The sequence below is a fragment of the Campylobacter sp. IFREMER_LSEM_CL2127 genome (genome assembly GCF_025771745.1).
Lineage (GTDB): Bacteria > Campylobacterota > Campylobacteria > Campylobacterales > Campylobacteraceae > Campylobacter_D.
The window spans coordinates 1-41,085 of the sequence record NZ_JAKMQV010000010.1; the positions used below are offsets into that span (position 1 = coordinate 1).

At 28.8% G+C, this 41,085-nt stretch carries 39 protein-coding genes, 1 tRNA gene and 1 pseudogene; 20 read left to right on the top strand and 21 right to left on the bottom strand.

The window, feature by feature from the left end; all coding sequences use genetic code 11:
• Window positions 1–1,488, bottom strand: a pseudogene (locus L8V77_RS06445) (hypothetical protein); the annotation flags it as partial.
• Here L8V77_RS06445 and L8V77_RS06450 point away from each other — a divergent pair.
• On the top strand, window positions 1,460–1,828 hold the full coding sequence (locus L8V77_RS06450) for a hypothetical protein (protein ID WP_263707222.1): 369 nt from the start codon (window positions 1,460–1,462) through the stop codon (window positions 1,826–1,828). The pseudogene L8V77_RS06445 and the gene L8V77_RS06450 sit on opposite strands and share 29 nt — an antisense overlap.
• Window positions 1,829–1,964: 136 nt before the next feature.
• On the opposite strand, the gene L8V77_RS06455 is transcribed toward L8V77_RS06450, so the two are convergent.
• The 3 genes from L8V77_RS06455 to L8V77_RS06465 all read right to left on the bottom strand — a co-directional run bounded on the left by L8V77_RS06455 (window position 1,965) and on the right by L8V77_RS06465 (window position 5,813).
• Complete coding sequence (locus L8V77_RS06455; protein ID WP_263707223.1) at window positions 1,965–2,546, bottom strand: lytic transglycosylase domain-containing protein; 582 nt, start codon at window positions 2,544–2,546, stop codon at window positions 1,965–1,967.
• 68 nt (window positions 2,547–2,614) lie between these two features.
• Window positions 2,615–4,186 (bottom strand): single-stranded-DNA-specific exonuclease RecJ, encoded by a 1,572-nt coding sequence (recJ, locus tag L8V77_RS06460; RefSeq protein WP_263707224.1) that lies wholly within the window; start codon window positions 4,184–4,186, stop codon window positions 2,615–2,617.
• Window positions 4,176–5,813 (bottom strand): CTP synthase, encoded by a 1,638-nt coding sequence (locus L8V77_RS06465; RefSeq protein WP_214134867.1) that lies wholly within the window; start codon window positions 5,811–5,813, stop codon window positions 4,176–4,178. The genes recJ and L8V77_RS06465 overlap by 11 nt, the downstream gene beginning before the upstream one ends.
• 100 nt (window positions 5,814–5,913) lie before the next feature.
• Here L8V77_RS06465 and thyX point away from each other — a divergent pair, with 100 nt between their 5' ends.
• Window positions 5,914–6,546 (top strand): FAD-dependent thymidylate synthase, encoded by a 633-nt coding sequence (gene thyX, locus L8V77_RS06470; RefSeq protein ID WP_039617054.1) that lies wholly within the window; start codon window positions 5,914–5,916, stop codon window positions 6,544–6,546.
• Window positions 6,547–6,559: 13 nt separating this feature from the next.
• Here thyX and L8V77_RS06475 read toward each other — a convergent pair whose 3' ends face one another.
• The 7 genes from L8V77_RS06475 to dnaA all read right to left on the bottom strand — a co-directional run bounded on the left by L8V77_RS06475 (window position 6,560) and on the right by dnaA (window position 13,734).
• Window positions 6,560–6,769: an alkylphosphonate utilization protein gene (locus L8V77_RS06475; RefSeq protein WP_039617052.1), complete on the bottom strand. Its 210-nt coding sequence runs from the start codon at window positions 6,767–6,769 to the stop codon at window positions 6,560–6,562.
• A 9-nt stretch (window positions 6,770–6,778) separates the two neighbouring features.
• Window positions 6,779–7,420 carry a porin family protein gene (locus L8V77_RS06480; protein WP_263707225.1) on the bottom strand — a complete coding sequence of 214 codons (642 nt, stop codon included), beginning with the start codon at window positions 7,418–7,420 and terminating at the stop codon, window positions 6,779–6,781.
• Between the two features lie 53 nt (window positions 7,421–7,473).
• Window positions 7,474–7,860, bottom strand: coding sequence for a preQ(1) synthase (gene queF / locus L8V77_RS06485; protein WP_039617048.1), 387 nt, complete (start codon window positions 7,858–7,860; stop codon window positions 7,474–7,476).
• 16 nt (window positions 7,861–7,876) lie between these two features.
• On the bottom strand, window positions 7,877–8,869 hold the full coding sequence (locus L8V77_RS06490) for an adenosine deaminase (protein WP_263707226.1): 993 nt from the start codon (window positions 8,867–8,869) through the stop codon (window positions 7,877–7,879).
• Between the two features lie 8 nt (window positions 8,870–8,877).
• Complete coding sequence (gene gyrB / locus L8V77_RS06495) at window positions 8,878–11,196, bottom strand: DNA topoisomerase (ATP-hydrolyzing) subunit B (RefSeq protein WP_214125670.1); 2,319 nt, start codon at window positions 11,194–11,196, stop codon at window positions 8,878–8,880.
• Window positions 11,197–11,205: 9 nt separating this feature from the next.
• Complete coding sequence (gene dnaN, locus L8V77_RS06500; protein WP_039617031.1) at window positions 11,206–12,273, bottom strand: DNA polymerase III subunit beta; 1,068 nt, start codon at window positions 12,271–12,273, stop codon at window positions 11,206–11,208.
• Window positions 12,274–12,405: 132 nt separating this feature from the next.
• A complete protein-coding gene (dnaA, locus tag L8V77_RS06505) occupies window positions 12,406–13,734 on the bottom strand; it encodes a chromosomal replication initiator protein DnaA (RefSeq protein WP_087684857.1) in 1,329 nt (442 codons plus the stop codon).
• Window positions 13,735–13,857: 123 nt separating this feature from the next.
• Here dnaA and ruvC point away from each other — a divergent pair, with 123 nt between their 5' ends.
• Window positions 13,858–14,334 (top strand): crossover junction endodeoxyribonuclease RuvC, encoded by a 477-nt coding sequence (gene ruvC, locus L8V77_RS06510; protein ID WP_039619511.1) that lies wholly within the window; start codon window positions 13,858–13,860, stop codon window positions 14,332–14,334.
• A gap of 2 nt (window positions 14,335–14,336) precedes the next feature.
• Here the strand turns inward: ruvC and L8V77_RS06515 are convergent, their stop codons facing one another.
• A complete protein-coding gene (locus tag L8V77_RS06515; protein WP_257938969.1) occupies window positions 14,337–14,969 on the bottom strand; it encodes a hypothetical protein in 633 nt (210 codons plus the stop codon).
• A 120-nt stretch (window positions 14,970–15,089) separates the two neighbouring features.
• On the opposite strand from L8V77_RS06515, the gene L8V77_RS06520 reads away from it, so the two are divergent.
• The 4 genes from L8V77_RS06520 to L8V77_RS06535 all read left to right on the top strand — a co-directional run bounded on the left by L8V77_RS06520 (window position 15,090) and on the right by L8V77_RS06535 (window position 19,798).
• Complete coding sequence (locus L8V77_RS06520; RefSeq protein ID WP_214115518.1) at window positions 15,090–15,710, top strand: DUF305 domain-containing protein; 621 nt, start codon at window positions 15,090–15,092, stop codon at window positions 15,708–15,710.
• Window positions 15,711–15,874: 164 nt separating this feature from the next.
• The gene (locus L8V77_RS06525) at window positions 15,875–16,894 is read left to right on the top strand and encodes a DNA adenine methylase (RefSeq protein ID WP_263707227.1); all 1,020 of its coding nucleotides are present in this window, start codon (window positions 15,875–15,877) and stop codon (window positions 16,892–16,894) included.
• Window positions 16,879–17,796 carry a DNA adenine methylase gene (locus tag L8V77_RS06530; protein ID WP_263707229.1) on the top strand — a complete coding sequence of 306 codons (918 nt, stop codon included), beginning with the start codon at window positions 16,879–16,881 and terminating at the stop codon, window positions 17,794–17,796. Before L8V77_RS06525 ends, L8V77_RS06530 begins: the two co-directional genes overlap by 16 nt.
• Before the next feature lie 7 nt (window positions 17,797–17,803).
• Window positions 17,804–19,798, top strand: a complete 1,995-nt coding sequence (locus L8V77_RS06535) for an AlwI family type II restriction endonuclease (protein WP_263707230.1) — start codon at window positions 17,804–17,806, stop codon at window positions 19,796–19,798.
• 31 nt (window positions 19,799–19,829) lie between these two features.
• On the opposite strand, the gene L8V77_RS06540 is transcribed toward L8V77_RS06535, so the two are convergent.
• The 3 genes from L8V77_RS06540 to L8V77_RS06550 all read right to left on the bottom strand — a co-directional run bounded on the left by L8V77_RS06540 (window position 19,830) and on the right by L8V77_RS06550 (window position 22,313).
• Window positions 19,830–19,905: transfer RNA gene (locus L8V77_RS06540), tRNA-Val, on the bottom strand.
• 45 nt (window positions 19,906–19,950) lie between these two features.
• Window positions 19,951–21,141, bottom strand: a complete 1,191-nt coding sequence (locus tag L8V77_RS06545) for a replication-associated recombination protein A (protein WP_263690487.1) — start codon at window positions 21,139–21,141, stop codon at window positions 19,951–19,953.
• Window positions 21,138–22,313 (bottom strand): YdgA family protein, encoded by a 1,176-nt coding sequence (locus L8V77_RS06550; protein ID WP_263707231.1) that lies wholly within the window; start codon window positions 22,311–22,313, stop codon window positions 21,138–21,140. The genes L8V77_RS06545 and L8V77_RS06550 overlap by 4 nt, the downstream gene beginning before the upstream one ends.
• Window positions 22,314–22,444: 131 nt before the next feature.
• Here L8V77_RS06550 and glmM point away from each other — a divergent pair, with 131 nt between their 5' ends.
• Genes glmM through hemJ form a run of 3 tightly spaced genes read left to right on the top strand, consistent with a single transcriptional unit; the run spans window position 22,445 to window position 24,673 of the window.
• Window positions 22,445–23,782 (top strand): phosphoglucosamine mutase, encoded by a 1,338-nt coding sequence (gene glmM / locus L8V77_RS06555; RefSeq protein WP_263707232.1) that lies wholly within the window; start codon window positions 22,445–22,447, stop codon window positions 23,780–23,782.
• Window positions 23,775–24,230 carry a signal peptidase II gene (gene lspA, locus L8V77_RS06560; RefSeq protein ID WP_263707233.1) on the top strand — a complete coding sequence of 152 codons (456 nt, stop codon included), beginning with the start codon at window positions 23,775–23,777 and terminating at the stop codon, window positions 24,228–24,230. Before glmM ends, lspA begins: the two co-directional genes overlap by 8 nt.
• Window positions 24,224–24,673, top strand: a complete 450-nt coding sequence (hemJ, locus tag L8V77_RS06565) for a protoporphyrinogen oxidase HemJ (protein ID WP_263707235.1) — start codon at window positions 24,224–24,226, stop codon at window positions 24,671–24,673. Before lspA ends, hemJ begins: the two co-directional genes overlap by 7 nt.
• A 23-nt stretch (window positions 24,674–24,696) precedes the next feature.
• On the opposite strand, the gene L8V77_RS06570 is transcribed toward hemJ, so the two are convergent.
• On the bottom strand, window positions 24,697–26,034 hold the full coding sequence (locus L8V77_RS06570; RefSeq protein ID WP_263679321.1) for a coproporphyrinogen III oxidase family protein: 1,338 nt from the start codon (window positions 26,032–26,034) through the stop codon (window positions 24,697–24,699).
• 74 nt (window positions 26,035–26,108) lie between these two features.
• Between L8V77_RS06570 and L8V77_RS06575 the strand changes: the two genes are divergently transcribed.
• Window positions 26,109–26,300 carry a mini-MOMP protein gene (locus L8V77_RS06575; protein ID WP_039627274.1) on the top strand — a complete coding sequence of 64 codons (192 nt, stop codon included), beginning with the start codon at window positions 26,109–26,111 and terminating at the stop codon, window positions 26,298–26,300.
• An 18-nt stretch (window positions 26,301–26,318) separates the two neighbouring features.
• Here L8V77_RS06575 and L8V77_RS06580 read toward each other — a convergent pair whose 3' ends face one another.
• From L8V77_RS06580 to ccoG, 5 genes are all read right to left on the bottom strand, one after another.
• Window positions 26,319–27,761 carry an efflux transporter outer membrane subunit gene (locus tag L8V77_RS06580; protein ID WP_263707237.1) on the bottom strand — a complete coding sequence of 481 codons (1,443 nt, stop codon included), beginning with the start codon at window positions 27,759–27,761 and terminating at the stop codon, window positions 26,319–26,321.
• Window positions 27,754–30,876 carry an efflux RND transporter permease subunit gene (locus tag L8V77_RS06585; RefSeq protein ID WP_263707240.1) on the bottom strand — a complete coding sequence of 1,041 codons (3,123 nt, stop codon included), beginning with the start codon at window positions 30,874–30,876 and terminating at the stop codon, window positions 27,754–27,756. The genes L8V77_RS06580 and L8V77_RS06585 overlap by 8 nt, the downstream gene beginning before the upstream one ends.
• Entirely contained in the window at window positions 30,876–31,973 is a 1,098-nt protein-coding gene (locus L8V77_RS06590) for an efflux RND transporter periplasmic adaptor subunit (RefSeq protein ID WP_263702380.1), read from the bottom strand. Before L8V77_RS06590 ends, L8V77_RS06585 begins: the two co-directional genes overlap by 1 nt.
• Before the next feature lie 81 nt (window positions 31,974–32,054).
• Window positions 32,055–32,681: a TetR/AcrR family transcriptional regulator gene (locus L8V77_RS06595; protein ID WP_263682807.1), complete on the bottom strand. Its 627-nt coding sequence runs from the start codon at window positions 32,679–32,681 to the stop codon at window positions 32,055–32,057.
• A complete protein-coding gene (ccoG, locus tag L8V77_RS06600) occupies window positions 32,678–34,054 on the bottom strand; it encodes a cytochrome c oxidase accessory protein CcoG (RefSeq protein ID WP_263702379.1) in 1,377 nt (458 codons plus the stop codon). The genes L8V77_RS06595 and ccoG overlap by 4 nt, the downstream gene beginning before the upstream one ends.
• Before the next feature lie 185 nt (window positions 34,055–34,239).
• Here ccoG and rpsU point away from each other — a divergent pair, with 185 nt between their 5' ends.
• The 9 genes from rpsU to L8V77_RS06645 all read left to right on the top strand — a co-directional run bounded on the left by rpsU (window position 34,240) and on the right by L8V77_RS06645 (window position 41,065).
• Window positions 34,240–34,452 (top strand): 30S ribosomal protein S21, encoded by a 213-nt coding sequence (gene rpsU / locus L8V77_RS06605; RefSeq protein WP_002780697.1) that lies wholly within the window; start codon window positions 34,240–34,242, stop codon window positions 34,450–34,452.
• 42 nt (window positions 34,453–34,494) lie between these two features.
• Window positions 34,495–35,100: a LysE family transporter gene (locus L8V77_RS06610; RefSeq protein ID WP_263707241.1), complete on the top strand. Its 606-nt coding sequence runs from the start codon at window positions 34,495–34,497 to the stop codon at window positions 35,098–35,100.
• 72 nt (window positions 35,101–35,172) lie between these two features.
• Window positions 35,173–35,790 carry a UPF0323 family lipoprotein gene (locus L8V77_RS06615; RefSeq protein ID WP_263707242.1) on the top strand — a complete coding sequence of 206 codons (618 nt, stop codon included), beginning with the start codon at window positions 35,173–35,175 and terminating at the stop codon, window positions 35,788–35,790.
• Window positions 35,791–35,799: 9 nt separating this feature from the next.
• Window positions 35,800–36,972: a glutathionylspermidine synthase family protein gene (locus L8V77_RS06620; protein WP_263707243.1), complete on the top strand. Its 1,173-nt coding sequence runs from the start codon at window positions 35,800–35,802 to the stop codon at window positions 36,970–36,972.
• A complete protein-coding gene (locus L8V77_RS06625) occupies window positions 36,972–37,904 on the top strand; it encodes a D-2-hydroxyacid dehydrogenase (protein ID WP_263702377.1) in 933 nt (310 codons plus the stop codon). Before L8V77_RS06620 ends, L8V77_RS06625 begins: the two co-directional genes overlap by 1 nt.
• Window positions 37,894–38,385 carry a YajQ family cyclic di-GMP-binding protein gene (locus tag L8V77_RS06630; RefSeq protein WP_257936082.1) on the top strand — a complete coding sequence of 164 codons (492 nt, stop codon included), beginning with the start codon at window positions 37,894–37,896 and terminating at the stop codon, window positions 38,383–38,385. Before L8V77_RS06625 ends, L8V77_RS06630 begins: the two co-directional genes overlap by 11 nt.
• Window positions 38,382–38,861, top strand: coding sequence for a hypothetical protein (locus tag L8V77_RS06635; protein WP_263682800.1), 480 nt, complete (start codon window positions 38,382–38,384; stop codon window positions 38,859–38,861). Before L8V77_RS06630 ends, L8V77_RS06635 begins: the two co-directional genes overlap by 4 nt.
• Before the next feature lie 8 nt (window positions 38,862–38,869).
• Complete coding sequence (locus L8V77_RS06640; RefSeq protein ID WP_263707244.1) at window positions 38,870–40,582, top strand: ATP-binding protein; 1,713 nt, start codon at window positions 38,870–38,872, stop codon at window positions 40,580–40,582.
• A gap of 63 nt (window positions 40,583–40,645) precedes the next feature.
• Window positions 40,646–41,065 carry a PepSY-like domain-containing protein gene (locus L8V77_RS06645; protein ID WP_263702374.1) on the top strand — a complete coding sequence of 140 codons (420 nt, stop codon included), beginning with the start codon at window positions 40,646–40,648 and terminating at the stop codon, window positions 41,063–41,065.
• Window positions 41,066–41,085: the final 20 nt, after the last annotated feature.

Consider the following 41,085-nt stretch of genomic DNA (forward strand, 5'->3'; position numbering starts at 1 on the left):
ACTTGCAATGGTTCCTGCGTTGTTAAGTGCATCTATGGCACCACTATTGCTTAGACCTTGCTCCATAATAGCATTTTCACTATTATTAACAGCAGTCATTACTCCATCATTTTTAAACTCACTTTTAACATTGCCATTATTACCAAAGGCTTTAATTAAACTACTATCATCTCTAGTAATTTCCATTTCACCATTATTAATAACTAAATCTACTACTGAGTTATTACTTAAGTCTAAGTTAGTTTTACCTGTTTCTGTGTTTTCGATAGAAGTTATAGTGCTATCATCTAGTTTAATACCTTTTTCTATAGTTCCACTATTGATAATACTATCTATATGAGATTTGTTTTTCAAGTCTATAGAGCCTTGTATGGTTTTTTCATTATTGATTGAAGTGATATAGGATTTATTGTCTAAAGATATATTACCACCTATGGTGTTTTTATTATCAATAGCTCCTATGATTTTAGATTCTTTGTCAAGGTTAATGTTTCCTTTGATGGTGCCTTCATTAAGTATGGCTGTACCTTCTTTGTTATAAGTGTAAGAGTTTCCATCTTCACTAAAAGTTAATGCTGCTATGGTGGCACCATTGCTTAAAGATATACCATTGCTGATATTACCATTATTTTTAATACCTATATTACCACCGCCGATAAGAGAATTTTCTCCATCTAGGGTAATGGAATTATTTATACTTGCCGCATTTTCAAGATATATGCCATATTCACCACCATATAATTTACCACCATTACTGATAGTAATACCTGAAGAAACATAAGAAGCAACACCAAGGGATAAACCATTATTTTTCCCATAAACCTCTGATTTTTCCCCATCTATTTTAAGAGATTCGAGACCTTGATATTGTCCAATTACAACTCCATCTCTGCCAGCTATTATTTTTCCACCATCTTTTATTTCTACTGTTCCAAATTTTCCATAAGATACATTAAGTCCGTAGCTATCAGCGTCAATTGTACCAATATTAACGATAGATTCAATAGTAGCACCTTGTTCTATTTTGACACCTCCGGAATAAGAATCCTTTCCAGTAGATTTAATATATCCATTATTTATGAGTGTACCTATATTTCCATAAGCATATATACCAGTTGTTCCTTGTATAAATCCAGAATTGTTAATAGTATCAATTGATCCATTAGAAACATATATACCAGCATCATACCAACCATTATTAACACTATTTCCAATAATGGTACCTGTATTATTAAGCGTTTCTAATTTACCTCCATTATCAACTTTTATGCCATTAGAACCACCTTTTATAGTTCCGCTGTTTTCTAAATTTTTTAAAGTGGTACTAGCAGATGTTACACTAACACCAGAACTAGAGCCTTCAATTAAACCTGTATTAGTGATTTTATCTACAGTAGAAGCTCCCCATATTTCTACACCATGATTACCATTAGCTGTACTTTTTATTGTACCAGCATTATTGATAGTTACATTGGTAGCACCACTCATAATTTCTACGCCATGTTTACTTGAGTTTGTAACACTACCATCACTTGTAATAGTTAAAGTACCACCGTCTGCACCACTTATAGTAACACCGCTATTAGTAGGTTTATCTATAGTACAATCTGTACTACCATTACAAGTGCCACCACCACTAATACTTTTAGAATTTTTTACTTGTTTGTTGTTATTGTTTGTAGTGCTTTTAGCTTTAGTGATAGTAATACTACCATTAGAAGCTTTATCACTTATAGTTGTTATACTAGCATTAGCACAAGTTGCTAAAAAAGATATAGTTGCTAAAGATAAGAAGGTTTTCTTAGTAAAAGAAAGATTGTTTGATTGAGAATTCTCAATCCCCCCCCCCCATAAAATTTAACATTAAAACTCCTTTTGGAAATTAAAATAAGATTTGAAGTTTGGAATTATATATTAAAGTTGTTTATAAAAAGTTTAAACATAGCATACAAATAAACAATGTATTAATATCTACCACATGCTAGTATAATTTTGTAGCGTTTTTTATCCACATTTATCAAAAGAGAGGCAAGTTTAAAAGCTCTGAATTTTTCCATTATAAAAAGATCTTTACTATCTTTTAAAACTATAGCAACTAAATTTTTCATCACTTTATCAAGCCAAATATTTTTATATTTATCATTTGCTGAATGATACCTTCCAATAGCATTCCAACTAAAGCCATGTTTTTGTATAATCTCATGAAGTAATCTCGCTGCTATGTCGATATTTACACTAGCTTTTGTAATCTCACTCTCACTAATTCCATAGCGTTTTAAATGAATGCTATTAATTTGCATTAAACCATAATCTCTTGTTTGATTTTTATTTTTACTAGTGATATTATGCTTATAAGCTGCATTTTCTGTTAAAGCTATGGCTTTGAGTAAAGCCGTCGGTATATTGTACTTTCTAGCTGCAGTTTTAAAGTCTTTATCGTACTTATAAAAATCTTCAGGTATATAAGTATCGCCTATAAAAATTTTGGTATCAAAAGCAAAAGTAAAATTAAAAAATACTACTAATAATAAAATTTTTTTTAACATTTTACTCCTTTAAAGTACTTATACTATAGCAAATTTATAAATAAAAACTATGTAGCTAAGTTAATGAATTATCTAAGAATTTCTTTTATAGTAAGTTGCGGGGTGATTAATCCTCTAAAATTATTTTTAGAAACACTAGCTATAAGATCAATGCTTTCTCCAAGCTCTGGCTCATAGTCAAAATTAAAAAATAAAGCTTCTAGAGTTTTATTTCCTTGAGTTAAAATAAGCTTCATATGATTTTCATCTTTACCTAGCTTTCTTTTATTTTTTACAAAAAGCTTATCAAATTTAAAATATGGCCTTGGATTTTTATGCCCAAAAGGCTCAAAAAATTCTAATATCTCTAAAAGCTCAAAATCAACTTCATTTGGATCAATACTACCCAAAATCTCATCAGCATTATAAAAATCATCTTTAGGGATATTTTGACAAATTTCATAAAGTCTACTTTTAAAAACACCAAATTTTTCAAGCTCTACTAAAACTCCAGCTGCACCTTTATGCCCGCCATAGCTTAAAACAAATTCTTTAGCTTGTTCTATAACATTTAAAATATCTATCCTACCCACGCTTCTAACGCTAGCTTTAGCCTTTTGCTTGCATTCTGAAAAAACAAAGGCAGGTTTATTAAAATGTTTTGCCAAACGACTTGCAACTATACCCAAAACACCCTCATGCCAATTTTGGCCATTGACAATAATCACAGGATCATTTTCATCAACTTGTTCTAAACACTGCTTAAAAAGCTCACGTTCTTCATCTTTACGGCTATTATTATAAGTAATGATTTGTTCTAAATAACCCATAACCTCATCAATATTTTTAGAATGTAAAAATTTATAAGAAATAATCGCATCATCCATTCTTCCTGCACTATTAATCAAAGGTGCAATTAAAAAACTAATATTATCAAGCTCAAATTTATCCTTACCAAAATACTGCTTGATAGCTTTAAATGCAACTCGTTTTGAATCATTAATACATTCTATGCCTTTTCTGACTAAGGCTCTATTTAAATCTCTAAGCTCCATCATATCTGCGATAATTGCGATAGATAAAAGCTCTATAAATTTACACATATTATAATTAATTTTACATACTTCTTTTATAGCAGCAACTAAATACCAAGCCACTTGAGCCCCACAAATTTCAATATCAGGAAATTCACAATCTTGTTGTTTAGGATTAATAATCGCATAAGCTTTTGGTAAAGTAGCTGGAGGCATATGATGATCGGTAATGATTAAATCAATTCCTTTTTGCAAACAAAGCTCTGCTGCATCAAAAGCTGCTATACCATTATCTACAGTGATGATTAAATCTACCCCATTAAGTTCATTGATGATTTCTTCATTTAGACCATATCCATCTTTAAAACGATTTGGAATTTTTACCACATAGTCATATCCAATATCATCAAAAAATTCAGATAAAATCACACAAGAAATCACCCCATCTACATCATAATCTCCAACAATAGCAAGCTTTTGATTTTTTTCAATCGCTTCTTTAATACGTAAAGCACCCTTATAGACATCTTTTAAACAAGATGGCATAGGTAAATCACAAAGCTTTACATGTGTATCATTGATAAAACGCTGGTGTAAAATTTCTTTTATTTTAGCTTTATTTAGCATGATTTGTTAAAGATGCCTTGATAAAAGAAAAAATAGCCGGATTAACTCTAACTAAGCGTGAAGTAAATTCAGGGTGAAACTGCACTGCTAAGAAAAATGGATGATCTTTAAGCTCCACAGCCTCAACTAAACCTTCATTTTCCCCACTTATAATAAGCCCATTTTTCTCAAACATTTCTTTGTATTTTGGATTGGCTTCATAACGGTGGCGGTGGCGTTCTTTTACGCTTTTTTGATTATCATAAACCTTACTTAAAAGTGTATTTGGCTTGATATGACACTCATAAGCCCCAAGACGCATAGTTCCACCAAGTGGAGTTTTACTTGTTCTAATTTGCTTTTCCCCACTTGCGTCAATAAATTCATCAATCAAAAAGATGATAGGATTTTTACAATTTGGATTAAACTCATGAGAATTTGCATCTTCAAGTTTTAAAACATTACGTGCAAATTCCACTAAAGAAAGCTGCATACCCAAACAAATTCCTAAAAATGGAATTTTATTTTCTCTTGCATATTGTATGGCTTTGATTTTTCCTTCTACCCCGCGGTAACCAAAACCACCTGCTACTAAAATCCCACTTACATCTTTAAAACTTTCTTCGACATTTGCATTTTCTAATTTTTCACTATCAATCCATTTTAAATTTACTCTTGCATCAAGTGCTGCACCCGCATGGATAATGGCTTCTGTTAAGCTTTTATAGCTTTCTTTTAAATCTACATATTTTCCTACAAAAGCAATGCTAAGTTCATTACTTGGAGCAATGACTCTTTTTACTAAAGAATCCCATTCATTCATATTTGGCTTTAAATTTTGAAGATCTAATAAACTTGCAATAGAGTTTAAAATATCTTGTTTTAAGAAATTTAGTGGAATTTGATAAATACTAGCTGCGTCCACACTTTCTATTACACAGTTTTTTTCAACCCCACATGAAATTGCTATTTTGTCTTTTAACTCTCTATCTAAAGATTTTTCACTTCTACAAATGATCATGTCAGGGCTTATACCTATACGGCGTAATTCTCCCACGCTATGTTGAGTTGGTTTTGTTTTAAGTTCTCCTGCTGCTTTGATAAATGGCACTAAAGTTAAGTGAATATTAATAGCATTATATTTACCCACTTCAAGTTTTAAAGCTCTAATGGCTTCTAAAAATGGCAAGCCTTCTATATCTCCTACTGTGCCACCTATTTCAACGATTAAAATATCTTTATCAACTCCAGCTTTTTTAATGCGATCTTTTATCTCATCAACTATATGAGGGATTACTTGTATAGTTTTTCCTAAGTAATCTCCTCTTCTTTCTTTTTCTATAACACTTTGATAAACTCTACCTGTTGTGAAGTTATTATCCTGAGATAAGCTCTCATTTAAAAATCTCTCATAATGTCCTAAGTCTAGATCTGTCTCAGCTCCATCATCTGTAACAAACACTTCTCCATGCTCTAAAGGACTCATCGTACCAGGATCTACATTGATATAAGGATCTGCTTTTAAAATACTTACTTTTAAACCTGAATTTTTCAAAATCGTAGCTATAGAAGCCGCTGCTATACCTTTTCCTAATGAGCTTAAAACACCACCGGTTACAAAAATATACTTAGTTTGTTTTAATTTCATAAAATAACCTTAATTTCTTTTTTTGAAATTATAACGAATAAAAAATTTTATTTTTATAAACATTTGTGTAAAATTCAATTATTTTTGAAGGAATTTTTCGATGAAAATCACATTATTAAACCATACTCCACTTTCTGTATGCTCTCATGCGACAAGAACATGTTGGCAAAGTTTTGACAAAGGCGATTGTGGTGGCGAAAAAGATAAAGAATTAATCGATCGTGTGGGAAATAAATTCAAACATGCTTCAACCTTAGAGCATTTAAACTATACTTTTTATATACAAGGTATTTCAAGAGCATGCTTACAAGAAGTTGCAAGACACCGCCACACTAGTCCTAGTGTAAAAAGCACAAGATATACTTTAAAAGAACTAAGAAATGAAAGTGAATTTAAAGAAAATGACTTTGAAAATGCTAAAAGATACTTGGTATTAACTGGAAATGAAGTAGTAGATAATGCAAGTATTAAAGCTTTAGAAAATTTGCGTTTGATTTTGCAAAATAGCATTAGTTTAGACATAGCAAAATACTGCTTACCAGAAAGCTATAAAACAGAATTAACTTTAACGATTAATGCAAGAAGTTTGCAAAATTTTATTACTCTAAGAAGCTCAAAATCAGCCCTTTGGGAGATAAGACAACTTGCAAATGCTTTATTTGAAAATTTGCCTGAGGAACATCAATTTATTTTTAAACATTGTGTTTATCAAGAAGAAAATTCCCAAGATTGATTGGGAATTTTTACTATATTTTTTTAAGAAATTCAGTTTTTAAAACAATCACACCAAATTTATCTACTTTAGCTTCAATTTCGGTGTCTTTGTTTGTAAGTTTAATATTTTTTATAGTCGTGCCACGCTTTAAAGTAGTGCTTGCACCTTTAACCTTTAAATCTTTCACAACACTTACACTATCACCTGCATTAAGCTCAGTTCCATTTGCATCTTTTGGCATATATTCTCCTTAAAATTTATAAGTATATCCTAGATATAAACCATAATTTGTTTGTTTAGGATCGTAAAAGTTTGATGAATTAGCAGTACTAAAATTTCTTGTATTATAATGACTTTGTTCAGCTTTAAAACCAAACTCAATTTCGTTTGCTTGATTTAACTCATATAAAGCACCGATTTTTGCTCCATAAGTATAACCATCAAAATCTTGAGATAAAGATAAAAAGCTTGTTTTTAAAGTCATATCTGTTCTTGCATAACCACCATATACACCTAAAACTGCTCTTGTTTTTTCAAAAATTTTTGGAGTAAAATCATAACCAAGTAAAAACTTATGTGTGGTAAATTCTCCATCAATTTTAAATCTTGGTGTATTGATTACATCACTAAATTCACTTGAATAATTATAAGCACCATAAAATCTATGATTTTCACTAAAACGATAACCAACTCTTAAACCAAAAACAGGAATATCACCTTCTAAATCACCATTAAATTTTTTGTTATTTTTAGTATTATCAAGATCAGATTTTACCTTAGTATGAAACCATCCTGCATCAATACCTAAAAGTAAACCTGAATTTTCATCTGCTAAAGCTAAATTTGAAACCAAAGCAACACTTGCAACTAGACTAAATAATTTTAATTTCATATTTTCCTCCTTTAAAATAAGACTTAATATATCTTTTTATTTTTAATAAAAATTTAATTTTGTGGCACTACTAAATCAGATCTGCATTCAATCACAGTATGCACATTACCACGAGGGTTAAAATCGCCTACTACTTTTATCCATTTTGGATCAAGTTTTTCTTTTAAAGTATTGTAAATTTCATTAATACTTGCTTCATGTGAAACATTTCTATACATAAAGGTATTGATATAAAGTTTGATTGCTTTAAGTTCTACTACTAATTTATTTGGAATATATTCTAAGTAAATAGTAGCAAAATCAGGATATCCACTACGTGGACAACAACACATAAATTCAGGCAAAGTGATTTTAATCACATAATCATTTTTAGCATCATTTGGCCAAACTTCCATATTTTCTACACTAAATTCTTTAATTTCTTTTTCGCCATATCTCATTTTTTATCCTTATAAATTAATTTTGTTCTTTTATTAAATTTTTAATTTTTTCTTTCTCTGTTTTTTGTAAAAAAGAAGCATTTACAGCATTAATACAAAGTTTTTTAACCTCATCTTTACTAAGCTTAAAAGTTTCATCTAAGGCTATAAAATTTTCTAAGATATATCCACCAAAATACGCAGGATCATCTGAATTTACACAAACACAAAGATTTTGTTTTAAAAATTTTAAAATATTATGTTCTTGCATATTTTGAAAAACTTTTAATTTTATATTTGATAAAGGACACATTGTTAGTGGAATTTGACTTTTTGCTAATTGTTTTACAAGCTCTAAATCTTCTTCACATCTTACACCATGATCTATTCTACTTACACCAAGCTCTAAAGCTTGCTTGATATACTCACTACTTCCTTCTTCACCCGCATGCATAACTAACAAAAAACCTTCTTCTTTAGCTTTTTGAAATAAATTTTTAAATTTAAAAGGAGGATTATTGATTTCAGAACTATCAAGTCCTATGGCTTTGATTTTATCTTTATATAAACAAAGCTCATCTAAAGTTTTTAAACCCTCATCCTCACTTAAATGCCTTAAAATACAAGCGATTAAAAAACTTGAAATTCCAAATTCTTCTTTTGCTTTTTGTAAAGCTTGCCAAATTCCTTCTATAACATCTTTTAAAGGTATATTTCTAGTAGTATGAGTTTGAGGATCAAAGAAAATTTCAGTATGAACTACATTTTGTTCTTTACACTTTTTCATATAAGCAAAGGTTAAATCATAAAAATCTTGCTTGGTTTGTAAGACATTTGCACCTTGATAATATATATCTAAAAAATCTTGTAAATTTGAAAAATCATAAGCTTTTTTTATCTCATCTTCGCTTTTATATTTTAAAACAATGTTATTTCTTTTAGCTAATTCAAACATCATTTTAGGCTCTAATGAGCCTTCAATGTGTAAGTGTAATTCTACTTTTGGGATATTTTGTAAAAAAGTTTTCATTTTAAAAATCAAACATCTAAATGCTTAACATCTTTAGCATGAGCTTGTATGTACTCACGGCGAGGCTCTACATCATCTCCCATGAAAAGGTTGAAAGTATCATTTGCTCTTTGAGCATCTTCTATGGTGATCTTTAACAAACGACGATTACTTGGATCCATAGTTGTTTCCCAAAGTTGTTCAGGATTCATCTCACCAAGACCTTTATAGCGTTGTATATAAGCACCTTTTTTAGCATTTTTTTCAACTTCATCTAAAATTTCTAAAATATCTTTATCAAATTTTAAATCTCTATCTTTGATTTTTTGATAAATATAATTTGCCTCTTCATATAAAGGATTAGCAAATAAATCATCATTGATGATAAGTTCTTCTAAGCCATTTTCAGTTTGTACATAAACACGAATTTCATTTTCATTGATGTATGAATTTAAGATATTGTGATTTTGTTTTTCTAAAAATTCTTTTATGATTTTAAATAATTCTTCATTAGAAGCTTTTATCAAATCAGGATTTTCTATCAAATACCTAATCACTGAAATTACATTAAATCTTTTTTCTAATTCTTTTAAAACACTTCTATAAGCTGCAACGATTTTTAGAAAATCTTTTAAATCATTTAATCCTATACCCTCATAAGTAGAACTTTCTATACCTGTTTCAATCAAATAATCATTTAAAGCTTTTTCATCTTTTAGATAAATTTCTTTTTTTTGACCTTTTTTATAGCGATATAAAGGTGGTTGAGCTAAATAAATATGTCCATTTGTTACAAGATCATTCATAAAGCGGAAGAAAAATGTTAAAAGTAAAGTTTGTATGTGAGAACCATCCACATCAGCATCGGTCATGATGATGATTTTATGATATCTTAATTTTTCTATATCAAACTCATCACCAATCCCACAACCAAAGGCTGTGATCATATTTTGAATTTGTTCACTTTTTAAAATTTTATCTAGTCTTGCTTTTTCAACATTGAGTATTTTACCTCTTAAAGGTAAAATTGCTTGGAAAGTTCTTTCTCTACCTTGTTTTGCAGAACCTCCCGCACTATCACCCTCAACCAAATAAATTTCACTTTCACTTGGATCTTTACTTTGACAATCAGCTAATTTTCCTGGTAAAGTCCCTACACTTGAACTTTCTTTTTTTCTTGTTAGCTCTCTAGCTTTTTTAGCTGCTTCTCTACCACGAGCTGCCATTAAAGCTTTATTCATGATAGCTTTTGCTTCAATAGGATTTTCTTCAAAGTATTTTGTCAAATACTCAAAAGAAGCCTTAGAAACTATAGGTCTAACATAGCTTGAACCTAATTTTCCTTTAGTTTGTCCTTCAAATTGCGGCTCAGGTACTTTAACACTTACTACTGCTATCAAACCTTCTCTTACATCATCACCTGTGATTTTAGAGTCTTTCTCTCTAGCACTAGCATTAGCTTCAATGTAATTACTAATAACACGAGTTAAGCCCATTCTAAAACCTGCTTCGTGCGTTCCACCATCTGGAGTTTTGATATTATTTACAAAAGAAAGTAAATTTTCACTGTAACTATCATTATAAAGCAATGCTACTTCAACATTTACATCTTCTTCATCTACATTGAAAAATATTGCCTTAGTTAAAGCTTGTTTTTTATTTAAATCTGTAACAAACTGGCTTATACCACCTTCAAAATGAAAACTTTCTGCTTTTCCTACGCGGTTATCTTTAAAATTTATAGTAATTTTTGGATTTAAATATGCAAGTTCACGAAATCTTTTAGCTAAAATTTCATAATCAAAATCAGTCACTTCAAAAATTTGATCATCTGGCCAAAATTCTATGATTGTCCCTGTTTTTTTACTTTTACCTATGGTTTCAAAATTACTTGTGACTTTACCTTCTGAAAATTCTTGTCTGTAAATTTCTCCATCTCTATGTACTGTAGCAACTAATTTTTTTGATAAAGCATTTACAACGCTCACACCAACCCCGTGTAAACCACCTGAAACTTTATAAGTATCTTTATCAAATTTTCCACCTGCATGAAGTACGGTTAAAACTACAGTTAAAGTAGGGATATTTTCAGTAGGGTGAATTCCCACAGGGATCCCTCTACCATTATCACTTACTATACAAGAACCTTCTGTGGTAATTTCTACATTAATCATATCACAAAAACCTGCCATAGCTTCATCAATAGAATTATCCACTACTTCATAAATCATATGATGAAGACCGCCTATATTGGTATCACCTATATACATACCAGGGCGTTTTCTAACAGCTTCTAAGCCTTTTAAAACTTTAATATTTCCTGCGCCGTAATTTTGATTTTCTTGCATTTATTTTCCTTATAAAATAACTGGCATAATTACAGTTTGTAATTCTTCACTTGAAACTAAAAATGCCATATGAGGTTCATTTATGCTAAGTTTAAATGTTTCACTTTCAATAGAATTTAAAAAGTCAGTGATGAATTTATTTTTTATACAAAGATTAAATTCTTCATCTATATTAAGTTCCATTTCAAGTTCAGTTTTTGCTTCCATATTATCTAAACTAATACCTTCAAATACAAGTTTATCTTTATGGAAATTTAATTTCATTTTTTCAGTAATTACATTGATTTTTTTTAATGCATCCATAAATTCTTCAGTTTTAAAAATAAATTCTTTTGTGATATTTTTTGGAATTACTCTTTCATAATCAGGGAATTTATCATTGATAAGTTTTGTAAAAAACTCAAAATTATCATTTTTTGCAATCAATATATTTTCATCATAATAAATTTCAATTTTTTCAAAAAAGATTTTTTGCATTTCTAAAATAGCTTTTTTAGGAATACAAAGATTAAATTCTTTTTCATTTGTTTTATTAAGTGTGAAAACTGCTAAGCGTTTTGTATCTGTTCCTACGAAGCTAATGTGAGTAGTTTTTATATCAAGTAAAGCACCATTTAAAGAATACTTTGGATTATTTGTATCAACCGCAGGTAGGATTTTTTTCAAAGATCTACTTAAATCACTTGAATCAATATCAAATTTATCTTTTCCTTCTGTGCTTGGGAAATTTGGAAAATCTTCATAATTAAACATAGGAAGTTTATATTTAGTTCCTTTTTGTCTAATAAAAAGGAAATTTTCTATGGTTTCTAAGACTACATCTTCATTATTTAAACTTTTTATAATATCTAAAATACTTTTAGCATTAGCAGTTGCAAAACCTGCACTTTCAACTTTGATTTTTTTGATTTTATAATTAATACCTATTTCATAATCACTTGCTCTTATGATTAATTTATCTTCAACCACTTCAAAAAGTAAGTGAGAAGCGATATTGCTTGAGTCTTTTTTATCTACATAAGAATTAGTTAAAACTATGGCAGATTCTAAAGTGTTTTTGTTAATGCTAATTTTCATTTTTACTTCCTTTATTTTTTAAATTTATTTTATCATAATAATAGGCAATGTGAAAATGTGAAATGCTTTTTAAAAGTCTTTTTTTATAGAAATTTTACTCGTAGAATAAAATTTTTTGTTTTTCACTTTTATTCACAGGGTGCTTTTTATTTTTGTCAAAATTTTATTTCTTAATTCTTCTACTATGGCTTTTAAGTTTTCATTTTCACTCATTAGTTCTTGAATTTTTTTAATATTATGTGAAATGGCGGTGTGATCTTTCATATTAAAAAATCTAGCAAGTTGAGGCATAGACATAGTCGTTAGTTCTCTTGCTAAAAATATCACAACCCTTCTTGCCATAACGATATTTTGTGTTTTTTTATTTGATTTTATATCATTAGGTTTAAGATTATAGCTTTTTGAAACATCAGCAAGTATATCTTCAACACTAATATTTTCTTTTGTTTCTTTAATGTGATCTTTCATAAAGCTTTTAACAATTTCTAAAGTGATTTCTTGGTTAAAAAGTCTTGCTTGAGCATTTAAATTTGTAATCATGCCTTCTATTTCTCGGATGTTATCTCCCATTGAAGTAGCGATGTAGCTTATGACTTCGGGTTTAAGATAAATAGCATTAAATTCGCATTTTTTCTTGATAATTGCGATTTTTGTATCAAGCTGAGGTGGAGTGATATCTGCGATGATCCCATTTGCAAAACGACTTTTTAAGCGTTCTGTTATGCCCTTTAGCATATTTGGAGGATTATCACTTGTCATGATGATTTGTCCAAATTTTTCTTTGATTTCATTAAAAGTAAAGAAAAATTCTTCTTGAATTTTGTCTGTTTTACCTAAAAACTGCACATCATCGATGAGTAAAACATCGCAATTTTTATATTTTTCATGGAATTTACTCATGGTTTTGTTATTTAAATGCATGGTAAAATCATTGATAAAATTATCACTTGTAGCATAAATAACCTTATATCCATTATCCAAACACACATTTCCGACAGCTTGGAGCAAGTGAGTTTTTCCAAGTCCTGTAGGGCCATAGATAAAGATAGGGTTGTATAATTTTCCAAGTTTGCTTTTATCGGTAATGGCTTTGCAGGTTGCATAGGCAAATTGATTAGAATCTCCTACAACAAAACTTTCAAAAGTAAAAGAAGGATTTAAAATAGTGCTTTGAAATTTAATCTGTGAAATATCTGTAGAAAAATGTTTTTTCTCTACTTTTTGATCATTTGTAATGATTTTAACTTGAGGATTAATTCCTGTTTTTACTTCATAAAAATAAGCTAATTTTTGTGCGTATTTTGTTTGTATAAATTTAGCCAAAAAATGATTTGGTGCGATAAATACTAAGATATTATTTTTACTTAATTTTTCACTAAATTGTAAGTGAGAAATGTAAGTATTGTATTCGTTATTACTAATTTCAGTTTTAAATTCAAGTAAAAAATCTTTTATATTCATTATTTTTCTTATAAATTATGATGTAAAACTTAAAATTCTAGCTTATTTTTTATAAAAAATGGTTAAAATTATTCACATAAAAAATTTAAATTTCACATCTATGTGAATAAAAAGGTGAAAAGTTTGAAAGTTTTAGGGATAGATCCTGGTTCTAGGTATTGTGGATATGCTATTGTAGAAAGGATTAATAATAAAAATCAACTCATAGAAGCAGGGCTTATCAAAATCAAACCTAATGATTTGCAGTATCAAATCACAGAATTATGTGAAGGACTTGATTTAATATTTAAAAATCATCAATTTGATGAGGTAGCTATAGAAGATATATTTTTTGCTTATAATCCAAAAACGGTTTTAAAGTTAGCTCAATTTCGTGGAGCTTTGAGTTTAAAAATCTTACAAACTCATGGAGAATTTGCAGAATACACACCTTTACAAGTGAAAAAAACCGTAACAGGTAAAGCAAAAGCCACTAAAGAGCAAGTAGCTTTTATGGTAAAAAGATTGCTTGGAATTTCAAAAGATATTAAGCCACTTGATATTACAGATGCTATTGCAGTGGCTTTGACGCATTTAGCAAATTTGAGAGTTAAAAAGTAATTTTATTTTCCATTTCCTATAAAATAAATTTCAACATCATGTAAAAGTTTTTCACATATAGCTGAATCAGTACTTTTTTCTACTACTAAGTTAATGTGATTTTTGGTATCTCTAAAGCTACCTGCAGATTTTGAATTTTTTAATTCTAATTTTTGATTATCTTTTAAATATTTGATAGTGATTACAAACTTATGTGCTGCACTTGCTTCGCCTAGATTAGTTTCTATTAAAACATTCATATTAGATGCTTTTGCTAAGGTTGCTTGGGTTTTATTAATCACTTCTTTCATTCTTCTATTGAGTTCTAAAATTCTTGAAATGAATTTATTATCTATACTTTCAAATGCGATTTTTAGTTTATTCATGATTTCTTGATTAGTTGGTTTATCAGGAGCTACATACACCATATATAGGCCGTTTTTAATATCTACTTTTGTGCTTTTTGTATCACGCCCACTACCAAAAATTTTAATATAAATGGCATTATCAAGATATACTCTATCTATCATAGGCCCATAAATTTCATATTCTCTTTTTCTTACGATTACTTCTCTTGCGGCTACTTGAATTTTTACTGAACAATCATGAATTATAGGTTCCATTTCTTTTTTTATCTCAAGTAGTTCTCTAAGCATTTTCCATCCTTGTGTATTTTTAAATAAATTATAACAAAAAAAAATTGAATTTTTTTGTTAATTTTAGTTTGTGATATTTTTATATATTTTTGATTTTAAATTAAAAATTTAAGGAAAAAAATGAAAATAAAAACTATAGTTTCAAGTTTAGTTTTAGCAAGTGCTTTATTTGCTGCAAATTCTCATCATGCTCATCATGGAGCTTCTGGAAGTATTTCATCACAAATCATGATGAGTATGCATGAACCTATGATGAAAAATCCTTTAGTACAAAGCAATGACATAGAAAGAGATTTTTTAGCTAATATGATCCCACATCATCAAGGTGCTATTGATTCATCTAAGATTTTGTTAGAACATACAAAAAGTGAAGAGATGAAAAAAATCGCTCAAAATATCATCAAAGCTCAAGAAAAAGAAATCCAAGAATTTCAAGAAATTCTAGATAAAAATCTTTATACAAAAACTCAAATTGATGAAGAAACTTATAAAAAATTTGTCCAAGAAGAAAAAGAGTTAATGCAAAAAATGATGATTTTAATGAGCTCGGTTAAAGAAAGCAAAAACATCAATAAAGACTTTCTAGAAGCGATGATAGCACATCATCAAGGCGCGGTAGATGCTTCAAAACAAATTTTATTTTATTCTAAAGACAAAACTATCACTGATATAGCGAAAAAAATCATCTTAGATCAAGAAAAAGAAATTCAAGAATTTACAAATTTATTAAAATATATGTAAAAATAGGTAGTTTGGTAAAATTTCTAATAATATATTATTGCTTTTATTAAAAATAAAGGTAATAATATATTTAGATATTAATTAAATACTAGTTTTTATTTAAAATTCAATATATCTTATATAGTTTAGTATATAATTATATAAAATTTATATTCTGGATATTAATGGCTACATTATCAAGTTTTAATATTAGTGCTCGTCGTTATTTAGGTAATAAAACAAAGCTTTTGCCATTTATTTTAAATATTACAAATAAAAACTGTAAAAATATAAGGTCTGTTGCTGATATATTTTCAGGAACGGGAGTAGTTGCTAGTGCATTTATAGATAAAACAATTTATACAAACGATATTTTACAAAGTAATTATTTTTGCAATGTTGCATGGTTTAGTCCTGAAAATTATGATAAAGATAAAATAAAATTTTTGTTAGATGATTTTAATAAATATGACAAAAATGAAAATAATTATATGAGAGAAAATTTTGCTGATACTTATTTCAGTGCTAAAGTTTGTTCTAAAATAGGTTTTATTCGTGAAAGTATTGACAATTTAAAAGAAAGTAATAAAATTAATGAAAAAGAAAAAGCTATTTTAATTACTTCATTAATATATGCAATGGATAAAATAGCAGCTACATGTGGACATTACGATGCTTATAGAAAAAATGCAAAATTAGTTAATGAAATTAATCTTACTCTACCACAATTTTATAATAAATTAAACATTAATAATCAATGTTTTAACAAAGATGCAAATGAACTTATAAAAGAAATTTATGCAGATTTAATTTATATTGATCCTCCTTATAATTCTAGACAATATAGTGACACTTATCATTTATTAGAAAATATAGCTACTTGGAAAAAACCACAGGTTTTTGGTGTAGCCCGTAAAATGGATAGAAGTATGATTAAAAGTAAATATTGTAGTAATACTGCAAATGATACTTTTATTAATTTAATATCAAATATAAATGCAAAATATATATTATTATCTTATAATAATATGTCTACTAAAGGTAATAATCGTTCAAATGCGAAGATAAGTGATGAAGTTATAATACAGTCATTAAGCACAAGAGGTGAAGTGAGTATTTTTTCTCAAGAACACAAAGCATTTAGTACAGGTAAATCAAATATTAAAGACAATTATGAAAGGTTGTTTTTATGCAAATGCCGTTAATTGCTTCGCCACTAAATTATACTGGTGGAAAATTTAAATTACTTCCTCAAATTTTGCCATTATTTCCTAAGAATATTAATACTTTTATTGATTTGTTTTGCGGGGGTTGCAATGTAGGTTTAAATGTAAAAAGTAAAAAGACAATATATAATGATATCAATATAAAACTCTATGATTTGTATAATTTTTTTAAAAAAATGGATAGTGAAAATATTTTAAAACAAATTTATAAAATAATTGAGAAATATGATTTGTCCATTGTTAGTAAGTATGGATATGAATTCTACAAATGTGATAGCTCTAAAGGATTGAGTAAGTATAATAAAAATGGCTATTTAAAGCTTAGAAATGATTTTAATACAAAAAATAATACATCTTTTGATTATTATATAATGTTTTATGTGATGATTGTTTATGCATTCAATAATCAAATCCGATTTAATTCAAAAGGTAATTTTAATTTACCTGTTGGAAAACGAGATTTTAATGCTAAAATGGAACAAAAACTTATTAATTTTATTGAAAGAATACAAGAACAAAATTGTTATTTTTCTTGTATTGATTTTAGAAATTTTAATATTCAAAATTTAGAAAAAAATGATTTTGTTTATATTGATCCACCTTATTTAATTACTTGTGCAACCTATAATGAAAATAGTAGTTGGAGTGAGAATGATGAAAAAGACTTACTTGATTTTTTAGAAAAATTAGACAATCAAAATATAAGATTTGCTCTTTCAAATGTTTTATCTAGTAAAGGAAAAACTAATGAAATATTAAAGCGTTGGTTAAAAAATAAAAAATATAAAATTCATCATTTAAAACATAAATATTCAAATTCTAATTATCAAATTAAAGATAAAAATTTTATAAGTGATGAGGTATTAATTATTAATTATTAGGAATAAAATGGAAAATTTTAGGTATAAAAGTTATTGCTGGAGTTTAGGAACTACAAGTTTTAGAACTGAGAATTTTAATAAAAATATTGAACTTCAATTAAAATTACTTAATGATTTTTGGCAACTACCAAAAAATATAGGACAACAATGGATAGGTAATAGAATTTTACAATCTAATTACTATGATTTTTTAAAAGATAATGGTTTTGTTATTGGAGTTGCAAATAATAAGGATAAAGATGCAAGACAAAAAACTTCAGGGCTCGTTGATATAGGGTTAATTGATAATAATAGAAAATTAACAGAAGTAGGGTATAAACTTTTACAAGTCAGTGAAAGCAGAGATTTTAGTACAGATAATCTTTTGCAAATTTCAAAAGATAGTTTTATATATTTAAAACAACTTTTGAAAACTAATATTATTATAGAAAATGAAAGTGTTAAACCTTTTATAATTGCACTTTATCTACTTAATAAACATCAATTTTTAGAATATGATGAATTTGTATATCTTCTTCCACTTTGTACGAATAAAAAATATACAGAACAAATTTTAACACAAATTTCATATTTAAGAAATGATAAAATAAATATAGATGATATTATTATAAATCGTTTAATGGAAATGGAAAATTACCAAGAAGCATTAAAGTGGTTTTTAGCTTCAAAACAAATTAACAAAGATGTAATTTGTAAAATAGGAATGAATAGAAAAAGTCCAAGTTATGATTTAGATTATTTTGAAGTTTATGAAATATTGAAAGCTATATTTTTACAGAAACAAAAAGATGAAAATTCATTGATAAAGTTATATAACATTATAAGAAAATTAAAATTAAAAAACTTATGGAGTAAATTTATTTTTACTACTAAAATAACTACAAAAAAGATAAAGAAAGAGCTTTGTAATGTTTTAAATCCTAGTATTTTTGATAAAGTTTCTAATGAGGATGAATTTAAATTAGCTTTTTTTAAAGTGTTGCATTTATTAAAGGCAAAAGCTACTCTTAGAGATTATGCTGATTTAAATCGACGTTATTTAGGGCTTAGTAATATATTCTTATTTAGAAATAATAAAGTTGAACTTGACATAATTCCAAAATATTTTTTTAAAACAGCAATAGAAGATTTATATAAAAATGCATTTATCTCAGATAAAAATTTATATAAAGACTGTGAATTAAATGAAATTTCATCATTTTTTGTATCAAGCGATAATATTATTATAGATTCTATAAATAGTGAATTTGGACTTAATATTTCAACACTTGATGATGCAATGAATGAGTATGAAAAGCAAAGATATAAAAGATTTAACAAGTTAATTGATGAAAAATTTAATGATGAAAAACTTATAGAATTGTTAAATAATCTTGAAATAAGAGAAGATGAAATAATAAAAGAATATATTACAAATAATGCTGATATTCCTACTATATATGAATATTTATTAGGTATTATATGGTACAAAATAAGTGCAAGAAAAGGTAAAATTTTAGATTATATGAAATTATCTATGGATGCAGATTTTCTTCCTATATCTCATGCAGGTGGCGGTGAAGCAGATATTGTTTATGAATACGAAGAAAATGAATTTTATCCACAACATACTTTGCTCCTAGAAGCAACACTCACAGATAAAACAAATCAACGAAGAGCAGAAATGGAGCCTGTTTCAAGACATTTGGGACAGCATCTTTTGGCAACAAGAAACATAAATTCTTATTGTGTTTTTTCAACTACACATTTAGACATAAATGTTTTAAGTGATTTTAGAAATCGTAAAAATTCTACATATTATGATACTTGTGATAGTACAAATAAAATTAAAGGAATGAAAATTATACCTTTGGAAACAATTGAATTAAAAAATATCATAAAAAATAATAAAAAATATAGTGAACTTTATTCTTTGTTTGATGAAGCATATGAGGCTAATTTGGATGAATTAGATGCTGATGAATGGTATGAAAAATATATAAAAGATAAACTAAAAAATTAAATTCATAGATCTGATTGAAAGAAATAAAAAATGGTGGCTCCGATTGGATTTGAACCAACGACCACCACCATGTCAAGGTGGTGCTCTACCAACTGAGCTACGGAACCAAAAAATGAAAATTATATAAAAATATTTTTACATTGTGCTTAAAATCACTTTTTAACTTTTTTCATATCGTTTAGCCATAAGTCTAGCTGCGCTTCAAAACCTATGCCTTTACTATGATAAAATTTCAAATCTTTTTCTAGGTATCTTTGCTTAACCCAGCCACCAAAATCATGTGGATAAAGGTAGTTTTTTCTTTGAGGGTTGTTATTATCAAGATAAGGAAGTATTTTTAACGCAGGATTGTTTTGCACATAATTTAGCGCTTCATTTATAGCAAGATAGCTTGAGTTTGACTTGGGCGAACTTGCTAAAAATACCACACATTGAGCTAAGATGATCCTAGCTTCAGGATAGCCTATGTTTTTTACTGCTATGAGTGTGCTTGTGGCTAGATTAAGTGCTTGTGGGTTTGCATTTGAGATATCTTCACTTGCAAATATTACTAATCTTCTAGCGATGAAATCCGCACTTTCACCCCCATCAATCAACCTCGCAAGATAATACAAACTCGCATCTACATCACTTCCTCTTAAGCTTTTTATCATAGAACTAGCTAGTCTATAGTGTGTATCTTTACTTGAAGTGCCATCGCTTAAAACATTTGCTCTTAATTTTTTCAAAGTTTCAAGCGTGATATGAGTGCTATCTAAAGCCAAAGCAAACTCACATAAATTTAAAAAACTTCTTGCATCATTTGCACTAGAAGTGATTAAAAAGTCTTTGGCATCATCATCAATTTTACATTGGAGTTTTTCTTGTACCTTTGTGGCAAGTTTTTCTAAGTCTTTATATTCTAAACCTTTAAATTCAAAAAGCATACTTCTGCTTCTTATGCCTGAAGTTAAAGTAAAGTAAGGGTTTTCAGTGCTTGCACCTATGAAAAGGCATTTTTGATTTTCCAAAGGGATTAAAAGCATTTCTTGTTGGGTTTTTGAAAGTCTATGCACCTCATCGATAAATATCAAAGGTTTATATAAAGAATTTTCATAATTACTTAGTATTTTTCTAAGCTCTTCAAGTTTAAAATTTCCTCCATCAAACTCATAAAAGTCTAGTTTATACTCATACGCTATTGCTCTTGCAAAAGAAGTCTTCCCGCAACCTGCTGGGCCAAAAAATATACTATGAGGGAGTTTTGAAACTTGTATGAATTTTTTAAAAATTTCTACTAAATTTTCTTGTCCTAAAACCTCATCTAAAGTTTTAGGACGAAAAGTTAAGCTTAAATTTGTCATTGTGGATCTATGATGAGTCTTTCACCATTAATGATAGTTGTAACATCACTTTTATTAGAATCATCATAGATAAAATCAAGCACATAAGAGCCATTATTATCTACAAAATAAGTATCAAAATTTGCAAAATCAGGCCAAATTTGACTAGGAAGAATTTCAGTGTTTGCGTGAAATTGTGATTTTATATTATTTTCAGTGAAAATAGTTTGTCCATTTGCATCAAATTTTTTACCTTTTTTTTCAAAGCTTAGGTTATTTAAGATGATTTGTGGGTTTGCTTTTAAAAACTGACTTGCTAAAAGCATCATAGAAAAAATATCAGTATTTGAGTTTTGCACTAAGCTATCATAAGCTTTTTTAGAAAGATTATTAAAATTCATATCTAAGTTAATGTTATTTAGTATAAAGTTTTCATTTGCAAGGTTAAATTTAGCTAAATCTAGTTTTAAAACACTATCATAATCATTTTGAGCATTTTGAGCTGTTTTTGCAAAAATTTTTAATTTATCAAAGTCAAAAGCAATGGAACTTATAAAATTAGCACTATCAATGCTTATATTTTGCTCACTATTTCTACTAGGGCTAAAGATATCATTAAAACTTAATTTTTGTATAGGAAATTCAGAAATTTTGATATTTTTTGCTTCTAATTTTTCTTCATGAGATAGTTGTTCTAATAAAACATAACCTAGATTAAGCTCCATATTTTTTACAAATTCCTCAGAACCTGTAATCTTAAAAGATGTATTATTTAAAACTAAATTTGTATCATTGCGGGTAAAATTAATATCGTTTATTTTTGCATTGATGTTAATGTCTCCACCTTTTGCACTAACTAAGATTTTAAAGATTTCTTCATTTGGGAAAATGCCTTTTAAGTCTTCATTTTCATTTAAAATAGAAACGATGGCATTATTACTTGCAAAAAAATTATTAGAAAAATCTACATTCACTTTAAAACTATAAGGCAAGTCATTTAGTGTAGCTATAAAACTTCCTTTGGAGTTTAAAAGTCCTTTGGTATAGTTAGCATCTTCAACACTATAATATGCTGTATCTTGGCTCATTTGAGCAAATATTTTTCCATTGATAGTGTTAATGTAAGAAGCTGAGGCAAAAAACCCTATAACTAATAAAACAACTACTACAACACCTGCGATGATTTTTTTCATTCATTTTCCTTAAGTGAAATTTTAAAAATTATATATTTTTATTACTAACTAATGCTTATAAAATTCTCACATTTATACATTACTTAACTTTTTTTCTTATAATTGCACTATTTAAAATCAAAGGTAAAAAAATGAAACTTTTTGGAACAGATGGAGTACGCGGTAAAGCAGGGGAATTTTTGGATTCGTTTTTAGCAATGCGTTTGGCTATGGCTGCTGGAATTTATTTTAAAGACAAAGCCCTTACAAACAATATTTTAGTAGGAAAAGATACAAGAAGAAGCGGTTATATGATAGAAAATGCTATCGTTTCAGGACTTACTTCTATAGGATATAATGTTATAGAAATAGGTCCTATGCCAACACCTGCTATTGCGTTTTTAACTGAAGATATGCGTTGTGATGCAGGTATTATGATATCAGCTTCGCATAATCCTTACTATGATAATGGCATTAAATTTTTTGATGCACATGGAAATAAACTTGATGAGCAAGCAGAAGCAAAAATAGAAGAAATTTATTTTAATGATAAACTCATAGAAGAAGCAAGAACAACAAAATCACAAATTGGTCAAGCAAAAAGAATTGATGATGTGATAGGAAGATATATTGTTTCTATAAAAAATTCTTTTCCTAAAGAGCTGACTTTAAAATCTTTGCGCGTTGTTTTAGATGTGGCTCATGGAGCTTCTTATAAGGTAGCACCTACGGTTTTTAAAGAACTTGGTGCAGATGTGATTGTGATCAATGATAAGCCAAATGGTTTAAATATCAATGAAAATTGTGGAGCATTGCATCCTTTAAATTTAGCTTTGGAAGTAAAGAAATTTAGAGCAGATGTGGGCTTTGCTTTTGATGGGGATGCAGATCGTTTGGTTGTTGTGGATGAAAAAGGCGAAGTAGCTCATGGAGATAGTCTTTTGGGTGTTTTAGCTTTATTTTTGAAAAAACAAGGCAAGTTAAAATCAAGTGTAGTTAGCACTATAATGAGTAATGGTGCTTTAAAAGAGTTTTTAACTAAACATAAAATCATACATGAAACTTGCAATGTAGGCGATAAATACGTGCTTGAAAAACTCAAAGAATGTGGTGGAAATTTTGGTGGGGAACAAAGCGGGCATATTATCTTTAGTGACTATGCAAAAACCGGAGATGGTTTGGTAGCTGCTTTGCAATTTAGTGCTTTAATGCTTAGTGAGGCAAAAAGTGCAAGTGAAATTTTAAATCAAGTTAAGCCTTACCCACAACTTTTGCATAATCTTAAAATTTCAGAGAAAAAAGACTTAAGCAAGCTTGCAGGTTTAGATGAGTTGAAAAAAGATTTAGAAAAAAAAGGAATTGCTAGTTTGTTTAGGTATTCAGGCACAGAAAATTTAATACGCTTATTACTTGAAGCAAAAGACATTAAGCTTTTAGAAAAAGAAATGAAAGCTGTTGAAAGCTTTTTTATGAAAGCATTGAATGCTTAAAATCTTGCCTTTAAAATTTTGGCTTGTTTTTGCTTTGATTTTTATATTAGATCAAGCAAGCAAGTGTTTGTTTTTACAAGGGCTTGAGTATAAGGGTGAATTTTTTGATTTAGTTTTAACCTATAATACTGGTGTAGCCTTTTCAATGTTTGCATTTTTAGGAGAGTATTTAAAATACATACAGCTTGTTTTTATTTTGGCTTTGTTTGGGTATTTGCTTTATCAAAAAGAGTTTCTTAAAACACATTTGATCGCTTTTGCTATTATGCTATCTGCTGGGTGTTCAAATTTGCTTGATCGCTTTGTGCATATAGGTGTAGTGGATTTTGTATTTTGGCATAAGTGGTTTGAATTTGCTGTGTTTAATTTTGCTGATGTGATGATAAACATTAGCGTAGCTTTGATTTTAATAAAAGAAATTTTTAATAAAAAAGGAGAAAAATGTTAGATTTTTTGAATGAATGGTATTTATGGATTAAAATGGTGCATTATTTGGCTTTTGTTTCATGGATGGCTGGATTGTTTTATTTGCCAAGACTTTTTGTCTATCATACAGAGCATAAAGACAATAAAGGCTTTGTGGAAGTGGTGAAAATTCAAGAAAGAAAATTGTATTTTTATATCCAAACTCCTGCTATGATAGCTACTGCAATCACTGGAAGTTTGATGATGATGGCTAATAAAGATGTGTTAATGGTAGGTGGATATATGCATGCTAAATTAACCTGTGCTTTACTTTTGATCATTTATCATTTGCAAAATTATTATTATTATAGACAACTTCAAAATGATACTTGCCAAAAAAGTGGAAAATTCTTTAGAGCTTATAATGAAATTCCAACGATATTATTTATAATCATCGCTATTATGATGGTGGTAAGACCGTTTTAGTAAAAAGCCTTTTTTAAGGCTTTTTATCCTTTAAACTCCATACTTTTAAAATCCAGTGGATCAACATTTTCTTGCATGATATTAATGCGTTCTTTATCTTGTAAGCGTTTATCATCTCTAAATACAGCACGCACCAAATCCATACCTGTGTAAAAATCTTTCATCAAGACCATAAACAAATAACGTCCAAATTCACTTGTATATAAAGTATTGTTTTCTTTTTTTATAGCTTTACTTAGTTTAAGGCCTAAAAGTTCGATAAAAAGATCTTTTTCTAAATTACAATCTAAAGTTTTGTTAAATTTATCAATTTCGATTTTACCGGTAAACATTTCGGTTAAAAAGACATATTTGATGATTTCTTTTTTGCCAAAATTAGCTTTAGCAATATTTGCATTTTGTTTTTCTTTGATGAGTTTAGAATAATCATTTAAATTAAAAGCATTGATTAAAAGTTCTCCATCTAAAAAGCTAAAAGCCCCACTTCCCACGCCTAAATACTCATGATGGCTACTTACATACTCATCATTAAAGCTACTTTTTTCTAAAGAAAATGACCATGCATTATTTCTTTCATAATCTTTGAAAAAATCTACAATGATTTTATAAAACTCAAATTCATTATCTTTAAAACTTACTCCTAAAGTTTTTGCGATATTATCTTTAGTTAAATTAGATTTCATCAAAGGATAAGTTGTGATTTGTTGAGGTTTTAAACTCTTAGCTATTTCTAAATCATTGAGCAATTGCTCTTTGGTTTGAGAAGGAAAATTAAAAATCAAATCAAGACTCATAATAGGAAGCACGCCTATGGCTTTAGAGAGTTTTTCTTGAAGTTCTTTACTTGAACCAAATTTATGATATCTTGCTACTTTTTTTAAAGTATCATCATCAAAACTTTGTATACCGCAACTTAAACGATCTATAAGCCCTTTAAACATTTCTAATTTTTTCGGGTCAATATGGTTTGGATCGGTTTCACAAGAAATTTCTTTGATGTTAAATAATTTTTTGCAAAGTTCTAAAGTTTTAGCAAGCTCTTCTTCGTTGATTAAAGTAGTACCACCACCCACATACATAGAAGTAAAATCAAATCCTTTATCTTTGACTTGTTTGATTTCTTCTCTTAAACTTTCAAAATATCTTTTTGCTAAATCTTCATTGTAATAATACTTATGAAAGCTACAATATGGGCAAAAAGTATGACAAAATGGTATGTGAGCATAAAGCATATAAGATTTTTTTGGATTAACTTTTTTTTCTTGTCCTTCTTTTAAAAGTTTCACATCAAAACCATTCTCTAAAGATTTTTGCATAGCTTTGTGTGAGTAAGAAAGAGCTAAGTTTTGTAAAAAATTCATATTTTTCCTAAATTTTCATTTTGTAGTTATTTAAAAAGACTATAATTGTATCATATTTTTACAAAGGCTTTATAATGAAAAAGATTTTTATAGCATTTTTTGTGTTTTTATTAGGGCTTATAAGTGTGTCAAATTCTGCGCCTTTAGATGAAATTTTCCAAGATGTTAATGTTTCAGGTAGTATGCGTTATCGTTTTGAGCATAATAGCCCAAAAGATAGAGGAAATAATAATTTTAATCAAAGAATTCAAATTCAAATGCATTAACAACTAAGCCTTAAAGACTTAGTTGTTATAAAAGTTTTCCTTTAAGTTTTCTTCCATAGCTTTGATATTTTCTTTTGATTCTTCTTTAGCGTTAAATCCTCCACCAAAAGCTTTCATAACATCTACGATAGAATTTGCAAGCTCATAAGATGAGTTAGTGTAAGAAAGTTTAGCATTTAGGTAATTTCTTTGATCTTGTAAAAAATCAGCTAAATTAATTACACCATTTTCATATCTTAAGGTGGAAATTTCATAAATTTTACTTTGAGCTAGAAATAAATTTTTATAATTTTGCTCATTTTCATAATAGCTTTGGCGGTTAAATAAAGCAAGTCTTATTTCCCCAAAGGCTGTTTTTAAGGTATTTTCATATTGTAAAAATGCTTCATCTTTGGTAAGTTTTGCAATATTAACATTATTCATAATCTCACCCCAATGAAAAATCGGCATTGCAAAATTTCCAGCTACATTCCAAGTATTGCTTCCATGTTTGACTAAAAGATCTAAATCATTACTTTGAAAGCCCAAAAGTCCTGTTAAAGAAAGGTTTGGTAAAAATGCAGTTCTAGCTACTCCAACAAGATAGTTTTTTTCTTCTAAAGTTTTTAAACTAGCTTGCACATCAGGTCTTTGAAGTAAAATTTCACTGCCAATGCCCTCAGGTATGCTAAGTTCGTATTGTCCTATTTTTTTATACTCTATGCTATTATAAAGTATATCATCAATATCATTTGAAGTTAAGATTTTTAAAGCTTTGGTGTTAGCTTCTTTTTGAATTTTGGCATTTGTGAGTAAAACTCTTGAATTTTCAAGCTCAGCTTTAAATTTGTTAAGCTCATACTCACTAATTACTCCAAGTTTAAAATGCTCTAATTTTAATTCATAAGTTTTTTGATAACTTCGGGTTGTTTCTTCTAAAATTTTTACTTGCTCGCTTAAACTTGCTAGGTTAAAATAAGTTTTTACTACATTAGAAATTAAGCTTAATCTCGCACTTTCATAGTCAAATTCACTAGCTTGCAATTTTGCTTTTGAAGCACCATAAGTATCTCTGTATTTGCCCCATAAATCTACTTCATAGCTTAAATTTAAACCCATGTTAAAATCATTACCATAGACAAATTCATTGCTTTTGTTGCTTGGAGCATTAATGCTAGTTTTTCCTCTTGCTCCACTAGCACTCCCATCAAGCTTAGGAAGCAAATCGCTTCTTGCTATACCTAAAGTTTCATAAGCTTTTTGTAAATTCATATATGCAATTTGCAAGTCGTTATTGTTTTTTAAAGCTTGATCGACTAAGGTGTTTAAATAATTATCATCAAAAGCTTTCCACCATTGTTTATTAATGCTAATGTTTTGATCTAAACTTTTAGTGTAATTTACATCTTTGATTTCTAAATTTGGTTTTAAACTACAAGCTGTTATTAAAAAACAACTTGCAAAAATTATTAACTTACGCATTGATTTTACCTCTTTTTTTATCAAGCCATTTATTAAAACTTTCTAGCAAATAGAAAAATAAAGGTACAAAGAAAATGGCTATAGTAGAAGCTGCTATCATACCCCCTATGACACCCGTACCTATTGCATGACGACTAGCGCTTCCTGCTCCATAAGCAAAGTATAAAGGTAAAATACCACAAATAAATGCCAATGAAGTCATTACAATAGGTCTAAATCTTAATTTTGCCGCACTAATAGAAGCTTCAAAAATGCTTTTTCCTTTTTTAAGGTGTTCTTCCATAGCAAACTCAACAATCAAAATGGCATTTTTAGCTGAAAGACCTATTAAAAGTAAAAGCCCTGTTTGAAAATATATATCATTTTCTAAGCCTCTAAGCCATACAAGAAGTAAAGAACCAAACACCGCAAAAGGTACAGCAGTGATTACTGCTAAAGGCATGAGCCATCTTTCATACTGTGCTGCTAGAATTAAAAATACAAATAAAAGTCCTAGTACAAAAGCTACTTGACCTGCACCACTACTTGTAACTTCTTGATAAGCTGAACCTGCCCAAGCAATAGAATAATCCTCTCCTAAAGTTTCTTTAGCAACTTGCGCAATAGCATCGATTGCTTGTCCTGAAGTATAACCAGGAGCAGGATCACCTTGTACTAGTGCTGATGGGAACATATTAAAGCGTTTTACATCATCAGGCCCAACCCCTCTATGAAGTGTTAAAACGCTATCTAAGGCTATCATAGAACCATCTTTTGCCCTAACAAAGATGTTTTTTAAGGCATTTTGTGTATTTCTAAAATCTCCTATGGCGCTAATATTTACACGATAATTTTTCCCAAGCATAGAAAAATCATTCACATAATAAGTTCCTATAGTAGCATTTAGCGTGCTAAATACATCTGCTAAATTTAAACCATAAAGTTTTACCTTATCACGATCAATTTCTAATTTTAATTGTGGAAAATTAGTATCAAGTGTCGTTCTTACATTGTTAAGTTCAGGACGTTTATTTGCTGCTTCAACTAATTTATTTACATCTGCTTGAATTTCATCATAGCTTTTACCACCACGATTTTGTGCATACATTTCAAAACCACCGGTTAAACTTAAACCTTGGATTGGTGGTGGATTAACAAAGAAAGTTTGGAAATTTGGATTTAAGAAATATTGTTTATTATACATTCCTGTTAAATCAAAACTACTAGTATCTCTATTACTCCAATCTTTTAGATTTACAAACATTGCTCCAGCATTTTCTTTTAAAGAGCCTGTAAAAAGATCATAACCTATAAGTCCTACAACATTTGTTATATTTTCATTTTTACGCAATTCTTCTGCCATAGCATCCATGGATTGAGTAGTTCTATTAAGAGAAGATGCTGCTGGTAGATTAACAATAGTTAAAAAATTTCCTTGATCTTCAGCTGGAACAAGTGAGTTTGGTACTAATTTAAATAATCCATATAAACCACCTATTAAAAGAAAAAATATCACAACAAAACGTACAGTTCTTTTAAGTATATAAGCTACACCGGCTCCAAAAACTTCAGTAGACCAATCAAAAATATCATTAAATTTTTTCACAAAATAAAATGGTTCACCCTCGTTTCTTCTTAAAAAGATCGCACACAAAGAAGGAGTTAGAGTTAAAGCTACAAAACCTGAAATTGTAACTGAAATTGCAAGGGTTATAGCAAATTGTCTTTGAATTTCTCCCACAAAGCCAGATATAAATGAAACAGGTATAAATACTGCACAAAGTACAAGAACGATAGATACAACAGGTGCAGCAACTTCATCCATGGCTTTAATAGCTGCTTCTTTTATGCTTATATTTGGATCTTCATGCATGATTCTATCGATATTTTCAACCACAATAATCGCATCATCAACAACAATACCAATGGCCAAAACTAAAGCAAAAAGTGTAAGTAAGTTAATACTAAAGCCTAAGACATATAATCCTGCAAAAGTTCCTAAAATAGAAACAGGCACAGCAATCATAGGTATGATAGTTGAGCGGAAATTTTTTAAGAATAAATACATTACAATCACAACTAAAATAAGTGCTTCAAAAAAAGTTTTTACCACTTCTTTAATAGAAGCTTTAATAAATATAGTTGTATCATAAGGCACTTTATAGGCTAAGCCCTCAGGAAAACTTTTAGAAAGTTCTTCAAATTTTTTCTGTACTAATTCAGCTGTACTTACTGCATTTGCTCCAGTTTGTAAGAAAATCAAAATAGGAGTAGCGTCATTTCCATTTAATCTACCATTGAATGTATATTCTCTTGAGCCCAAAGAAACTTCAGCCACATCTTTAAGTCTTAAAAAAGAACCATCACTATTGGCCCTTATGATAATATCTTCAAATTCTTTGGTATTTTTTAACCTTCCTTGCATAGTTACTGAATACACATAAGGAGATCTTTCTACCACAGGCTCTTGACCTATCTTACCAGTAGCATATTGAGCATTTTGCTCACTAACTGCAGCGATAACATCAGTTGCAGTAACTTGGTATTTATTTAATAAATCAGGATTAAGCCAAATTCTCATAGAATAATTTCTTGAGCCAATAGCCACAGCATTACCCACACCAGGAACCCTAGCAAGATCATCTAAGATATTTAATGCAGCATAGTTATATACTTCAAGTGAATCCATAGAACCATCAGGAGAATACAAAGTAGCAACCTCTAAAATGCTTGAACCAGTTTTTCTTACACTAACACCGGTTTTTTTAACATCTTCAGGTAGTTTTGCCATAGCAGCTGAAATTCTATTATTAACATCAACTGTTGCTTGGTCAGGATCTGTACCTATGTTAAAATACACACTTAAGCTCATATCGCCTGAAGAGCTTGAAGTTGAATCCATATAAATCATATTTTCAACCCCATTGATTGCGTCTTCAAGAGGAATAGCCACTGTTTGAGCCACTGTTTGAGCATCAGCGCCTGAGTAATTTGCACTTACTTTTACAACGGGTGGAGTTAGAGAAGGGTACTGCTCCACAGGTAAAGAATAAAGCCCTATAATCCCTGCTAAAGAAATGATAATAGCTACAACAGAAGCAAATACAGGTCTTTCTATAAAAAATTTAGAAAACATTATTTATTCTCCATTACGCTAACGCTTGCACCAGGTCGGATTTTTTTGAAGTTATTTAAAATCACTTTATCGCCATTTTTTAAGCCCTTATCAATGATTGCTTTATCAGAAGTTTGATAGATAACATTAACAATAGTTTTAACTACTTTTCCATCTACTAAGGTATAAACATAAGTAGCGCTATCATCTTGTAAAAGTGCAGCTTGAGGAATTTCAAAACCATCTTTTTGAACAAAACCACCAACATGAACATTTGCAAAAGAACCAGGCATTAAGCTTGAGTTATTATTATCAAAAATAGCCTTTGCTTTTACTCCACCACTACGAGTGTCTATAACACTATCTATAAAATACAATTTTCCATTGAAAAGCTCACCGCCAACATTAGCTTGCACTTGGATATTTTCTAATTGCCAGTTGCCACTTTGAATATTTTTATTCATATTGATTTTATCTACATCAGAAATATAAAAGTCTGCAAAGATTGGATTAATGTTTGTAATGCGTACAAGCTCGGTTGATGAAGCATTTACATAATCACCCACATCCATTAGCGCATCTCCTAAAACCCCATCAAATGGAGCGCTTACCACGGTGTATTTTAAGTCTAATCTTGCATTAGCAAGCTTTGCTCTAGCACTTTCTAAATTAGCCTTGGTAGAATTAAATTTAGCCAAACTTGCATCAAATTCTTTTTGTGAAATAGCATTTTTTTCTATTAGAATTTGATCTCTTTTGAAATTTTTTTCAGCATCATCAAAATTTGCTCTTGCGACTAAAGCATCTCCATAAGCCATATTTACAGTTGCTTGGTATTTATCAGGCTCTATAAGAAAAAGCTTATCGCCTTTTTTAACAGCTTGGCCACTTTTGAAATATTTTGCTTTGATTTCACCGCTTACTTTAGGCTTGATCACCACATCTAACTCAGTGCTTAATCTTGCAGGATAAGTAAATTCTAAAGGTAAATTAGCACTTTGCATAGTCATAATACTTACAGGTTGAGGAGGGAGTTGTTTAACTTGTGCATTTTTATTATCTGAGCATGCTACAAATATAAGCGAGGCACAAGCTAGAGTTAAAAGTTTTGTTTTCATTGGTTTCCTTAAATTATTTATTTAGCTAAAAAAGTAATTTATATTACAAAATTGTATGATTGTTATTCTATCAATCTTTGGTTAATTAAAATTAACAATTCCTTGAGTAAAAAGCTTAACAACTTTTTTTGCATGATTTTGTTGCTCTTTTTTACTCATTAAAACCTTATTTTCAAAAGTACTTTGTATAAAAAAGGTTCCCCTAAGCATAGCACAAAATGTATAGCTTAAAAATTCAGCATTTTTGGCTAAATTTTCATTATTTTCTTCTTCAAATCTTTTTTGAAGAACATATTCTACTTCTTTTCTATTGCTTCCTTTAAACCACTTCCCAAAATCAAATTTTTCATTATAAATTTCAGAATATAAAAGCCTTACTATAGCTATGGTTTTAGCGTCATTAAAAATTCCCAAATAAGCTTTAGCAAATTGATATAAAAATTCTTCTAAATTAGCATTGGGTGAAAGTTGCATATTTTTTTTCAAAATAGCTAGAAAATGATTTTCTGCAAAATCATTTAAAACCGCTTCAAATAAACCTTCTTTACTTTTAAAATGCTCATATACACAAGAAAATGAACCACCAGCTTGCTTGATAATATCTTTAAGATTAGTTGCTTCGTAGCCGTTTTCTAAAAACGACTCCGCAGCAATTTGTTTGATTTTTTCAAGCCTTGCTTGAGATTTTGAAGAAAGTTTTTTTATCATTGGTGTTTTTTGTGCTCTATAATTGAGTTTTTAGGATAGACAAAATTACTTTCTCTTGTGATTATGATATTTTTATCATCAAGTGCATATGCTTTAATAGTTAAAGGTATTACGGTATCTTTTCTATCATTATCAGCTAGTTTTTTAGTAGCTTTTAGTACAACTATTTGTTTATCTTTTTCTCCAGCTTTTAATTTAAAAGGTTTTTTTGGTCTAATGATTTCTAAACCATCATCAATACCTTGTAATTTCACATCAAAATAATAATCATGTGCTTTATTATCAGTGTTTTGGAATAAAAATACATAAGCATTGCTAATAATTAATTCTCCATCATGTGCTTTTCTAATTTGATAAAGCTCACTAGAGCGATTAATATTTAAAAGCATATTTTCTTTTTTGCTTCCCATTAAAACTAAGGCCGCAAAAACACCACATAAAACTACTAAATATCCGATAGTTCTAAATCTAAAATATTTTACCTTCTCTCTTGTTTCAATAGCTTTTGCACTAGTCCAATTAATCAAACTAGGGCGATCAAATTTAGCTTGAATTTTCGAGCAAGCATCAGCACACTCAAGACAATTAATACACTCAAGTTGCATTCCTTGGCGTATATCTATATGTGTAGGGCAAATTTTTACACAGGCTTCACATCCTATGCATTCACCTTGTGGTGGTTTTTGATAAAGTTTAGTATGCCCATCATAAATCACTCCACCTCTTTTATCATCATAAATGACTTGAACGGTATTATTATCAAACATTACAGATTGAATTCTTGCATAAGGGCATACATAAACACAAAATTTTTCACCCAAATACACTATATCAAAAGTAAAGGCCAAAGAAGCACAAAACAAAATTCCCAAAAGCAATAAATGATCAGCAGGATTTTGAATATATACAAAAAAATCTTCAGGTGGTACAAAATACCATAAAAAAGCACTCATCATTAATAGAGAAAAAAGATAAAAAATCACAATGCTTAAAGCTTTTTTGATAAAAAATCCATCTACTTGTTTTTGTTTGTTTGCTGTGCTTTTGTGTATTTTAAATATTTTTGTTTGCAATAAATCTCTATAAATAACCCTAGCAATGGTTTGAGGACAACTCCATGCACACCAAATTCTTCCTGCTAAGGTAGTAACAAAAAGTATGGTTAAAAACATACCCATAATAAGAAATGGCATTAAATAAAGCTCTTGGGTATCAAAAGCTATAAAAAATAAATTAAGTTTTTTATGATCAAAACTTAATAAAAAGAAATGATTTCCATTGATTTTGATAAAAGGCAAAGCAATGAAAATAACCATGGAAACGATATAAGCTATATATCTTTTCTTAGTATAATTAGTGACACAGGCACTCATTTTGATTTCCTTGTAAAATATTTTTTTTAATTGTAATACTAGAAAAATTAAACCAAACTTTGTCTTAATTAAGAATTTATGTTTAATTTTTATTTATGTAATTATTACAAAAATAAATTTTATTTTCAAGTAAAATTATGGTATAATCAAAACTTTCAAATTTTTAACGAAAGGTGGTGAGGGTCGTGCCAGGAATCAAGGTACATCCTAACGAGTCTTTTGATGAAGCGTATAGAAAATTCAAAAAACAAGTAGATAGAAATCTAGTTGTTACTGAAGTTCGCGCAAGAAGATTTTTTGAGCCTATGACTGAAATTCGCAAAAAACAAAAAATTTCAGCACGCAAAAAAATGCTTAAAAGACTTTATATGCTTAGACGCTACGAGTCAAGACTCTAATACCAAAAAGCCGAATTTTCGGCTTTTCTTCGATTATTTTTTATGTTTCTTTGGATTTTAATCATTCATTTTTTTGGACTTATTTTACCAGGACCTGATTTTTTCTTAGTAAGTTCTTGTGCTTTAAGAGAAGGTATTAAAAGTGCTTTAAAAGCAAGTTTGGGTGTGAGTTTGGCCATGAGTATGTGGATTATACTTTCTATACTCGGTTTGAGTGTGATTTTTCATCAATTTCCATTTTTGCAAATCGTTTTATCAAGTTTTGGAGCTTGCTATCTTTTGTATTTAGCTTATGGGATTTATAAAAATGCAAAAATAGGTAATATAAAAGTTCAAAAAACTCATATATCTACATTTTTAAGTGGCGTTATAACAAATTTATCAAATCCAAAAGTTATTTTTTATTTTGCTAGTGTTTTTGCAAGTTTTGATTTTGCCCAAATGCGATGGATGCTGATAGTATTAGTGTTTGTTTTGATCTTAGAAACTATAATTTACTTTTCTTTGATTTCTTTATTGTTTTCAAAACCTTTCATGATAAGAATTTATCAAAAGAATTTAAAACTTATTGATTATTTAAGTGCTTTTATATTTTTTGCTTTTGCTGTGTTTATTTTAAGTAGTAATTTAATGATTATGATAAATTAAAGCAATTAATTTTTATTAATACTTTTTTTGTTAAAATCTTATTAAGTTAAACTTATAAATTTAGGAAAGATTATGAAACATATAAAAACTATACTTAAGCTTAGTATGATAAGTGGTATTGCTGCTATAAGTGGCGGTGCTTTAAGTGCGTGTAGCAACAATACAAATGATTCTAATAATGCATTAAGCCAAGCAGCAAATACTCAAGGTGCTTTTGTTATCATTGAAGAAACCGCTCCAAATCAATACAAAATCAAAGATCAATTTCCAAGTGATGAAACTAGGGTGGTTTTAAAACAACTTGATGGCACAGAAAGAGTTTTAAGCAAAGAAGAAATGGATAAATTAATCCAAGAAGAAGCTGCTAAAATAGACAATGGTACTTCAAATTTAACAAATCCAAACAATGCTCAAATGAGTAGCGGAGGACTTTCTTTAGGTGAAACATTGCTTGCAAGTGCAGCTGGTGCTATACTTGGTAGCTGGATAGGTTCAAAGCTTTTTAATAATCAAAATTTTGCAAATCAACAAAGAGGAGCATTTTCAAATCAAAGTGCTTATCAAAGAAGTGTAAATAGTTTTAATAAAGCAAGTACAAGTGCTACTTCAAGCTCAAGTGCGAAAAAATCAGGCTTTTTTGGTGGTGGTTCTAAAGCTACTTCAAGTTCTTCTAGCTCTTTTGGCTCTTAAGGGTGTAAAATGAATTTTTTAAAAGTAAATCCTTTAGAAAAATCATATTTAGATCAAATAGGCTTTTCATGGCATACAGATAATGATGGAAGTGATTATTTAGATTCTAATTTAGTTTGTGTTAAAGAAAGTGAAGCAAATGCATATTATGAAGCAGTAAATGAACTTTATGATATGTTTGTGGCTGCTGCGCAAGAAGTGATTGATAATGATCGTTTTGATGAGCTTGGAATTCCTTTTAATTTGGTTGATGCGATTAAGATGAGTTGGGAAAATGATGTGCATTGGCATTTATATGGTAGATTTGACTTAGCAGGTGGACTTGATGGTAAGCCTATAAAGCTAATAGAATTTAATGCTGATACTCCAACATCTTTATTTGAAAGTGCTATTTTACAATGGGCTATTTTAAAGCAAAATAACCTAGATGAAAGCTCGCAATTTAATAATATATATGAAGCCTTAAAAGATAATTTTAAAAGACTTATCACTTTAGAAGAAGATGTAAGTGAGTTTGAAAAATATTATGAAGGTTGGAAGATATTATTTTCTTCAATTGCAGGCAGTGATGAGGATATGATCACAACCAAACTTTTAGCACACATTGCTAGTGAAGCAGGTTTTGAGAGTGAGTTTTCTTATATTGATGAGGTTGAATTTTCGCCCGAAGGTGTTTTTAAAAATGATGTAAATTTTGAGTATTTTTTCAAACTCATTCCTTGGGAGAGTATAGCCATAGAAGAGGGTGAGCTTGCTATGCTTTTAACTCAAATCATGCAAAATCAAAAGGCAATCATTTTAAATCCTGCTTATACTTTACTTTTTCAAAGTAAGGGTATAATGAAAATTTTATGGGAGCTTTATCCAAATCATCCTTTATTGCTTGAAACAAGTGATCAACCTTTAGTGGGTAAAAAATGTGTTAAAAAACCTGTTTTTGGTAGAGAAGGAGCCAATGTTTCTATTATAGAAGCTAATGGAGATGTAAGTTTTGAAACAAAGGGGGATTATCAAAATAATCGCTTTGTATATCAAGAATTTGCTGAGTTTAACAAAAATGAAAATGATTATTATCAAGCAGGAGTTTTCTTTGCTTATGAGGGTTGTGGATTAGGTTTTAGAAAAGGTGGTTTGGTGCTTGATAATTATTCTAAATTTGTAGGACATATAGTAAAAGATTAATGAAAATAGTATGCTTAGATACTGCTACCTTAGGTGGAGCGGATTTAACGGTTTTTGAAAGTCTTGGCGAGTTTGTAAGTTATGACTTAACTTCTAAAGATGAGGTTATTGCAAGAATAGCTAATGCGCAAGTTGTGATGATAAATAAAATCATCATTGATAAAAAAGTGATTGATAGCACCAATCTAAAACTTATTTTACAACTTGGTACAGGGGTAAATAATATAGATGTAGCTTATGCAAATTCTAAAGGTATAGTGGTAAAAAATGCAGCTAGTTATTCTACAAAAAGTGTTTTAAGCCATACATTTGCCTTGCTTTTTGCTTTTTTAAATCAAATTCCATATTATGATAAATGGAGTAAAGAAGGCAAATGGTGTGAGAGTAAAATGTTTTGTGATTTTAGTAAGACTTTGCATACTTTAACTGGTAAAAAACATGGTATTATAGGACTTGGAGCTATAGGTAAGGAAGTAGCTAAGGTTTCTCAAATGTTTGGTTCTAAAATTTGTTATTATTCTACCTCAGGGACTAATAATAATGATGAATATGAAAAAGTAAGCCTTGAAGAGCTTTTAAAAACTTGTGATGTAATTAGCATACATGCGCCTTTGAATGATAAGACAAAAAATTTATTAAGTAAAAAAGAACTAATGCTTTTAAAAGATGAGGCTATCTTGATTAATGTAGGACGTGGTGGAATCATTAATGAAGCAGATTTAGCTCAAGTTATGAATGAAAAAAATATCAAAGTAGGGCTTGATGTACTTGAAATAGAACCTATGATTAAAAATCATCCTTTGTTTGGTATTAAAAATAAAGAAAATTTAATCATCACTCCACATGTTGCATGGGCAAGTGAAGAATCCATACAAAATTTAGTCCAAATTGTATTTAATAATCTTAAGGAGTTTATAGAAAATGGCAAGTGAACATAGTTTTGATATTAGTGGGGAAATTGACAAGCAAGAGTTAAAAAATGCTTTAGAACAAGCTAAAAAAGAGCTTGATAGTAGATATGATTTAAAAGGCATTAAAAGTGAAATAGAGTTAAATGAAAAAGAAAGTGTTTATAAGCTTACTTGCTCTAGTGAAGCAAAGCTTGAAGTGTTAAAAGATATTGTTATTTCAAAGCTTATTAAAAGAGGGATAAACCCTAATGGTATTAAAGAGTTAAGCAGAGAAAGTGGAGCAAATTTTAGACTGAATTTAAAAGTTAATGACGCTATTGATACTGATAGTGCTAAGAAGATTAATAAAGCTATAAAAGATAGCAAGCTAAAGGTAACTTCAAGCATTAGAGGTAATGAAATTCGCGTAGTTGGTAAGCAAATTGATGATTTGCAAAGCGTGATGAAAATAGTAAAAGAACTCAATTTAGAACTTAATCTTAGTTTTAAAAACCTTAAATGAAAACTTTACTTCAAATAGTTTTTTTGTGTTTTGTGTGTGTTTTTTTAAGCTCTTGTGCTTTAAAAAGCAAAACACAAGCACAAAGTACTTATGTTATTTTAAAAACTCCAGAGTTTAAATTTGCTGATTATGGTTTTTTATATGAGGGAAAAAAATTTACAAGTTTAGAGCTTTATAGTGCTTCTAAAGCCTTACTTGAATTAAAAATTAGCGATAAAATTTGTGTTAATGGCATATGCTATGCAAAAACTTTTTTTAATAACAGATTTTTTAATAATGAATATTATGATGATTTTTTACAAGATCTAATCTACAAAAGACCTATTTTTTATGGAAAAAATAAACAAACTACTTCTTGTGGTTTTACTCAAAAGATTGTAAGTAAAAATTATGATATTTTTTATGAGGTTTGTGATAAAAATATGAGTTTTAATGATAAAAAATCCAAAATCAAATTTAGCATAAAGTCAATATAAAGGAAAATATGAAAGATTTAAAACTTTTTCTTAATGATACTTTTAAAAGCAATATTTATAAAAACTTACAATGCAGTGAAGATGAAATTTTAATTTTAAAGCATTTATGCAAAAATTATTTGCAGGCAAATGCAAGTATTAATGCTTATAATCTTCTTAGCGAAGTTTTTAAAAATGATGAGTATGAGTATTTAGATCATTTAAAAGATCTTAAAAATCTTATAGAAAAAGGTTTTATTGTTCAAATTTTTTCTGATTTTAAAGCAAGTAAAAACTCAAGCTTGCTTTTAAATTTGCTACAATGTGAGTTAAGTTTAAGTGAAGTTTTCTTACAAGTTTTAGAAAATAAAACCATACAAGATTATATGCAAGATCAAATTTATGAAGATCATATTGCATATTTAAAAGATGAATTTTTTAAAATCGAGCTTTATCAAAGATTGCGTTTTTTTGCTAAAAGCTCTCAAAGCAAGAATATTAAAAAAGATATAGCTATATTTGAAGTATACATTAAAGAGCGTTTAAAGAAAAGTAAAATTTCTAATGTTTTAGCAGAGATTTTTAAAGAATATGCTTTAAACGATAATGAATGTTTGATATTTATTAGTTTGTTAAAAGAAGAGTATTTGCTAAATACTGAAAATTCTTATAGTAGAGATTTTAATTTTTTGCTTCATTTAATTAGCGAGGATGAGGCTCAAAAGCAAGAAAATAAAGCCTTATTAGAAGAAGATTCTAAGCTACTTGGTTCAAATCTTTTAGAATATGATGAATTTGTTAATTCTTTGGGTGATATAGCTAAGATTTTTTATTTAAGTGATGATATTTTACAAAGAATTATTAATTTTAAAGAACCAAAGAAGAATAAAAAAATTAAACTTCAAAATTTGGTTAAAGAGCAAGATATTTTTGAGCTAATCGAGCCAAATATCAATATAGATGATGTTATTATGCCCCAAAGTACTAAAGATTTGTTAGAAAGTATATTAAAACAACAAGATAAAAAGGTTTTAGAAAGATTAAATAAATGGGGTATAAAAACTAATAAAAATATAGAAGCTAAGATAATTTTCTATGGCCCTGCTGGTACGGGTAAGACTATGAGTGCATTAAGTATGGCAAAAGCTATGAAAAAATCCATTTTGAGTTTTGATTGCTCGAAAATTTTAAGTAAATATGTGGGCGAGAGTGAACAAAATGTAAGAAAGATTTTTGATACTTATAAAGAGCTTTGTCAAACAAGTAAGCAAAGCCCTATTTTACTTTTAAATGAGGCGGATCAGTTTTTAAGTACTAGAGTAGAAAGCAGTGGCGGTGCTGATAAAATGCATAATCAAATGCAAAATATTTTTTTGGAACAAATCGAGCGCTTTAGTGGAGTTATTATAGCAACAACTAATTTTTTAGAAAGTTTAGATGTGGCTTTTTCAAGAAGGTTTGAGTATAAAATAGAATTTAAAAAGCCAAATTACGAACAACGCTTAATGATATGGCAAAAAGCTTTGCCTAAAAATGCTAAATTTGAAGGTAGTTTTGATTTAAAAAAAATAGCCTCATATGAATTAAGTGGAGCTCAAATTGTAATGGTGGTTAAAAATACGGCTTTAAAAGCGGCTATTTCTAAAGATGGTGTTTTTAAAATGAGTGATTTTTTACATACTATAGAAAAAGAAATAGAATCTTCATTTGATAAAAATAAGATAGTTGGCTTTAAAAATTAAAATTCACACAAATTTCACAAGCAAATAATATCATTCTTTCAACTTTTATTTAAAGGAGAAAAAATGAAAATGAAATTAATGTTGGCTAGTTTGGTTTGTGCAAGTTCTATGTTTGCAGATATGATTGTTAGTCCAAGTGCTTTACCTCAAAAGGCTCAAGAGTTTTTAAACACTCATTTTAAAGGCGTAAATGTAGGTTATGTAAAACAAGACGTGGATTCTTACGAAGTAAATTTGGTTGATGGAACAGAAATTGATTTTATCATTAATGGAGACTGGAAAGAAGTTGATGGTAAATACAAAGGCATTCCAACAGGATTTATCCCAAAAGAAGTTGTTGCAAAAGTGCAAGCAGCGCAACCAAATGCAGCTATTGTAGAAGTAGATAAAAGAATTAATGGTTATAAATTCAGAACAAATAATATGATGGAAATTTATACAGATTTTAAAGGTAATATTTTAGGTCAAAAATTTGATGATTAATCACTTAATCCTTTCAACAA

Coding starts and splice junctions, on each gene's coding strand:
- L8V77_RS06455 (WP_263707223.1), bottom strand. CDS start 2,546: ATGTTAAAAAAAATTTTATTATTAGTAGTATTTTTTAATTTTACTTTT.
- recJ (WP_263707224.1), bottom strand. CDS start 4,186: ATGCTAAATAAAGCTAAAATAAAAGAAATTTTACACCAGCGTTTTATC.
- L8V77_RS06465 (WP_214134867.1), bottom strand. CDS start 5,813: ATGAAATTAAAACAAACTAAGTATATTTTTGTAACCGGTGGTGTTTTA.
- thyX (WP_039617054.1), top strand. CDS start 5,914: ATGAAAATCACATTATTAAACCATACTCCACTTTCTGTATGCTCTCAT.
- L8V77_RS06475 (WP_039617052.1), bottom strand. CDS start 6,769: ATGCCAAAAGATGCAAATGGAACTGAGCTTAATGCAGGTGATAGTGTA.
- L8V77_RS06480 (WP_263707225.1), bottom strand. CDS start 7,420: ATGAAATTAAAATTATTTAGTCTAGTTGCAAGTGTTGCTTTGGTTTCA.
- queF (WP_039617048.1), bottom strand. CDS start 7,860: ATGAGATATGGCGAAAAAGAAATTAAAGAATTTAGTGTAGAAAATATG.
- L8V77_RS06490 (WP_263707226.1), bottom strand. CDS start 8,869: ATGAAAACTTTTTTACAAAATATCCCAAAAGTAGAATTACACTTACAC.
- gyrB (WP_214125670.1), bottom strand. CDS start 11,196: ATGCAAGAAAATCAAAATTACGGCGCAGGAAATATTAAAGTTTTAAAA.
- dnaN (WP_039617031.1), bottom strand. CDS start 12,273: ATGAAAATTAGCATTAACAAAAACACTTTAGAATCTGCCATAGTTTTA.
- dnaA (WP_087684857.1), bottom strand. CDS start 13,734: ATGAATATAAAAGATTTTTTACTTGAATTTAAAACTGAAATTAGTAAT.
- L8V77_RS06515 (WP_257938969.1), bottom strand. CDS start 14,969: ATGCTTAGAGAACTACTTGAGATAAAAAAAGAAATGGAACCTATAATT.
- L8V77_RS06520 (WP_214115518.1), top strand. CDS start 15,090: ATGAAAATAAAAACTATAGTTTCAAGTTTAGTTTTAGCAAGTGCTTTA.
- L8V77_RS06525 (WP_263707227.1), top strand. CDS start 15,875: ATGGCTACATTATCAAGTTTTAATATTAGTGCTCGTCGTTATTTAGGT.
- L8V77_RS06530 (WP_263707229.1), top strand. CDS start 16,879: ATGCAAATGCCGTTAATTGCTTCGCCACTAAATTATACTGGTGGAAAA.
- L8V77_RS06535 (WP_263707230.1), top strand. CDS start 17,804: ATGGAAAATTTTAGGTATAAAAGTTATTGCTGGAGTTTAGGAACTACA.
- L8V77_RS06545 (WP_263690487.1), bottom strand. CDS start 21,141: ATGACAAATTTAAGCTTAACTTTTCGTCCTAAAACTTTAGATGAGGTT.
- L8V77_RS06550 (WP_263707231.1), bottom strand. CDS start 22,313: ATGAAAAAAATCATCGCAGGTGTTGTAGTAGTTGTTTTATTAGTTATA.
- glmM (WP_263707232.1), top strand. CDS start 22,445: ATGAAACTTTTTGGAACAGATGGAGTACGCGGTAAAGCAGGGGAATTT.
- lspA (WP_263707233.1), top strand. CDS start 23,775: ATGCTTAAAATCTTGCCTTTAAAATTTTGGCTTGTTTTTGCTTTGATT.
- hemJ (WP_263707235.1), top strand. CDS start 24,224: ATGTTAGATTTTTTGAATGAATGGTATTTATGGATTAAAATGGTGCAT.
- L8V77_RS06570 (WP_263679321.1), bottom strand. CDS start 26,034: ATGAATTTTTTACAAAACTTAGCTCTTTCTTACTCACACAAAGCTATG.
- L8V77_RS06575 (WP_039627274.1), top strand. CDS start 26,109: ATGAAAAAGATTTTTATAGCATTTTTTGTGTTTTTATTAGGGCTTATA.
- L8V77_RS06580 (WP_263707237.1), bottom strand. CDS start 27,761: ATGCGTAAGTTAATAATTTTTGCAAGTTGTTTTTTAATAACAGCTTGT.
- L8V77_RS06585 (WP_263707240.1), bottom strand. CDS start 30,876: ATGTTTTCTAAATTTTTTATAGAAAGACCTGTATTTGCTTCTGTTGTA.
- L8V77_RS06590 (WP_263702380.1), bottom strand. CDS start 31,973: ATGAAAACAAAACTTTTAACTCTAGCTTGTGCCTCGCTTATATTTGTA.
- L8V77_RS06595 (WP_263682807.1), bottom strand. CDS start 32,681: ATGATAAAAAAACTTTCTTCAAAATCTCAAGCAAGGCTTGAAAAAATC.
- ccoG (WP_263702379.1), bottom strand. CDS start 34,054: ATGAGTGCCTGTGTCACTAATTATACTAAGAAAAGATATATAGCTTAT.
- L8V77_RS06610 (WP_263707241.1), top strand. CDS start 34,495: ATGTTTCTTTGGATTTTAATCATTCATTTTTTTGGACTTATTTTACCA.
- L8V77_RS06615 (WP_263707242.1), top strand. CDS start 35,173: ATGAAACATATAAAAACTATACTTAAGCTTAGTATGATAAGTGGTATT.
- L8V77_RS06620 (WP_263707243.1), top strand. CDS start 35,800: ATGAATTTTTTAAAAGTAAATCCTTTAGAAAAATCATATTTAGATCAA.
- L8V77_RS06625 (WP_263702377.1), top strand. CDS start 36,972: ATGAAAATAGTATGCTTAGATACTGCTACCTTAGGTGGAGCGGATTTA.
- L8V77_RS06630 (WP_257936082.1), top strand. CDS start 37,894: ATGGCAAGTGAACATAGTTTTGATATTAGTGGGGAAATTGACAAGCAA.
- L8V77_RS06635 (WP_263682800.1), top strand. CDS start 38,382: ATGAAAACTTTACTTCAAATAGTTTTTTTGTGTTTTGTGTGTGTTTTT.
- L8V77_RS06640 (WP_263707244.1), top strand. CDS start 38,870: ATGAAAGATTTAAAACTTTTTCTTAATGATACTTTTAAAAGCAATATT.
- L8V77_RS06645 (WP_263702374.1), top strand. CDS start 40,646: ATGAAAATGAAATTAATGTTGGCTAGTTTGGTTTGTGCAAGTTCTATG.